This window comes from Dietzia sp. WMMA184, from assembly GCF_002441635.1.
Taxonomy (GTDB): Bacteria; Actinomycetota; Actinomycetes; order Mycobacteriales; family Mycobacteriaceae; genus Dietzia; species Dietzia kunjamensis.
Genome location: NZ_NXEI01000001.1, coordinates 2,238,925 through 2,296,595 on the forward strand (window position 1 = coordinate 2,238,925; position 57,671 = coordinate 2,296,595).

A 57,671-nucleotide genomic window follows, 5' to 3' on the forward strand; every position below is an offset into this window, starting at 1 on the left:
TCCTGGTACATCGGGCTCTTCCAGCTGCCGTTCCTGCCGGAGCGACTGCTCACCTCGGCCGGTCCGCTGCCCGAGAAGGCCCTGGCCGGGATGGGTATGACGCCCGAGATGATCGAGCGCTACCGGCGTGAGATGGTCGCCGCCGGCGCGATCCCCGGGGGACTCGGCTGGTACCGGGCCCTGCCCTTCGCCTCACCGTCCCGCTCGACCGCGCCGGTCCGTGTGCCCACCACGTTCGTGTGGAGTGACCGCGACCCGGCCCTGGGCCGCGGGGGCGCCGAGCGGACCCGCCACCACGTGGACGCCGACTACCGGTTCGTCGAGATGAGCGGGGTCAGTCACTGGATCCCCGACGAGCGGCCGGCAGAGCTGGCCGATGCAATCGTGGCCCGCGCCCGGTCGACCGCGGACGGCTCGGGTCCCGGGGCCTGAACTCCACCGCACCGGGTGCGCGCGGCCCGGTGCGGTGTCAGGCTGGGCCGATGTTCTTCATCTTCGGCTTCACGAACTCGTCCCGGAACCTCGGGCTGGCCCGGGCCACGTGCCCGAACTGCGGCAACGTCGCCGCACAGCGGGTCGACCGTCGCAAGCGGGCGTTCTCTCTGTTCTTCGTCCCCATCATCCCGCTGGGGTCGTCGTACACGGCCACGTGCACGGCGTGCGGCATCACCACCAAGATCGACCGGTCGCGGGCCGACGGGATCCTGTCCGGCGCGTACTGATCCGGCCGCTCAGCTCTCGAGCGCTGGCACCGCTGGGGCCGTGGCCCTGTCCTCCCACGGAGGCGGGATCGTGGCGGCGACCGACGCGGCCAGGAGGGTCGCGCCGCAGCCGAACATCAGACCGACCCGGAATCCGGCCTCGGTGGGGACGAACAGCCCCTCGAAGTCCATGGACATCTGGGTGAGCAGCACGCCGAGCACCGCGGCAGAGGTCGTGGTGCCGATGGAGCGCATGAGTGTGTTGACGCTGTTGGCCGAGCCCATCTCGGAGGTGGGCACCGAGGCCATGATCAGCGCGGGCATCGCACCGTAGGCCAGCCCCACACCGCCGCTCACCACGATGCCGACGGTCATCACACCCCAGGTCGATCCCATGAGGAACAACCCGGATGCATAGCCGACCGCGACCACCAGCGCTCCCAGGATGAGCGTGGTCTTGGGACCGCGGGTGCCGATGAGGCGCCCGCTGAGTGGGGAGACCGCCATCATCGCCAGCCCGCCGGGCGCACTCCACAACCCCATGGCCACCATCGACTGCCCCAACCCGTGTCCGGTCTCGACCGGGAGCTGAAGAATCTGGGGCATGATCAGCAGCTGCGCATAGAGGCCCATGCCGATGGTCACCGAGGCGATGTTGGTCATCAGGACGGGGCGACGGGCGGCAACCCGCAGGTCCACGATCGGTGACGGGTGCCGGGGGACCCACAGCGCCCATCCGGGCAGCGACACCGCGGTGAGGGCCAGCAAGCCGAGGGTCAACGGGGAGCCCCAGCACCAGTCGGCGCCCTTGGACACCGCGAGCAGCAGCGAGATGAGAGCGATCGCGAGCCCCACCGCGCCGACGACGTCGAGCGTGCCGTCCGGTTTGGCGGCCGGCAGCGTCCGGAGACGCACCGTCATCATCACGATGATCGCCACGCCCAGGGCCCCGGACCCCCAGAACATCCACTGCCACGAACCGTATTGCGCCAGGGCGGCCGCCGCCGGGAGCCCGAGCGCCCCTCCCACTCCGAGCGAGGAGCTCATCAGACTGATCGCCGGTGCGAGTCGACGCGCCGGGAGGATCTCGCGCATCGTGGCGATGCCGATCGGGATCACACCGATTCCCACGCCCTGCAGGGCGCGCCCGATGAGCATCGGCCACAGCGAGGTGGCCAGTGCGCACAGCACCGAGCCGACGACCATGACCGCCGTGCAACCGATGAGCACGTACTTCTTCGGATAGAGGTCTCCCAGTCGTCCCATGAGCGGACCGGCCACCGCTCCGGCGAGCAGCGTGATGGTGACGACCCAGGAGGCGTTGACCGCGGAGGTGTTGAGAATCGCCGGCAGCATGCCCAGCAGCGGGATGACCAGCGTCTGGCTGAGGGACATGACGACGCCGCCGAAGGCGAGGACCGCGATGAGGCCGTTCTCGTCCGACCGGACGGTGTCGGCGCCCCCACCGCGCGTTCGTGCCATCATCCCGTGTCCTTCCGACCGAGGCTCACGTCCGGAGCCTCTCGTCGGACATTACAGACAGGTGTCGAACGGGTTCTCGTTCCGGGCACGACCACGTCGTTCGACATGACGGTCCGTGACGGCGGAATCCTCGCTCACTATTGTCTACCGCTGTCCGCGGTGCGACGATGAGCGGGTGGACACCACCGGCTCGACCCGGCGGATCACCCGCCGGCCCACCGTCGCCGTGGGGGCGTTCCTCGCCGCCACGGCCGTCGCACTGACCGCCGCCGTCACGGCCCCGGCCACCGCGAACGCCCAGGACTCCTCCGAGGCCATCCCGCTCCTGTTCCCTGCTCCTGACCGCATGATCGCCGTGGGCGGCTCACCCTCCGGGTTGTGCGCAGGCGCGATCTCCACCACGCTCGACGGCGACGGGTACCCGGACACGGCATCCGTCTCCTGGGCCTTCGCCGTCGTCGGGGTGGGCCCGTGCACCCTCACGGCCACCCTCTCGTGGCGCAACCTCGACACCGGCGCCACCGGGGAGAAGGTCGCGCAGGTCCCGTTCCCGCGGATCTCGACGGGCATCCCCGATCCGATCTCCCACCCCTACGAGGCGCAGATCTCCACCGGCCCGGGCCGGGTCGAATACCGACTCACCACCACCGGCGGGGCCGTCGCCGGGTCGATCGTCGTGGAGACGATCGCCTACGACAGCTGACGACGCCGCGGGCGCGCAGCACACGGACCGGGCGGGCGTTCCGGGCCGAGCATTTTGTTGGTTGCCAAACCGGTTCCAGTAGGGGACGTGAGCATCCCAGGATGTGCTCTCACCAGGAGCGCCGATAAGTATCGTTATGTAAAGTGAACGATGCCGAGTTGTAGATTGTGCGAACTCGGCCCCTCCCCGAACTGCCCCTCGCCCGTAGTGCCCGACAGGCCGCGTGACCTGCGCGTGAACAGGTGCCGGGCCAGCGCTTCCGCCCTTGTTGGACCGTGACCGCCAGCCGATGGCTGGATGGTGGTGGCGCTGCTACCTGCGGCCTCTTGTCGCGATTCGCATTTCATGCGACACTTTCGCACAACACGCGAGCCATTTTTGGGCGGTGCGAGATGTCGCAGCAGGATCTTCCTCCAGGGTCGGCGCGGTTGCAGCTGGCCGACGGTATCGCTGTTCTACGTCCGGAAGCCTCGGTGTTCGAGGCGATGGTCACCGGCTGGTCTCACCAGCAGCTGGCACCGAACCTCTCTGCCGGCACGATCTCGGCGCAGGTAGCAACGATCCGGCGGTTCCAGGGCTTCTGTGAGGTCGAGGGACCGTGGGCCTGGACGCCCGCGATGGCCGATGACTGGATCACCGAACTGCGCGGGATCCAGAGCCTGTCAAGATAATTGTGTGAGTTTTGGTTAGTGATGTCTGTCACATGTGGGGGTCGAAGCGTTCCGGGTAGGCCAGTGCGAGTTCGGCCAGTGCGGCTCGCCAACCATGGATGGTGGCGCCTTCGACGAGTCTGGGGATCGATTTCCGGGGGCCTGCGTGGCCGTCTGCTCGGCGTTGAGCGTCCTTGGCGCGTTCTCGGTCTCGTCGGTCCTCGATGTTGCGTATGGCTAGCCATAGCAGCTTGATCGCGGCGGCATCGCTGGGGAAGTGCCCGCGGTTCTTGGTGATCTTGCGCAGCTGGTAGTTCAGCGACTCGATCGAGTTCGTGGTGTAGATCAGCTTGCGTGTGGCTGGGCCGAAGGCCAGGAACGGGATGAACCGCTCCCAGGCGGCCTCCCACGACCTGACGGCGGTGGGGTACTTGGCGCCCAGCGGCGATTCGGCGAAGGCCTCCAGTGCGGCTCTGGCGGCCTCGGCGTTGGCGGCGGTGTAGATCGGCTTGAGTGCCTTGGCCACGTTCTTGCGGTCGCTGTAGGACACGAACCGCATCGAGGCCCGGATCAGGTGCACCACGCAGGTCTGCACCTCGGCGAAAGGCCAGGTCGCGGCAATCGCCTCGGACAGTCCGGTCAGCCCGTCGCAGGCCACGATCAGGACGTCTTTGACGCCGCGATTGGCCAGTTCGGCGCACACGCTGGCCCAGAACGCCGCGCCTTCCTTGGCCTGCACCCAGATGCCGAGCACGTGCTTGACGCCCTCAAGATCGACCCCGACCGCGATGTGGGCAGCGCGGGTCTTCACGTGGGCTCCATCGCGGATCTTGATGTGGATCGCGTCCAGGAACACCACCGGGTAGAACGCCTCCAACGGGCGGTGCTGCCAGGCGGCGACTTCGTCCAGGACCGCGTCGGTGACGTTGGCGATGGACTCGTGCGACAGCTCCACCCCCAGGGTCCGCGCGAGGTGGTGCTCGATCTCCCGGACGGTCATCCCGCCGGCGTACAGCGAGATGATCTGGTCCTCCAGCCCGCCGAGCCGGCGGGCGCCCTTCGGGACGAGCTGGGAGGCGAACGAGCCCTGCCGATCGCGGGGCTGATCCAGCTCCACCGGGCCGACCTCGGTGGCCACGGTCTTGCGCGAAGTGCCGTTGCGGTGGTTTCCGTCCCCGCCACGGGCGTGGGCATCGCGGCCCAGATGCTCGGTCAGCTCGGCGCCCATGCCCCGCTCAAGGACGGCCTTGAGCATCTCGTTCAAAAAGCCGTCCTTGCCAGTCAACTCCAACCCTCGCGAACGGGTCTCGGCGAGTACGTGATCAATCAGCGCATCCGAGAACACCTCCCGGCGAAGCCCAGCAGCATCTGATACATCCGTAGCGTCGTGGTCGTCAACAGCCATAGCGTTCATGATTCCTCCTCCGGATCAACTCACACAGACCATCTGACACGCCCCCACCGCAGCCCGCACCGTCGACGCCATGCTCGACATCCACGATGACACCGACACCGGGGGCTGGGCCGAGGAGTCTCAGCAACAGCTCCACGAGCTGACCCGCACCACCGACCATGGCCTTCCGGCCGTCATCGAACCTGTCGGCGTCGCCGCGACCGTCGACGGGCCGATCGCAGAAGTCACCACCCTGTCCGACCTCCGTCTCCAGCGCACCCCCGAGGTCTTCCTCGACGAGGACGATCTCGACGCCCGCTTCACCCAAAACGCCTGGGACCTGCTGACCATCGCGCAGCACCACATCGCTCGACACCTAATGGCCTGGAACGGGGTCGACACCGTGCAGAGCATCCTCGATGGCCTGCACCAGGCTCGCGCCGAACGCGACGCCGCCTTCCCTAGCGCCGCCTAACCCAAACCAGATGTCCCTGCCGGGACACAACCCCCGGCAGGGACATCTGCACGCCTGCTAGCTTCACCGCTATGCGTATCGGCTACGAGCGGATCTACCCCTCCGACCCCGACTACGCGGAGCAACACAACGCCCTGGCCGACTCCGGCTGCATGACTATCTACACCGACGACATGCGCCAGACCGGAGCCGCACAACCCCAACTCGCCGCAGCACTCGAACACCTACGCCCCGGCGACACCCTCACCGTCACCAGCCTCGCCCGCCTCGCCCACAACGGCACCAGCCTCGTCACACACATCTCCCAAATCGAAGACCTCGGCGCCCACCTGCACATCCTGGACAACGAACTCGACACCCACGACGACCCCGATCGCATCTTCTTCCGCACCATCACCGCCGTCCACGACGTCAACGCCACCGGCCGCTCCCAACGCATCCGCCGCAGCATCAACACCGCCAAGAAACACGGAAAACGACCAGGGCGACCCACAATCAAGACCGATGCCCTCGTCGAAACCATCAAACTGCTGGTCCACGACCTCGACGAACACGGCAACCGACGGCACACCATCGCCGACATCGCCCGCCAAACCGGAGTGAGCCGCGCCAGCATCTACCGCTACCTCAAACTCTTCAACATCGAGCCCTAGCCAACTTCGCAGCGTGCTCACCGTCGACAACAGCTTGGAACACGCGGCGCTCTAGCAGGAGGGCGACTATTGCTCGCCGGCCGTCGCCGGCTTCGCTGCTACCCACGCGGGCCGGACGATTCAGTTCGATGGCCATATCGCAGCGATGAACACCCACGGGAGCTACGACACCCGGTACGACATACTCCTCGGCGCCAGGGACTTCAACGAGTCGGACGGCCGGGGCCCAGCATTTCAGTACCGCGACGTCGCACCCGTTTCCGACCTGAACCTGACCGGGCCGGGCATTCCCGATGCGACCGGCGCCACCGATAGGTTCCGGTTCACCGCGGTGAACGACCACTACGAAGAGAACAGCTGCCTGTTTCTGCTCGACCCGGTCTCCACTGAGACTCGGTAGGACTGTCCGACTACGCCGAAGAAGGCACCACACTAAACGCCCGGGATGGTGGCGGTAAATGCCCCTACGCCACCTACCGCGACGCCCGGGGCTGAGGTGGTTTAGTAGTGCCCCATAGAGTGGTGTAACTCGGTGGCCGAGATCGTCTGCGATTCCGTGTTGTGTACGGATGTAGAGCGGCCACCGTGTGATCCTTCGAGTCAACCTTCTACCGAATCCTCGAACGGAGTCATCACGATGACCGCACCCCATATTGTCGACCCTGCAGGCCTGCTTAGCCAAGCCCTGACCGACGCGTCACCGGATCTGATGCGCGAGCTGCTGCAGACCATGATCAACGCCCTGCTGTCCGCGGACGCCGACGCCGTGTGCGGCGCCGAGTGGAACGCCCGCTCGTCAGAGCGCACCAACTACCGCAACGGTTATCGCCACCGGCCCCTGGATACCCGGGTCGGCACCGTCGACGTCGCCATCCCCAAGCTCCGCTCGGGCTCCTACTTTCCCGAGTGGCTGCTCGAGCGTCGCAAGCGGGCCGAATCCGCGCTGATCACCGTCGTGGCGGACTGCTACCTGGCCGGGGTCTCCACCCGCCGGATGGACAAGCTGGTCAAAACTCTCGGCATCGACTCGCTGTCCAAGTCCCAGGTCTCCCGCATGGCCGAAGACCTCGATGAGCAGGTCGCGGCGTTCCGGCACCGGCGCCTGGACGAGGCCGGACCGTTCACGTTCGTCACCGCCGATGCGCTGACGATCAAGGTCCGGGAGAACAAGCAGGTCGTCAAAGCCTCGGTGCTGCTGGCCACCGGGGTCAACGGTGACGGCCACCGCGAGGTCCTGGGCATGCAAGTCGCCACCAGCGAGACGAAGGCCTCGTGGAACACCTTCTTCGCCGACCTGGTGGCCCGTGGCCTGGGCGGAGTCCGGCTGGTGACCTCCGATGCCCACGCCGGGCTGATCGAGGCGATCGCGGCGAACCTGCCCGGGGCCGCCTGGCAGCGCTGTCGCACCCACTACGCCGCAAACCTCATGGCCGCGTGCCCCAAGTCGATGTGGCCGGCCGTGAAGGCGATGCTGCATAGCGTCTACGACCAGCCCACCGCCGAGGCTGTCAATGCCCAGTTCGACCGGCTCTTGGACTACACCGAAGGCAGACTGCCCGAGGTTGCTGACCACCTCGGCGATGCCCGCGAGGACCTGCTGGCGTTTATCGCGTTCCCCGACGATGTGTGGCGGCAGATCTGGTCCAACAACCCCACCGAGCGGCTCAACCGGGAGATCCGACGCCGCACCGACGTGGTCGGGATCTTCCCGAACCGGGATGCCATCGTTCGCCTCATCGGCGCCGTCCTGGCCGAGCAGACCGACGAATGGGCCGAAGGCCGCCGCTACCTCGGTCTCGAAGTCCTCAGCCGCTGCCGACTCACCCTGACCACCGACCCCGCCACCAGCTCGCCGACGGAGGTGAGCACCGATGACCTGATGCAACTACCCGCCTGACCACCCACGAAGGATCACCATTCAGTTACACCACTTCCAGGGGCTTGACCAGGTGGTTTTCTCCAAAGCTCGATCAGCAGTCAACGGACTATCTGAAATGTTGCGGACCGCTTACCCGACGAACCCGCCGTTAGCGTCAGCGCTCTGACAGCCGTCTGCGAGCGCCCGCACACCAGCTTCAAACTCGTTGAACTGGAGCTTTTTCGGACCTCCCTGCAGTCCTTGGGGCTTGATGCCCAGGTCGCGAGCCGTGACCGCGACGGGCGCGTAGGGCATGAACCTGGGCAGAGCGTGGTTGACCCAGGGCCATTGCCGGCCAGCATCTTCGCCTAGATGGTCGGACACCAGATCTGGGTCGTCCTGCGCGCTTTCGGTGACTTCCACAACGGCCACGCATCCATGGTCCTTCTTGGAGTAGAGAAGGACCAGGTCGCCGGGTGCGCACGATGGTCTTTTGCCGGAGGAGAACCATCCACCAGAGATCCAGTCATCCGGGTCCGGAGTGTTGTTGAGCGTCTTGATCCACAGCCCGACGTCGTCTTGGCGGGCCTCCTTGAGCAGTTGCTTCACGACAGCGCTCAGGTCAGTGAGGGGGCGGGGTGCCGGCGGGCCGGGGCGCGGGTCAGGCGGCAATGCGGCCGCCTTACGCTCGAGATGGTCGATGTCAGCCTGCCCGACCTCGAAGCCCTCGTCCCACCACTGATCCAGGATGCTCTGCACCCGGGGCACTTCAGGCCGGGGAACGGTCACCGACAACTCCAAGTTGGAAGGCTTGGCGGAGCCCAGGCCGGCGCCGGTGAGGTTGGCCGACCCGATCATGGCGAACGAGGTACCCACCACGTAGGCCTTGGCGTGGAGCTGGGGGCAATCCTGGATCATCACACCCACTTCCAGCAGCCTGGTCAAGCCCGTGATGGACAGGTAGTTGTTGGCCGCGGCTCGAGGATCGAGGCAGGTGAGCAGGTACCACTCGTGCCTCGAGCGTTCGGCGAGGTCGGCCAGGCGCAGCGCTACCGGCTCGGACAGGTAGGGACTGGCCAATGTGACCTGCCCACTGTCGGAGTCCAAGGCCTCGAACAGTTCGAGTTCGGCGTGGTCAACGATCACGGTGGTCTCCTGGAGCTCGCCAAGCCGGTCGCGGGGTTCGGTGCTTCGTATAGACGTCGGGTCCACGTTGTAGATCCGGCCGTCCTCACCGAGCAGCACGCAGGTCCTGTCGTCCGACTCCCAGGCCGGGTCGACACCGTGGTCCGGTGGTCCCGCGTACCGTCCGATGACCAGTCGCCCGTTTTGCCGCAGCCGTGGGTGCTCGAGTTCGGGACGCATGACGGTGCCTGCAATCCGTGCCCGGACCAGCATGTCGCCGGTCGGGGCCGGCACCCGCGGGTAGTAGGAGTCGTCCTCGGTCCAATACAGTTCGCAATCACCGCACCGGAACTCGTGCGTCACGCCGAAAATTGCGCAGCCGGCCAGCTCGTATCCCGGCGGAGGGGGACCGGGTGGAAGCCCCCACAGCACCCGTATCGTGTGCTCGGCAGAGCAGGAGGGACACGGTGGCCGGCCTTCTCCCAGCAAGTCGGCTAGCAGCGGTTCAATAGGGATGTGGAGACGGTCGTGGCAGTCCCGGCACACTGCGATTTGAGTGAACACGTCGTCAGGGTGATCGATGACATGCCACTCCAGATCCAGCTCCTCGCGCTCGCACACCGGGCAGCCGTAGGCCGAGTATGCGCCGGAGTCCCAGGGCACCTGGGCGCACTGATCACCGCTCAGCTCCCGCCACGGCGTCGGGGCTTTCGCCTCGTTCAGTACCGCTGCCCGAACCTTGTCCGCCAGGTCGGGATCTATCGTGCCCGGCAAAGACGGGAACGCACACCCCAGCCGACGCTCCACCGCAGCAACCGAGACACCGTCCGGGTAGAACCAGACGCTCTCGAAATCGAGCCCGTCCGGACTGTGCGGCCCGTCAATGATGAGGTCCCATTCGACGATGGCCGGCCTCGGCGATCCGGTGACGTGGAAGACCTCATCCCCGGGGGCACACCCCTGGGGAAGAACCCAGTCGACATCATCCAGGTCCACCGTGTCGTCGCCGGTAAAAAACGCCACCGCCTTGGAAGCCGGCGTGATCACTGAGACGTGCAGCTGGCTACGGGCAGTCGTGGCATGGGCCATGCCTGCCGATGGTAAACGTCTCAGCGACTCGCGTGTCGGTCTCTGAGTCAGCTTCCGAGATCACGGCACCCTGTTGACCTGCGGACTTAACTGAAGGCAACAATTATCGGCGCATCGCAGGTCAGGTCGAGTTACTGCATGTGCACGCAGCATTCGTGTGCGGGGAGATGCGTTACTTGCGCAGAATGCGCGCTGCCTGGCGGAACGCTCGGGCTCGTTCGTCATTGCGCTCCTGGCGTTGCTGTTCGCTGCGCGCCCCGAACAACCCGCCGGGCCCTGGGCTGTACGTTTCGATGCGTGTGATTCCGCGGGCTCGGAGCTCAGGATGGGTGCGCCGAGCCCTTATGTGGACCTGCATCGGTGCGCCTTTTCCGAGCTCGATCACGACTTTCAGGTGAGGCATGTGTGCCATCAGCTCGCCCAAGATGTCCGCTCCTAGGTGCACCTGGTCCTGGGTCAGGTCGGCTCGACCGTTGCCCAGTGACCAGGGGTAGGCATTCCACGGCAAGTAATCGGCGTAGGCGATACCGCTCGACTTGAGTTGTCCGGCGACGAAACGCGCAGCCTCATCGTCATTTTCTACAGACAGCATTTTGGTGCCTCCGGCACCGGTGACGTTGTCGGGAGGCGACGACAGTAGCCCCAACACGCGGGCATTGAGGCCACCGTGAATCGGCGCGATGTAGGGGACCACGCCGTGCGAAAGGTGGCGGCGGTTGAGGCCATCAATGAACACGTTGACGTCTTCGGTGGGACCATCGAACCGCTCTGCCCATTGGCGATCACGGTACGAAGGGGCGGACAAGCTCGGCACACGGTCCTCCTCGCGCAGGGCGCGGACGGCACGGTCTGGGTTGCTGCGGAGGCCCCAGAGTAGTGCCCCGGAGCTAGTTAATGTTGAAGTCGATGATCGAGTTTGAGTGTGGTCCCATCTTGCGGCGAGCGACAGTCGCGCGCTGATCCACGGTCTTACGAAAACGGCGTGGTGATGGAACAGCGCTACGGAGAGAAGATGGCACGCCGTCAAACGGCGCGACCTAATCCAACATTATCGGCGCAGGCCTGAAGGGTCTGGCTATGCGCTGGCGAGTCGCTGGGCGGCCCATCATTTGAGGGCGACGTGGTTTTCTGCTGCCCCCTCACGAGCCGGTGATGTACTTCTGCTGAGGCGCGCAGCGGGAGTCGATGGCAGGCAGCAGCGGCGCCATCGGTTTGGCGTTGGAGCCGGCGCGGGGTCGGCGCAGCACCGTCGGGCAGTCCACATCGCCGGTGACGACGACGTACACGCGGCCCCAGCCTTCGTCGGAAGGCTCGGTCGGGTACTGGTTGATCCTCTTGTCTGGCTGGCAGTTTCGCTCTTAATTTCGGGTGGGAAGCGGGCATTGGGCTCTTCCGCCGGGATGTGGGGCAGCTCCTCGAGATTGGTGGCGGTCGAGATGGCGGCCATGGCGCCTCCAGATGTCGGGGTGGGGAGTGCGTGGCCTCTCAACTCTCGGGTCGCCTGCGCAGGCTGCAGCAGTGCCCGGTGGGCGGACGGGGATGGGTCCGTGGTGCCCGCCCCGAGATTTCGGATAGATGAGGCTTGCGCAATATAGAACATCTATGTACCTTTAGGCCTATTAGATTATCTATGTGACGGATACGAAAGGTATCGAAATGTCTGAGCAGAACACCGCCGAACTGGCCACCACTGGAGGCGAGACGATCTTCGTCTTCATCTCCGCCGACAATGGCGGCACACGCATCGAGAATGGCGAGTCCGAAATTGATGTCATCCGCGGCACCTGGGTGTGTGCACCAGAGCGCGCCAAGCGGGTGGACCACCTGGTCGCCGTCGGCGCCGATGGTCTGGTCACGCACGCGATGCGCGCATCCGTCGGCAACATCGAGCAAGTGAAACTCGCGAAGAAGACCGTCAGCCGCGTGCTGTTCGACGTCGAGGACGCCCCAGAGATGAAATTCCTGGTCGGCCATCCATCGCCGGTCCCTCAGGTCCGAAACCCGGTCGCCTACGAGAGCACTGATTGGGTCCTGCACGGCGACGCCACCCTCGAGGACACCGACGACGCGACCCGAGCCGTCGTGCGGGGCTACGTCCTCGACGTCGACGAGAATGGCGACGCCTACGTCACCGCACCCGAAGGCGGCAGCGTCACCGTCCTGTGCCGGTAACCCGCGCCCCCGGGTCGCTTTGACCCATCAGCCCGGCACTATCGGCGTGCACTGCTACAACAAAGGCATCTACGTGGCGAGCGGGGGCCTGTCCCGACTCGCGTTAGTCAGTTCGGCTGACAGGTGAGGGCTTCCGCTGACGCGACCCTGACTCCGAGCACCACATTGCGGTTAGGAACGCTCGATGAACGTGTCGCCATTACGTCCTAGTCAGGACCACACAGAGCGCACGCCCCAGTACCACCGCATGCAGGACAGTTCGGATCGGCGCTCGAGCGGCCTTCCTCCCGGTCCCACCGCTCCAGGTCGCTATCCCAAACGCTGTATCCGTCGGGATTATGATCGTGGCCGATCATGCAGCGACAGGGTTCGTCCCACCGTGACCCTGGACCGTTTTCCTTCCGAAGTACATAGTGACTAGGCCCTGTCGGCATCGTCGTCCCCCTCCATGCGTGCTGATGGTTTGTCATTGGGGAGATCTGCCAGCCCTTCAGGGGCAGGCTCCTTCAAAGCAGAGGGTTCGTTCGAGTCGTCGTCTTCTGTTTCGTTGGCGCCATCCCTCGCTACGAGCCGAAGGTCTTTCTCGGCCAACTGGGCTTTATGTTGCACTTCTCGACGATGATCCGCCGCCTGCTTGACCCGGCTCACGCCTGTTGTGGCACACGCTCCGATCGCGGCACCGACAACAAGCGTGATACCGACCAACTTTGGGGCTGCCTCAGCTACGGCGCCGCGCTTGATCTGCTCGATCATGGCATCGACGCCACCAGCACTCTTAGCCAGCTCGATGATCTCTTGATATCTGCCCAGGTTTCCCACAAAGGAAGGATAGGGCCAGACGAGACCAATCTGTTGGACGCTTGAGGCCAGGCAACGGAACGCAAGGGGTGCTATCGCCATCCCCGGCCTCGACTGGCACTCCTGACGGAACGCGACTTATCGGCACTTTGGACCCGGTGGCGGCTAGCTACAAGGAGCGCGGAGACGAGACCGGCCAGGGGCTCACGCCTGGCGTCGGTTGCCTCAGCCAGTCGCTCCGATCACCTGCGGACGGTCAAATAAGAGGGTGGCATCCCCGTTGGCCCCAGTTGAGCTGCCCGAAGTCGGTCGGGACGAGTCGCTTTCCGGTGAAGTTGGCGTTAAGTTCGGGATCAAGGACGCCGTCGAATTCCCAAACGACTTGGCTCTTACCGTCCGCCGGGGCGAGGGCAGCCCAGCTATGGGCCCGATACACCGCACGTACGACGTCATGAGCCACGACGAAGATCGGCAAGTCAGGGGTGGACCGTAGATCAGCCCTAACTGACCAGGCGCGGCGGGCCGCATCGTAGATCTTATCCGGGTCTTCGGTGGCGCCAGCGGCGTTGACCTTGAGGATGAGACTGGGCCGCGGCAACTCCGGAGCTGGCTCAGCGCCAAGACGACGGGCGATCTCCTCGGCCCGGGTGTCATCGATAGCGAACCGGTAGTGGCCACTGACGATGTTCGTCAGTTCGCCGTGGTCAGATTCAACCGCGCCGATGCGAAAACCAGAGATTAGCGCCTGTTCAACGGCGAAGGCTTCCTCGGGGCTGTCGCACACGCGGATGATGTGATGTTCCACCCCAAGGCCCGCAGCGGCGATCTGCCGAATCCGGCCGTCTTTCGCGGTACGCACCGCACGGTTATCGCCATGCTCGCTGTCGACGAGCAGCTCGTGACCCTCGCCTGAGGGAGGCGCGTCACCGAGCGCAGCCCAGACGTGGTGATACACGCGGTCGCCGGTGCCCTTGCCGATATAGAAAGCGCTGTTGTCGCGGGGATCGATGAGCATGTACACGTACTGCTTGAGGGCAGCGCGTACATCTGCGGTGAAAGGCGCAGGCAGAGCAGGGCGCTCAGGAGTGCGGAGAACGTCCACGAGGGTTTGCCCGCCAGCACACTCGGCGATCTGTGGGCGGTCAAGCCCCTGGAAGTGGTGTAACTGAATGGTGATCCTTCGTGGGTGGTCAGGCGGGTAGTTGCATCAGGTCATCGGTGCTCACCTCCGTCGGCGAGCTGGTGGCGGGGTCGGTGGTCAGGGTGAGTCGGCAGCGGCTGAGGACTTCGAGACCGAGGTAGCGGCGGCCTTCGGCCCATTCGTCGGTCTGCTCGGCCAGGACGGCGCCGATGAGGCGAACGATGGCATCCCGGTTCGGGAAGATCCCGACCACGTCGGTGCGGCGTCGGATCTCCCGGTTGAGCCGCTCGGTGGGGTTGTTGGACCAGATCTGCCGCCACACATCGTCGGGGAACGCGATAAACGCCAGCAGGTCCTCGCGGGCATCGCCGAGGTGGTCAGCAACCTCGGGCAGTCTGCCTTCGGTGTAGTCCAAGAGCCGGTCGAACTGGGCATTGACAGCCTCGGCGGTGGGCTGGTCGTAGACGCTATGCAGCATCGCCTTCACGGCCGGCCACATCGACTTGGGGCACGCGGCCATGAGGTTTGCGGCGTAGTGGGTGCGACAGCGCTGCCAGGCGGCCCCGGGCAGGTTCGCCGCGATCGCCTCGATCAGCCCGGCGTGGGCATCGGAGGTCACCAGCCGGACTCCGCCCAGGCCACGGGCCACCAGGTCGGCGAAGAAGGTGTTCCACGAGGCCTTCGTCTCGCTGGTGGCGACTTGCATGCCCAGGACCTCGCGGTGGCCGTCACCGTTGACCCCGGTGGCCAGCAGCACCGAGGCTTTGACGACCTGCTTGTTCTCCCGGACCTTGATCGTCAGCGCATCGGCGGTGACGAACGTGAACGGTCCGGCCTCGTCCAGGCGCCGGTGCCGGAACGCCGCGACCTGCTCATCGAGGTCTTCGGCCATGCGGGAGACCTGGGACTTGGACAGCGAGTCGATGCCGAGAGTTTTGACCAGCTTGTCCATCCGGCGGGTGGAGACCCCGGCCAGGTAGCAGTCCGCCACGACGGTGATCAGCGCGGATTCGGCCCGCTTGCGACGCTCGAGCAGCCACTCGGGAAAGTAGGAGCCCGAGCGGAGCTTGGGGATGGCGACGTCGACGGTGCCGACCCGGGTATCCAGGGGCCGGTGGCGATAACCGTTGCGGTAGTTGGTGCGCTCTGACGAGCGGGCGTTCCACTCGGCGCCGCACACGGCGTCGGCGTCCGCGGACAGCAGGGCGTTGATCATGGTCTGCAGCAGCTCGCGCATCAGATCCGGTGACGCGTCGGTCAGGGCTTGGCTAAGCAGGCCTGCAGGGTCGACAATATGGGGTGCGGTCATCGTGATGACTCCGTTCGAGGATTCGGTAGAAGGTTGACTCGAAGGATCACACGGTGGCCGCTCTACATCCGTACACAACACGGAATCGCAGACGATCTCGGCCACCGAGTTACACCACTCTATGGGGCACTACTCCGGCGAAATCCAGAACCTCGCCCACGGTGTTGATCAAGGTGTACAGGTGCTGCGGAACGAACGGAATTGCCGGCGCGTCACAGGAGGCCACCACGGCGTCGCCGAGGATCTGAAAACGTACGAATGTCGCCTGATCGTTGAGGGACTCGACGACAGGTTGAGCCGCAGCTGGATTGGTCATCCCGGTCACCACAAACGACACCATCGAGAGGACTCCCTCAGGACGAGGGGTCACCACCATTCCCGAGCTACCGACTTGGATGCGAAAACCGCCCTCCGCGTCCGGATCGATAGAGAATCCGTAGCTCATAGCCAGAGCGTGGGCCACGGCCGACGCTAGATCATCTGGATCACTTGGACGGTACGCGGCGTAAGGATCGAAGTCCTCGGGATCTAAACTTGTCATCACTTTCTACACACTACGGTCTGCATACGACATCGTTGTTCCGATCGCATGGCAAGCGCGCAATCGTCGCGACCCGAGTATCTCTCGCTGGACACACAGAACGAGCCTTCAGCGCCGTCTGGTCTCACTCCGTTGACCAGCAACCTTGATGGAATGCAACAAATCGGCACTTAGTCTGATCCCCCGATGTCCAGCGCGATGCGGTCTACTGTCAGCGGGACCCTTGCGTCAGTGCGGAGTCGGTTGATCCTCTTCGACTTTTCCTCGGGGTTATCGGCAGGGATTTCCGGCTTGTACTGTGAGTGTCGACAACCGCTTTATATGTGACGGTCCAAAATGTTAGCGCTTACGGAATTGTGATTTTTCTTCCAGTACCGTGGTCGCGCCTCTGACATGGGTCAGTCGTGCCGCTAGCGTTCGGCGCGCCAACTCTTCCGGTAGCGCGGCCGAGAACTTCAGCCCGCGTAGCGCTGTCTTGTCGACTGTTGGCATTGGTCTCTCGTCGCTGCTCCGGAGTTCGGACAACCTTTCCTTGATGTCTGACACCGTGAGGTCGCTGTGCAGTCTTAGCGACTCTGCTCCAATCTTCTGCCTGGGCGCGACTAGCTCCGAGCCCCAGGCGGCGAGGGTCCGATTAGTTTTCGCTCCGGCCCATGTCCACCATCGCCAGTCGTCTCGGTCGTCGCGCCGGATTACTAGCGCCCCTGTGGTGACGTGGTCGGCTCGTTGTAGTCGCAGATCCTCAAGTGCGTCCGTGGCTCGGCGGGTCAGCCTCACCCCGTTGGGCTCCGCCCCTAGCAGGACGTCACGTGTTCCCCGCGAGATTTCGAAGGAGGCCCCATCTGGGATTGACATCCATTTCGCGCGGCCCTGGATCGTGGTTGCCTCGGTAAAGACGTGTCGTCGTTTCCAGTCGATGTGGGTTACTTTCCACGATCGGCCACCCAGAAGCAGTACCCGTGGCCCCTCGACCTCGTCGGTGAGGACTGCGGGTTCGACTGACCCGATCTCGTTCCTGCCCGAGAATACTGTGAACTCGGGGGCTGCCGTGAATACGGCCAACAGGTCCATGAAGTGTCTGCGGCCGAAGTGTCTCTCGGCCTCCGCCCCGATGAACGCGCTGCCGCCGTCCTGCTCCAGGAATTGCTCGCTGAGCAGATGCGCCATGATTTCCGGCGCGGTCTCATCGAACAGTGGCAACGCCCCCCACTGCTTCTGCCATCCGGCCAGCGGCACGCGTCGGGTTTGCAGGGCGGCCGCCAGGATCTGCTGGGCGGCGATATGCCGCGGTTCGGGGGTCGCGATCACCGGTTCGACCCATCCGCGCGACCAGCACTGCAGCATCCCTAGTGTGGCTTGAAACGCCTCGTCCGTGAGGCACAGAAATAGGCAGTTCCGGGTGGTTCCGGGGCGCCTGCCGGTCCGGCCGAGCCGCTGCAGGAACGACGAGACGGTGCGGGGCGCGTTGATCTGGATGACCCGGTCCAGATCGCCCACATCAATGCCGAGCTCCAGGGTGGAGGTCGCGACGATGACGCAGTCGCGCGCTTCCGCGAAAGCCTCCTCGGACTCCCTGCGCTCCGCAGCAGACAACGAGGAGTGCGAGACGTAGGTGGTGATGCCGCGCTGGCGCAGCGCGGTGCCGAGTTCCTCTGCGAGACGGCGGGAGTCGACAAAGACGAGCCGCTTCTCCCCTGCATGCAGGGCCGCGATGATTGTCGCGGCATTCTCCGCACTGCCGACATAGTCGACGGTAATTTCGGGGACCACGGTGCCCACAGCCGCGGGGGCGATCACCTGCCCTGGTCGCACCGCGCCGCCCTGCAGCCAGCCGAGAAGCTGGTCGGGATTGCCGACAGTGGCGGACATGCCAATGCGCTGCAGTTTGCGGCCCAACAATGCTTCAACTCGCGCGAGCACCGCGAGGAGGTGCCAGCCGCGGTCATCGCCGGCGAAGGCGTGCACCTCGTCCACCACCACAGCCTGCAGCCCACTGAATAGTTGCTCCGCGTCCACGCTCTCGGAGACCAGCATCGCCTCCAGCGATTCCGGCGTGGTCAAAAGGATGTCCGGCTGGTCCCGCTTGATCCGGCCACGTGCCGACGGGCCGACGTCGCCGTGCCAGGTGGCGGCGCGCCTACCGATCCAGTCCGCATAATCCGCGAGGCGCGGCTGCAGGTTGTTCAGCAGTGCCTTGAGCGGGCACAGATACAGCACCGAGATCCCGCTCCACCGCTCGCCAGACATGCGGGTCAGAAGCGGAAACATCGCGGCCTCGGTCTTACCGCCGGCAGTGGGCGCGAGCAGAATCGCGTCGGAGCCCGAGAGGATGGGCCCCACGGAATCGTCCTGCAGCGGCCGCAGTCCCGGCCAGCCGAGCGTGTTCACCACATGGTGCTGAAGCACCGGATCCAACAGCTCGAAGCCCTGCGCGGTCACAGCACCACGTCATCAGCAGTCACTGCAGCGCGCTCGGTGTCGGTGAGCTCCTTCAGATCCACCGTGAGCGCGTAGTGCTCCCGGGGATCGAAGTCCTCGAACTGGTCGACGCGGTCAAGCACATCCAGCACGAGCTTCTTCAGGAACAGGCGCGGCGAGATGCCGACCTGCCCGCCGAGCTTGCCCGCGACGGCGGTGGCGAGGTCGCGCAGATACGCGTCGTCAACAACGGAGCGCACGCGAGCGGGATCCGCGGCACCATCCGCGTAAAGGTCGCGGACGCGGATGCCCACCTCCACCAGTCGGTCCAAGTCGAAGCCGACCAGCCGGATCTGCGGCGCACGCGGGTTGTCAAAGCGCGCGTCGGTGGTGAAATCGGTGTGCAGACGCTGGGCCAGCGGCGGCAGCGACTGGATACCCATACGCCCGTCGAAGAACGCGGGAGTTCCCGTGATCAGCAGGTATAGCCCCGGGTACCTGCCGGAGTCGAGCTCGTCGATCCACTGGCGCAGCGCGTTGAGCGCCTTTGCCCGACTATCGGAGCGCATCCGCTGCAGGGTCTCGACCTCGTCGATCACCAGCAGCAGGCCGGGATGCCGCGCGCCCTTGAGCACCGCGAGCAGCCCTTGCAAAAAACCCATCGCCAGGAAATGGTCGACGTCCTGGCGTACTCCAGCGGCGCGCTTGGCGGCCGCGCCCACATGTGGCTGCCCGCCGAGCCAGGCCACCAGCGCGTCGGCGGTGGCGGCGTCGTCGCGTTCGAGCGCGGCACGGTAGGCGCGCAGCACCATCGGGTAGACGGGCGTTGCGGTGGCGACCGACGCTAGCCGCTGCTCCAGCAGCGCCTGCACCTGCTCCTCGCTGGCATCCTCTACTCCGGCGGCGGCAGCGGCGTCGTCCTCGACTCCGAACAGCCACGCGTCCAACACGTTCCGGAACGCGGAGGGGGGAAATGCGGAGGTCCGCAGGGACTCGGTGGTGCGCCGGTAGACGGTCTCGAGCTTGTGCAGCGGCGTTTCGAGCTCGCTGATCTGCACCTCGGCGACAGCCATGCCGTGGCGCATCGCCCGCTGCTGGATCCAGCGGGCAATGAAGGTCTTGCCGGCCCCGTACTCGCCGCGCACGGCCTTGAACACGGATCCGCCGGCGGCCACCGCCGTCAAGTCCTCGTCCACAGTGTCCGCGAACTTGTCGATGCCCACCGCGAGCACGTCGAGGTTCCCGGCGGGGACGGTGCCCTGGCGCAGCGCCTGCAGGATCTCCCGGCGCCGCACCGGCGAGAGCGCGCTCACGGCCGCACCCCGAACTGCTCGAACATTAACGCCGTCTCCAACTCCACCTCGGAGTCGCCTGCGCTGAGCACCACCACACCGTCCGTGTTGAACACCTGGGCGAGCACAGCGATTGCTGGGCCTGCGCGCCGCGCCTTGACGCCGAGGATCTCCGCCACCCGGACGAGCGGTAGCCGGCCATTGCCGGCGATCAACTCCTGCACGAGATTCTTGACCGTCGCGCGGCCGAAGTTGCGGCCGTATTCCTTGTGCTGGTGTGTGAACAGGCCGCTGTCCAGAAGCTCGTCGACACGGTCCCGTCCTCCGTCCGCAATGACAGGAACTGCGCTCTCCGCGGCCGGTAGGCCCACATCGAATAGCCCCTCGGCCTGCGCCGCCTGCTTGGCGGGAGCCTTGGGACGCGGCTTCGCTGGCTGCGGAGCCGGCGCTGGCGCGGGTACAGCCTCGATGGGAGCGGGCGCCCACCAGGCTGGCTGGCGGGCTGGCGACGCCGCGAGCCCGAGGTGCGCCGGGATGGCGCCGTTGACCAGGATGGAGATCGGGATCGTGGCCTCGGCGAGCGCGGCTCCGCCGTGGTAGCCGGCCTTGAGTCCCGTGTACCGAACCTGCTCGTCCACCGCCAGCACCGCGCGGTTACCCTCGGTGAGTACACGGGGGCCCTCGACCAGCACCTCGTCGGCGGGTAGTGCCGCTGGGTCCACGCCGGCGGCGAGCCGGTAGCGCGCCGAGACCTGCTCTCCGCGTTGGACGCTGGGCTGCTCGCGTCGCTCGACCACATGCCCGTGGTCGCTGACGAGCACCACGGTGCGCCCGACCGCCGCGGCGGCGGTGAGCAGCGCGTCAAGATGCTTGAAGCTGCTGGTCCCCCAGCTAGCGCCGAGTGGGTCCGACCGATCCAGCGCGTCGTCGATGTCGTTGAGCACGCAGGCGACCACCGGGCGTCCCTTCGTGTCCTCCACGGCGGCGCGCACCGCGTCGGCGAGCGCATGGCCACGGGCGACCGCGTCCATCGCAGCTTTGTGGAACAGCGCGGGATCGGACGAGCCGAGCCCGTGATTCTGCAGCCAGGTCGAGAATTCTCGCCGTTCGCGGTCCTGCTTGCCCGCCGCCGGCGCGCCGGTGAACAGCGAGCATCTGGAGAACTCGGTAACGGTCGGCAAGATCGCCAGCGCCGCGCCCAGTTGCTGGTCGTCGGCGAATCGGCATTCCTGCCACTGGGGCCGGTTCTTGCGGAGCGCGTCGGCGACCACCCCATTCGCGGCCGCCGCGCTCATCCCGTCGGCGACGATCAACAGCACCGGCGATGCCGCCGGCTCACTGGCCGCCACGTCGCTCGCGCCTTGCCGTGCGACGGTCAGCGGCTTGACGACCCGGTCGAGGATGTCCTCGATATAGAGCGGCGCGTCGGCGCCGCTGCTGCGGTAGGTCCCCGCACTGGCGAGCAAGCGTGCGAACTCGCGGTCGTCGGAGGCTCGGTGCTCGCGCACGAGGGCGGTGATCCGGTGCGCCGCCGCGGCGAGCTGGGCGGAATCTGCGCCGATGAAGGCGTCGTTGACCGCGCCGTCGACCCAGGACAACTCTGCGCGGTAGTGCCCCAGCCATGCGGCCAGGCTGTTCGGGGGCTGAGTGCTGCGGCGCAGCCAGCGCAGGAGCCGCAAGGCTGCCGCGCCGACGCGCACGTCGCGGGGCGCGTCCGGAGTGTCCGTCCTGGCAGCGCGGTGCGCGGTGACATCGGCCCATGTGTTCTCCGCTGCGGTGAGGTCCGCCGAATCGATGGCCGCGGTGAGCGCGGTCGCGTACCGCGCAATGCGGGGAGCCAGCGCGGAGGGCAGCACATCGGATCGGGAGACAAGGGGCTGGGCCTGGAGCCGGCGAACCAGCTCCTCGGCGCGGCGCAGGACCCCGGCGGGCACATCGGTCCCCGCTACCGCGAGGGCCGCGGTGTTGCCCCAGGCGGTCAGCTGCTGCTCGGTGAGCCGTTGGCCACCGAACTCACTCTCCATCCGGGTCCGCACTTGGATGACGACCTCGCGGTCCACGACGAACGAGTCTGCCTGCCCGGTGTTGTCGCCGACGAGGGCCGCGACCAGGCCGAGCGGCACCAGCTCCGCTGGCCCGCTGCCGCGCCAGACGATGGTGAAGGCGGGTCCGAGCGCCCCGAGCCGTCCCGAGATCCACTGGTAGAACTGGTCAAGCAACGCGGGGTCGGCGTACTGCCGCCACGCCTCGAAGCGGGCGGTCTTGTCCTCGTCCATCGACCACAGCGCCACATGATGCGGGGTGTAGTCGGCCGGTCGCAGGCCGAAGCGGACATCCGCGAGGTTCGCGAACAGATGGTCGTTGGTGAGCACGCCCCCGGGCGCGGGAAGCGCGTGGCCGTCGAGCTCGCGTAGCGCGGCGCGCGCGGCGTCGTTGCTCAGATCCAGTAAGCGGAACTCCTGCCGGGACGCCCCGAACAGCTCGCGTAGCGGGGGCCACGGATCCAGGTTAAGCAGGCGGCCTCGAACGAGGTGCTCGAGGATGCCCGCGGGCAGCTCGGCGGGTTCCCTATCGGTGAGCACGACCAGCCAATCCACCTGCGCGCGTTCGGTGATCGCGTCGCGGACCGCTAGCACGCTCGGCGCGACGCGCACCCGCACGGACTGCCCGTCGATGGTCACCTGGTCCTGACCACGCCACTGTGGCACCGCCGCCAACGCGATCACTCCGCCGCGGCGCCCATGCTCGCGCAGCGTGCGAATCAACGTGCGCACCCCCGCCAGATCTGCCTCCGGCAGGCCGACAACAGAGGTCATCGCGCATCCTTGGTGATGGTCACGGTGTAGGTTGAGTTGGGTTCTTCGGCGAGCAGTTGTCGCAGCCGCGTTTCGATCGCGGAGAAGTCGCCGGGGCCCCGCACCGTCATGGTGGCCCCGGGCGGGGGCGTGATCGGCGGGACCGGCTCAGGCCGCGGGGGCACCGGCGGGTCTGGCACTACCGGGGGTGTGGGCGGCGGTGCGACGATCCCGTCCTCGAGCCACTTGTCCCGAGCCTCGTTCGCCGTCCGCAGCGCCTGGGCGAGGGGCAGTGCCAGCTCGTGCGATTTCAGCGCCTGCACGACGCTGGACACGATCAGCTCGGCCCGCCGCCCACGGTCACCGCCGGCGGCCGCCGCGGTGCGCAGCACGTCGAGCTTGTCGAGCGAGAACCCGCCAAGCGCGGCCGCGACAGAGCCCGCGGTTGCCAGCGACTTGCCTGCCTCGATCGGTGTCCCGCCCAGGTCCGCTGCGGCGATACGGGTGACCACCGCGACGTTGTCGAGGTGGTCAAGCTTGCTGTCGAACAGCTCATCCGTCGCCTTGGCCGCGGCGAGACGATCACCCAAGTCGATACCGAGAGCGGCATAGGCGCTCGTCAACGCGCCAGTGAGCTGTTGGCGCTCCACACGGTGCTCGCGGGCATACTCGCGCACCTGTTTGGCGAACGCGGACAAGTTGTTCGCAGTGAGGAACTCGTTGACGTTGCGCCCGGTCAGCGCCTTCCACCGACTGCACGCGTCGGACCATTCCTGGCGATCGGGCAACGGCTCGAGCCGCAGCGCCAGGCCCCGTCGGTAGTCCCCGATCATCGGCTCGACCGTGAGCGCGCTGCTATGCAGATACCAGGAGCGCTTGTCCTGCGCCGCCCAGGCGCCGACGACCAGGTCCACCATCTCGTCGGTGAGCCCGCGCTTGGGACCGCTCGCGGCGATCGCCGTGCGCAGCGACTCCACCTCGACATCGCCAGACTCGGCGACGCCCATTCGGGAGAACTCCTGCGTGATCCGCCCGCGCCAGGTCCCGAAGTGCTCGGGCCCGAACAGCAGGTGCGTCTCGTTGACCTTCCCCAGCCCGAGCGGCTCGACGACGCGACGCGCCACGTCCCGCTCCGCACGCTCGAGCGGAATGCGCCCGTCCACATGGGACTGCGCCTCACGCAGCCGCCGGAGCACGGTGTTGAGCTCGGAACGGGAGATGAGCTTGTCCGCGGGGGAGAAGTCCGGGTGGTCCGGATACAGCGCGTCGAAGGCTGAGGTGATCAGCCGGTCCACGGCCTGCCCGAGGGTGTTGCCGATGGGCGGCTGCGAGGACAGACCCGCATGCAGCGAGCGCAGCGGCGGTTGCCCGTCACTGAAGGCTCCGCCCCGCGCAACGCCATAGGCCACCTGGATCGCAGTCCCCAGCTGTCCACGGACCTGCACTTGCTGCTGCTGCAGGATCGAGCGGGCCGCGGCGCGGTCGGCCTCGGACAGCTCGTTGGAATACGATGCCCAGCGGTCCCCAGCCAGGACGTGATCGAGGATCACCAGGCGCCCGAGCTGGCGGGTGACCTGGTCGGTGAAAAAGGCGGGCACCCAGGCGATGGTGAACCTGTCTTGCCCGGTCCGCAGTAGTTGGTCGATGCGGTCGTGGTCCTCGGCGGTGGTGTGCCCAGGATCGTCGAACGGCAGGTCCACCACCAGCCGCAGCGCGCCGGGCTGCATCGGCCGGAACGCCTCATCCGGCAGGTGGCTGTGGTCGCGCACATTGCCAAAGACCACCTCGACGTGGCGTGCGGTGCCGCGCCAGGTAATGGTGCGCAGCCGTGCGCCGTCGGCGGTGGCCTCCACACCGGCCACACCGAAGTGCTCGGCCAGCAGGTCCCGCATCAGCCTGCGCCGACGCCCGTCGGTGTCCTCACCCTGCGCGCGGCTAACGATGCGCTCGTAGTCCACCGATTCCAAGGTGACCGAGATGATCGGGTTCGCGTCCGCGGTCACGGTCAGCTCGGGAATCTCCGCCGCCCACTGCTTAACCTTGTTGGTGATCTGCCCCGCCTGATCGCCCGGGATCAAGCTGATGACGCTGCCATGGTTGAGCGAGGCCAAACGCGATGCGTCGATCTGCTTGAGCGCCGGCACGTCCGGTGCGACGGCGGACATCAGCAGGGTCTTCGCAATCCGGAGATCGGCGCGCAGACCCATCGGCGCGTCCTCGTCGGCGGTGCTCTCCGCCACTCCTGCGGACCGGAACAGCAGCGGCCGCAGCTTCTCGCGCCACAGGGTGCGCGCGGTCTTGAACGTTTGCACCGCCGCGGGGTTCATGGGTGTCGCGTCGCCCTCGTCGATGACGAAGCGGAACGCGTCCCCCACCGGGATCACATTCTCGATCGTCAGACGGTCGGCCTCCGCCTCGAGGATCTGTTGCATCACCTTCAGCGCGGTACGCTCGCGCTGCATCTGCCCCGAGAGCGCCCGCAGCGTGGCGATCAGCGCCGGGGAGAACGGGTACGTGAGCTTGAACGCCTCCGCGTCCGCGCCGCGGTGCGCGTCGTCGGTATTCACTCCGTCCAGGAGCACATCCCACACCTTCGGGTTGCGGTCCAACCTCGCGAAGGCTTCCGCCAGCGCGGCGGCCGCGTCTGCGTCGCGGGGCTGCAGGAGCCGCTTGTGCGCAATGTAGGGCAAGTTCCCATCGCCGAGCCGGATATTGCTCAGCCGGCCGGATTGGTGCGCGAAGGCCTGCTGCAGCGCCTGGATGATCGCGCCCGAGTCTGCCCCGGCCGCCACCGTCTTGCTCAGCCCGTACTGGCTGGCGATAAACGAGACGATCGGCACGGCGAGGCGCCCACGGCTGGTCTCAACCAGCTTGGTGATCTTCTGCACCTCGCTGTTGAAACGCTCCCGCTCGCTAATCAGGAATGTCAACCACAACACCAGCTCGTCGAGCATGAGCACCACGACGTCGTAGCCCAGCGACTTGGCGTGATCGGCGATCACGGCCAGCCCGTCCTCAAGAGGCAGCCAGTCGGTGTTACGGGAGTAGCTGGTGAAATAGGTGGCGATCAACGCCTGCTGTAGCTTGCTCCGCTCCTCCGCGGACGCCGACGGATCGGCCGCCGCCGCGTAGGTGTCGGGATTCCACCGGGCGACCGCATTGCCGAGCTTGGTCCAATCGACGGTGGTCCCAGCCTGCTGTCCCGTCCCTCCGTTGAGCGCGGCGAAGAACGCCTCATCGCCCACCTCACGGCGGCGATTGTCCGCATCGCCAAACAGCCCGCCCGCCGAGTGCAGTACCGGCGGCAACACCTCGGGATGCATGGCGGCGATCTGACGCAGGTACTGATCGAACAGCGAGGCCTCGACGCTGTCACCGTCGAGGAAGTGGAAGGCCAGGCGCAGGATCTTCTTATCTGCGAGCTCGGGGTGCTTCGTAACGACGGGCTGCAGCGCGGGCACCGACAGCGCCTTGGGCTCGTGCCCCAGGACCGCGTGCAGGACCGCCATGAAGTGCGACTTACCGGAGCCAAACGAGCCCTCCAGGTAGGAGGCCTTGTTCTCGCCGGTGCGCACCGCCTCCCCGACGACGGCCATCGCACTGTCAAACGCCTCGGCCAGCGCGGGCGTGACGACGTAGGAATCGATGGTGGCGTCGAGGCGGTCTTTCGCGACGGAGTCCGAGAGGCGCAGCACATAGTCGTTGGTGCCGTGCGATTCGACGATGGTGAAGGTCTCGCGCAAGGTGCGCGCGGGAGTGCCGGAGTTGCCGGGAAACATCAGCTCGACGCCTTTCGGGTTGACGATTTACGGCCACGGGTCAATGGTTCGGGCCGCCACGTGTGCAGATCAGCGATCGGCACCCCCACCGCAGCGGACTTCTCGTTCAGCTGCGCCGACAGGTACTCCGCGAGATCCACACTCAGGTTCGGGTCCACCCCGGAATGCCATTGCCGCACCCACGGCAACACCTCCGCCATCCCCGCCACCACCGGCACTAGGGCGTCGAGATCCATGCCCTCGGACTCGCGGGCCGCGTAGATCGTCGCTAGGGCTAAGCCTTGCTGCGCGTGATCCCACCCCGCCCACCCCAACAGCAGGGTCGGGTCCGTCGCCCGGCCCGCGTCCGGGTAGGAGATGAACCGTTCCTTCGGGACATCCAACTTCCCGCGATGGGACCAGTAGGAGGTCTTCACAAAATCGGCGGTCGTGTACTTCGGCGGCACCGGAATCTGGGATGCGTCGATGGCACCGGCGTCCTCCTGCCGCTGCAACTCCCACACCCGCTCCCACTCCGCCCGCTTACGCAAACCGGAAGGCTTGTATCGCAACGCGGCCAGGTACGGCACACCCTGATCAGCCAGCAGCTTGACCAGGGTCGCTGTGACCGGGGCATCGCGCCGTCCTGCCCACAGGTCCAGTGCTTCGAGGAACTCGGAGTTTTTCTCCATGATCCCGGCGAGCTCGCCGACCGAGCGCGGCTGCGGAGTGCCCTGCTGCGTGAACCACAAAGCGGGGTCTTCCAGCTTGTCGAGCAGCCAATCCCGCAGAGCGTCCTGCAACCGCACATCCCAGGACTCCCCAGCCCACCGACGCTTGTACTCAGGACGCTCAAGGAGCCGGATGAACGGATTCGCCGCGATCACCGCCAACCTGCGCGCCACCAGGTCCCGGTACTCGGCAGGCCATGCGGCGGGGACCTCTGTGATCGGGATGGAGCCGTGCCGGGTGAACCAGGTGCTCTCCGACTCCCCAGCCTGGATCTGGCGGGCCAGGACGATCTCGAACGCCCGCTCACCCAATGCGACCCCCGGGGCCACGCCAACGGGCAGGGTCAGGTCCTCGTCGAGGAGCCCATAGTGGCGGTAGACCTGCCAGTCCAACTCCTCCTGCTCCGCAACCATCAACCCCCGCACCCACGCCCATTCCGCACGGGCGGTGTCGATCACCGACTGGGCCGCACCGCCTGCGGCGATCGCAGCGGCAGGCTCGCACGCCGCGAGCTCTTGAGCCAAGGCGTCGAGGTGGCGGGAACGGTCAAGAGCGTCATCCTTCGGTAGCGGGAATTCCTGAAGGGTGGTGCCGGTGAATTCGTAGCGGTCCGACCATTGTTCTGCGCTGACTCTCGCTCCGCCCTTGCCCACTGGGTCGCCGCCCTTGGGATAGCTGTTTTGTTTGAGCCAGAAGCAGGCCGTCGACGAGTTCAACACCCCCAACAACCGCAGATGATCATCCTCGCTCGCCCCCACCGGCAACTTAATCACCGGCGCAGACTGCTTGAAAACCTTCCCTCCCCGGTCCAACACAAAATGGTTGTGCGTCGCCACAAACGCAAACGTGATCGATAGAGGGGTTGTGAGCTTGTTTACCGTCAGTCGTCCGTACTCGGTCCAGCGAAGTCCGGATGCCACCTTCGTTTGGTTGCCGAACATCTTGCTGTTCGAGATGCTCGTCTTGTACGGCCAGAAGAACCGGAATAGTTTCGGCACCTCCTCCGCATCCACCGGTTCGAAGTCGTCCGTGTAGGGAAACACAGCAAGCGCATCGAGGTCCGCAGTCCAGTCACGGAGCTGATCTCCTAGAACCATGGGCCGAACATGCGCGAGCGCGAGCCTGGCCGGTGTTCGCAAGTCGAGCAGGTAGACGCTGTCTTCAAGCGTGAAGCTGGTTATGCCGATCGAATCGGAGTGCTCTGAGAGCGGCGAATCCGTAGCCAGGTCGATGGCACTGGCTAGCTCTACCGCTCCGCCGCCAGAGAGGCTCCAGGGGTGCTTGCGCAGGTTCTCCCGGGGCAGGTCGGTCACGGAGATCCACTGGTCCTCGTAGCCAGGTTCATCAACGTGCGCCTCGATTGACGACCACACCTTGCCCTTGGCCGGGTCTGCTGGTGCGCCTGGCTCTCCCTGGATACCCAGCACCGCGCGCACCGTCTCCTGCGTCTTGGCGTGGTTGCGGCCGACGATGATTACTGTCGGGGTGCCATGCCCGGGGATATATGCCCCGGAGGTGTCTGCCACCAACCGCAGATCCAACCTGCCTAGGTACTCCTCGATCAGTGGCACTCCGAACTCGCGTTTCATGAACGAATTCGAGGTGATCTGCCCGACCCATCCCGCCCGCTCGCCAGTCTTGGCGAGGGTGAAGAACTTCTCCATGAACGGCACCGTGAGGGCGTACTTACCCTTGCAGTAGTGGTAGATCTCGCGATACCGAGTGTTGAGGGCCTTGTCCTTGACCGTGATGTACGGCGGGTTACCGACCACCGCGTCGTACTGGCCCGGTGCCAGGACATTGCGCAGCTGTCGGGAGTCCTCGGTGCTGTAGGTGAACCCCGCCGCCACCGCGTCCTTGTCGAAGGACACATCCCCATAATCGAATGCGGTCGCGCCGCCTTGCTCGACGCCGTGGAGCAGCGAGTCCCCGTTCACCAGGTTCAGCGTGAACCGAGGCGCGTCCACCAGGGTGCTCTCCCCGCACTCACGTAGCGCGGCAACAATCAGCCGGAATTTCGCGATCGCCACCGCGAACGGGTTCAGGTCCACCCCATGAATCGAGGACAGCGCCTGATCCACGCGCGCGCGGGGCTCCATCGCGGGGGCGTGCTGGTGCCAGCGGGCTGCGAGCCGGTCGAACGCGCCGAGCAGGAAGTGCCCGGACCCGCAAGTCGGGTCGATCACCTTGAAACCCTCCAGCGGCCGATCCTTCAGCGCAGGTTCGAGGGTGCGGTCGAGGATGAACTCCTCCACGAAATCCGGGGTCTGCAGCAGCGCGTACTTCTTTTGCGCGAAGATCGAAAGGTCCTGGTACAGATCGCCCAGAAAGCGGGTCGTCAGCTCCGGGTTCGTGAAGGTCCATTCCAGCGCGCCCGCGTCGTCGGTTCGCCGCCAAAACTCCAGCAGCGCCGCCACCGCGTCCGAGGACGGCTCGATGATGTGCAGCGCGGCATGCTCGTCCACCAGCGACACCGTCGCCGGGTTCGCGCGCAATGCGGCGAAGGACTGCTCGAGCCACTCACGGTAGGAGTAACTGGGGTTGGCTCGATAGAACGCGTTCTCCGCGTCGATCGCCCGGCCCCGCAGCAGCGGGTCGGGGTGGGTAATCCACACACTGTCACTTCCGAGTAGAAGGTTATCCTCGCAGAACCGGACGAACACCGACGTCAGCAGCCAGCCCACCGCTGCCTGGGTGAGCTGGTCCTCGGACCAGTCGGTCCAGGAGGTCGCAGTGCGCTCCTGAGCGACAGCCTCAGCATGAGTGGCGCGCCAACTCGCTAGAACTACCGAGTCGGCGTCGCGGCGGGCACGCATGTCCTCGACCAGCGCCGTCACCTGGGGGACGAGCGCGGTGTTGAGTGCGCCTCCGTTGATCGTGGCCAACGCCATCAGACAGACTCCTTGGTTTTTGGCTTGGCCGATTGCCCCATCGCTAGCAAGGCGTCGACCTCAATCTTGTCCAGTTGTACGAATTGTTCGGGACTGTTGATTGGCAGCCGTGAATCGTCCACCCTCGGGCCGGACAGGCCGCCGGACTCCGCGCGCTGGGGCACCAGCGCCCATACGGCGTGGGCCGGCGGCTTCGTCAAATCCGTCCAGGCTCCCAGCACGTGGAGCTGCCCATAGGCGGCCAGGGTGGATAGATCGCTCAGTACCACCGGTCCGCCCGCCGCGGAGACGGCGTCCGTCACCGTCGACACCGCCTGGGTAACAAAGGACTTGAGGTTCTCGCGATCCCCCGCCGCGCCGGCATCCGCTGCCAAGATCTGATCCCACGGGATGCCCGCGCCCGCCGCGCGCTCGCGCAGCTCGCCCAGCAGCAGCTCCGTCACATCGATGTGTGTCGCGCCGAAACGCTCGACCAGCGCCGCCGCCACCTCGTCGGACCTGCCCAGCGGCACGCCCAGCGCCCGGAACGTTCGGTCGCGGACGCTGTCGGCGAGGATCTGCTCGGCGTCCGAGACCCCCGCGACCCGCGGCCCTGACGGAGCATGCACGCTGTGCCGCGTCGGGATATACGACGCGGAGTCAGGGGTGCCGGGGAACTGGTAGCGGCTGGCATCCTCGCTCCAGCGGATGTCGGGTTGGATCGACTCGACAAGTGTGTCGAGGTCCGGCCTGCGTGGGAGCTTCTTCGTCAGTGCCGGGAACCTTGCCGCCAGTCGCGATTCCAACTCCGTCCGGCTGAACGAGTCAGTGTCCGCCATTCCCCGCAGCAGGATCCGCAGCGCGTCCTCGATGGTCAGGTCGCGGCGATACAGCTCATCGCGCGCCGACAGCGCCACCTCGGTGGAGGCGCTCGCCGCGATCCGCAACAGCACATGCCCCGGGATCTCGACGTCGGCGGGCGCGACTCCCAGTACGGTCGCGGCCGTCTCGCGCAGCGGAGATTCAACCGCCGCGGGTGCCACCAGCATCGCGCCCTGCGCGCGGGCGTCATCTGCCAGCCTTTCGGCTTGGTCCGCCAAGGCCGCCGGCAACTTACGGGAAACCTGCGGCGTGGAGATCATCGCGACCCTGCCCGAACCGTGCCTGCGGACTATCTGCAGTTCTGCCGATACCCCACCAGTGGCCGCAGCCGAGGCCAGCAGGAGCCGCACGACGCCCAACGCCGCTCGGTGCGGGTTCACCACACCGTCCGCAGCGAGCACCCCAGCGAGCTCTCGTGCGAGCTGGTCCGGGGTGGACGCCCCGCCTGAGGATTCGATCAGGGCGAGCCCGCGGGCATAAAGGTCGCGGACCGACGCAGCGAGCCGCGCGTTCTTGGCCCACAACGCCGAGAACTCCCCGAAGATCTGAGCGATGCGCCCCGGCGTGACCTCGGCAGCCTCAGCTAGGCGTTGGTAGACCACGAACGGGTCCTCGGGGCTCTGCGGGTGCGTGCCGAGCACCATCTCGACGACCTGGCGGCGCACTACGCTCGGCTTGCCGCCGGCCGCCCGCGCGAACTCCGAGGCCAAAACCGACAGGGAGCCGTAGGGCTCAGTCTCGTCGAATACCGCAACGACAGGCTGCTGAACCGGCGGCTTTGTCTGCTCATCCCCGCCAGCGGGTGCGGCCTTGAACGCCGCCGCCCAAGCCTGGCGCATTGCGGTCGCCGTGTCGAAGCGGTCCTTTACATTGCGGGCCAGCGCCGAGCGGAAGAACTCCGCTAGCGACTCGGAACGGGTGCGCGCGAGGCCCGCGGCGGTGAAGTCCTCCACCGCGATGCTCACATCGTCGGCGAGCACGCCGGGATTGCTCACGCCGTCGCCGTAGCTGGGCGTGGTAGCCGTGGCCATCTCGAACAGCACCACGCCGGCCGAATAGCGTTCCGCTGAGGAGTCGTAGGTCCGGCGCAGTCCGGTGCCGAGGAACGGATCGCGGTATGGCGGGGTGCCGGCGTCGACCTGCTCCACTGGCGCCCGCGAGAGCGAGAAGTCGAAGAGCGCGAGCCGCGTCCTCCCCCTCGACTTGCCCTGGGGCCGCATCAGCCCCAGGTTCGACGGCTTGATGTCGCGGTGGGTGATGCCTGCCTCGTCGAGAGCGACCACCGCGTCGAGCAGCTCCATCCCCCACGTGCGCAGCTGCGACTCGGCGAGCGGGGTGTGGCGCACCACGTCGGCGAGGGTCTGCTCGCCGCAGTTGGTCAACAGCAGGGCCGAGCGGCCCGCGGCCAGCTCCAGCGGGCCCTCAATCAACTGGACTACTCCCGGCACCGGCTTGGAGAGCCGGGCTAGCTCCTCAAGGACTTTCGCCTCCTCCCGCAGTCGGGGGGTGGCGCTCTCGTCGAGGCCGATCTTGAGCACGCTGAGCCGGTCGTCGTGATCCTGGTCGCTGACCAGCACCCCGCGGGCCGTGGAGCCGGTGCCCAAGATCTTCTCCACCTGGAAGCGTCCGCTCAGCAGCGCTCCGGGAGCAGGGTTGAGCGGGTCTGCCTCGGCGACCTCGGCGGAGCCGCGCCGCTCATGCTCGTATTGGGCCAGCGCGTTCGCGAACTCGCTGACGCCGAACTCGTTCTTGCCGGCCTTGTCCGTCTTGAGCCTCTTGGACACCGACGGGCTGGTCGACTGCAGGACGAGCTGGCGCAACGTCTCGTCGACGAACCTGCCGCCGGAGGCGGCGAGGTCGAGGCCCTGGTCCTGGCGCAGCCGCTCCAGCAGCCCGGCGCGATCGCGGGCCGGCGGCTGCCCGGAGGTGAAGAGGAAGTACGCGAGCGCGCCGAGTGAGAACAGGTCCAGGGCCAGCCGGTCCGCGTCGGGCGCCCAGCGGTCCTCCGGCGCCAGGTAGACCTGATCGGCCGAGGTGCCGGGCGTGGCCATCGCGGTGCCCAGCATCGTCGTCGACTCGGTGCCCCCGGTGTGCACGCGGCCCGCCCAGGACCAGTCCGCGAGCTGCACGCGCACCGCGCCCTCGGCCAGCGCGTCGGCGTTGATCAGCACTGCGCTCGGCTCCAGGCCGCGGTGCGCCACGTGGTTGCGGTGCGCGTACGCCAGCGCGTCGGCGACCTGGCGCAGGATCGCCACCTGCTGCTCCGCGGACAGTGCCTGCGTGGCCACCAGCAAGTCCAGGGACACGTAGCCGGGGGTCTCCGGGTAGATCAAGACCGTGTTGCCGTCGTCGTCCTGCACCAGGTCCCGGGGTGCAACTATGTACTCGTGGCGCAGCGAGCTGAGCAGGGTGTACTCGCGGGCCATGCGGCGATGCGCGGCGGATTTGGCGTGTGCCGGTGTGCCGGGTCGCAGCGAAACGATCCGGGCGCGGCCGTGCTCGTCGGTGCCGCGGTGGGTGGCCGCGCGCTCCTGCCAGTCCTCCCCCGTCGCCAGCGCCTCGCCGGCGATGATCCACGATCCCGCCTCGCGTTCGGCGCGGCGGGTGATGCCGAGGTTTTTCAGTGCCAGCGCGATGATGACGCTGATGTCCTCGTCAACGATGCGCCCGTTCGTCGGTGCCTCGAGTAATCGGTCGGAGATGCCGGGTAGGCCTGTCTTCTGTTCCTCGCCGTCGATGCCGAACAGGCTTGATTTCGCAAGGTCGGGGAGGTCGGTGGCGAACGGCGAGCCATGCAGGAACACGGACTCCTGAACGAACGGCAGTGCGCGGCGCACCTTCTCCGGGTCCAGACCCGCGCCAAGCGCGACCTTGCGCGCCTCCTCCTGGATCCTGGTGGCCAGGCGCTGAGCCTTGCGGCGAGTCAGGAGCAGCGGGGACCGTTGCGTCTGGGTCCTGCCGCCCATAGTCGTACGCACCCAGCTAGTCTCGGTGCCCTGCAGCACCCCGGTGTACGCCTTGAGCTCCACCAGGTGCAAACGCCGGCGGCCCAGGACCAGCGCGTCGACCTCATGCCACTGGCCGTGGTTGTCCATGAACTCGAAGTTGGTCCAGGCCCGATAGGGCGAGGCAACGGGCAGAAGTTGACGAATCAGCTCCAGTCCAGCTGTTTCGTGTGAAAATGACGACTTGGAGACTTCTACCCAGCGTTCATTGCGATCAGCCACACAGAGCCCCCGTTCCACGGATTTTAGCGCGGCCGAGCACCCATCACCGCGCATTGTTAACGGTATCAATCAACACTGCTCGGAAAGCAGATAGAGGTATAGCCGTTGGCGGTATTGCACCCATTGCCCCGATGGGGCAAGCCCGTGCGGGAAAGCCGCTCTAGCAAGATTCCAAATGTATCCGACGGTCTGGCGTCGTGCTTACGACACAAGTCTATCTGGATCCCTGATGGTTACTGACACGAGATCTAAACGGTTGCAGGTCTCGACATGAGGTGACCGAGGAAAACCCGTGTTGACCACCGAAGGTTGGCGAGGCGATTACCTGTTGCAGTGTCCGTATATTCGCGAGCGAGCAGAGGGTGAACGAAGCGCTTGGACGTTGGCGGGACACTGTCGCTGCGGACTTAGCCGGGCGACCACAACCACGAAGACTTAGCACGCGATTCAGCGGATTCTCAGCAGTACCAACTTCTGTCGCCGAAACTGCCTGAAAATCCCAACTTCCCAACATATATCTCCCCAGTCTCAACTTTCGCCTTGCGCGGCAGCTACAGCCCCCGCGCCATGTCCACGAAACGCGAGTAATGGAGCTGATGCGCCACCGTGATCGTGGACGTGGGACCACCGCGGTGCTTGCCCAGGATCAGGTCCGCCTCGCCGGCCCGAGGGTCGTCGCGCTCGGAGGCGTCCGGGCGGTGCAGCAGCATGACGATGTCGGCGTCCTGCTCCAGTGAGCCGGACTCACGCAGGTCGGACACCTGGGGCCGCTTGTCGGTTCGCTGCTCGGGGCCACGGTTCAGCTGGGAGATCGCGATCAATGGGACGTCGATCTCCTTGGCCAACAGCTTGAGCTGACGAGAGAACTCGGAGACCTCCTGCTGACGGGACTCCACCTTCTTGCCCGACGACATCAGCTGCAGGTAGTCCACCACGATCAGCCGCAGGTCGTGCTTCTGCTTGAGCCGGCGGGCCTTGGCGCGGATCTCCATCATCGTCATGTTGGGCGAGTCATCGATGAACAGCGGCGCCTCGGAGATCTCCCCCATGCGCCGCGCCATCCGGGTCCAGTCCTCATCGCTCATCTTGCCCGACTTCATATCGGACAACTTCACGCGCGCCTCCGCGCTCATGAGGCGCATGACGATCTCCGTACGGCTCATCTCCAGCGAGAACACCACCGAGGAGAGCCCGTGCTTGATGGAGCAGGACCGCATGATGTCCAGGCCGATGGTCGAGTTGTGCGTGGGGATCGCGGTGGGCCCGGCCAGATACAGGTGATTGGCGGCGGCGACCTCGATGCACCTGACCGGGACGCTCTCCGCACTGCGCACGTCGGTGATGAGCCGGGCCGCCCGGCCGGAGCCGGGATTCTCGGGGACGACGATGCCGAAGTCGCAGACCAGCATGAGGGTGTCGAGTGACTTGGTGGTGACGACCTGCTCGGTGCCGCCCATTTCGATACGCCACTCGTGCTCGGCGTCGGCGACCAGCTCGGTGCCGTCGTTGAACCGCACTGTGAAGCACGGGCGGTCCTGCCACACCTCGGTCACGGCGACGACCTCGGTGGGCTGCCCGTCGGCATCCAGCACCCGGTCCCCCACGGCGACCTCGCCCATGGTGGTCTGCCCGTCGGGCGTGGGCAGGACGGTGTCGAGGGCCAGCGCCTTACCCACGCCGGGGCGGGCGGCGATGATGATCATCTGGCCACCGTGCAGACCGTTGGTCACGGCGTCCAGGTCGGCGAATCCGGTGGGCACACCCTGGGCGAGCCCACCAGCGGTGTGGATCGCGTCGATCTCGTCCATCGTGGGCTGCAGCAGCTCCTCGATGATCACGAAGTCCTCGGTGGTGCGTCGCTCGGTGACCTCGAAGATCTCCGCCTGGGCGCGGTCCACCACTTCGGCGACGTCCGCGCCCTCGGACCCCGAGTAGCCGAACTGCACGATCCGGGTGCCGGCGTCGACCAGGCGGCGCAGCACCGCCTTCTCCGCGACGATCTGCGCGTAGTACCCGGCGTTGGCCGCGGTGGGGACGGTGGAGATGAGCGTGTGCAGGTACGGGGCACCGCCGGCACGGCGGAGGTCGCCCCGGCGGTCGAGCTCGGCGGCCACGGTGACGGCGTCGGCCGGCTCACCGCGTGCGTACAGGTCGAGGATGACGTCGTAGATCGCCTGGTGCGCGGGCTTGTAGAAGTCGCCCGGCTGGATCTCCTCCACCACGTCCGCGATGGCGTCCTTGCTCAACAGCATCCCGCCGAGCACGGACTGCTCGGCGGTGAGATCCTGCGGCGGGGTGCGGCCGAACTCCCCGCCGCCACCCTCATCCGGCGGAGGCGGCATCTCGCCGGGACCGCTGAATCCCCCCTGCGCCATGACCGCTCCTCTCCGCTGTAGAACTCGTACCGCCACCGACCCCGATCAGGCACCGACCCGAACGGGCACCGACCCTGAACAGGCGCCGAGCGACCCCTCCACTGTAGGTCACCGGACCGACACGCCCGGCGTCCCGCCCACCCGGTTATCCACAGGTTTGTCCACATTTGCGAGAGAGCACCTGTGGACAACTGTGAATGGATGTGGGTTACGCAGGGCCGATGGGCGTATCACTGTGGACAACCGGTGGAAACCGCTGGCCACTTTTAGCAAAACCGCAGTTCACCATCATCGTCGCAGGTCGCGGCGCCGGTGGAGAACGGCGCTTACCACGTCACAAACAGGGACACAATGGATAACGAAAGATGAACGGCACTGATCCGAGAACCGTCCGGACCCTAGGCATTACAACTAGTTATCCACAGGCCGTCCACAAAAGCGAGGGCCCCGACCGTCACTGTGACGATCGGGGCCCTTCGCGGTGAATCAGGCGGGGACGACCTCGACCGCGACGCGCGCGGTGGTGTCGTGACCCAGGTCGACGACGACGCTGTGGGCGCCGGTCGACTTGATGTGCTCCTTGGGCATCTCGACGGCACGCTTGTCGAGAGTCGGTCCGCCCGCGGCCTTGATGGCAGAGGCGACATCGCCCGCGGTGACCGAGCCGAACAGCTTGCCGGTGTCCGAGGTCTTGACCGCGACCTTGACGTCGGCCAGCGACTCGAGCTTCTGCTTGAGCTCGTTGGCGTGGTCCGAGTCGCGCACCTCACGAGCCTCCTGGGCCCGCTTGATGGAGTCGACCTGGCGCTCGGCGCCACGGGTGGCCACGATGGCCAGCCCGCGCGGGAGCAGGAAGTTACGACCGTATCCGCCCTTGACCTCGACGATGTCGCCCGGCGCACCGAGCTTGTCGACGTCGGCGGTGAGGATCAGCTTCATGATCCGTCTACCTTTCTTTCCTCCGACGGACCCGACCTGGGCCGGGATGTCGCGAGGTCATGTCTCATGCTTATGGGGTGGGACGCGGGTGGCGCCCCGGGGAATTCGACGCGCTCTAGAACGGGGGCTCGTCGTCCATACCACCGAAGCCACCGGAACCGCCGGCCTGCGGGGCGCTGCCCCACGGGTCGTCGTTCTGCTGACCACGGCCCTGGCCGCCGCCGTAACCGCCCTGCGGCTGACCGCCACCCTGGAAGCCGCCGCCCTGCTGGCCGCCACCCTGGAAACCGCCGCCCTGCTGGCCGCCGCCCCCGCCGCCTTCACGGTTGGTGCGGGTCACCTTGGCGGTGGCGTACTTGAGCGACGGGCCGACCTCGTCGACCTCCACCTCGTAGACGGTGCGCTTCTCGCCCTCACGGGTTTCATACGACCGCTGGCGCAGCCGACCGTTGACGATGACGCGCATGCCCTTCTGGAGCGACTCGGCGACGTTTTCCGCCGCCTGCCGCCAGACGTTGCAGGTGAGGAACAGGCCTTCGCCGTCCTCCCACTGGTTGGTCTGCGAATTGAAGCGACGTGGCGTGGAGGCGATCCGGAAGTTCGCCACCGCGGCACCCGACGGCGTGAACCGCAGCTCGGGGTCCGCGACGATGTTCCCGACCACTGTGATAGGGGTGTCGCCCTGTGCCATGCGCTTGTCCTCCGTGTTGAAGCCGGCGTATTACAGCCTGAGGTGGATGGTGATCGAAGGCCGACCGACCGCGCCCAGATTACCGGTGCGGTCGGACACTCCGGGTCACTTGTCGGCGCGGAGCACCTTGGTGCGGAGAACGTTCTCGTTCAGACCGAGCTGACGATCCAGCTCCTTGACCGCGTCCGGCTCGGACTTGATCTGCGCGACGGCGTAGATGCCCTCGGTCTGCTTGTTGATCTCGTAGGCGAAGCGGCGCTTCCCCCAGACATCGACCTTGTCGACCGATCCGCCCTCTTGCCGGATCACGTTGAGGAACGTGTCCAGCGACGGCGCCACGGTGCGCTCGTCGAGACTCGGATCGAGGATGACCATCACTTCGTATTGACGCATGGGACCTCATCACCTCCTGTGGACTACAGATTCGGCCACGGTGTCTCCGTGGCAGGAGGGTCGTTGCGTCAGCAACCGCTCAAGGCTACCCCGGTGACCTCGGCAGACGAAATCACCGTCGGCGGCGGCAGCACCGTCGCACGGGCGCGCCACCCCCTCACAGGTCGTCGAGTCTGACGTAGCCGTCCTCCACCGCCCGCAGCAGCAACCGGACCTTGGTCCGCGCGGGCCGGCCGACGGCGTCGTACTTGGAGCGCACCCGCTGGATGTACGTGCTGACGGTGGAGTCGGCGAGGAACAGCCGCTCGGTGACCTCGCGCTTGCTGTCCGAGGCGAGCCAGGCGATGAGGACCTCGACCTCCCGGTCACTGAGGTCCGGACGGGCCGCGGCGGGGCGGAAAGGAATCGTGGCGGTCATGGCGCCCTCTCGTTCGATGAGTTCAGACTCATTCTGGCGACGGCCGGTCACGGCGTGAACTTCCCCCGAATTGTCAGTACAAGTCCGTACGGATGCGTCCTACGATCGTATGAAATCCCAGCACATGACCTCCGAATCCCTTCCGTACGCCGGTCGCCCGGCCGTACGATGTTGACCGTGCACACCCCCCGCGAGCCCGTCGAGGGCGCAGTTGGACGATCAGCTCCTTCTCAGATTCAGACTCGGGAGGAGCTCGGAACCGCGCTCACCGCTCTCCGGGTGACGGCCGGTCTCTCGGTCCGCGACGTCGTGCGGCTGGTCCCCTCCCTGACCCTCGGGACCGCCTCCGGCTGGTTCTCGGGCCAGCACGTGCCGACCCGCGCGAGCGAGGCGACGCTCGTGGAGCTGCTCCGCCTGCTCGGGGTCGGCGGGGACGCGGGCTCGGATACGGACCCGGCCGGCACGGGCCCTGTCGGCACGAGCCCTGCCGGCACGGACCCCGCCCGCGCAGACTCCGCCACCGCGGCCACCATCGACGAGTGGCGGGCGGCCGTCGAGCGGGTCCGGATGCGTCCGGGGCCCCGACGCACCACCCGCCGCACGCAGAACAGCGCCCGCCCCGGGGAGGCCGGATCGTCGACGGACCCCGCTGCCCCGACCGCGACCGACCCGACCGACGCCCGACCGACGCCCCGCTCGGCCGTGCCCCAGCCCGATGACACCGGCAGCCCGTATGTCGGCCTGCGCTCGTACCTCAGTGACGACGCCGCCCTCTTTCACGGTCGCGGGGCCGAGATCGACCAGGTCCTGGCCCGCGTGACCGCCTCACGGACGCGGCCGCTCGTCGTGGTGGGCGCCTCCGGGTCGGGCAAGTCGTCACTGCTCGCGGCCGGACTCGCCCCGCGGTGGGTCGCCGAGGGCTCGACCGTGGCGATCGTGCGCCCGGCCGGGATCACCGGCGAACTCGCGAGCGCCACCGGCCACCTCGTCGTCGACCAACTCGAGGAGCTCTGGGCGGACGAGGTGAGCCCCGCGCGCCGCGCGGAGGTGCTCGACGCGCTGGCCACCCGCGCCGCCGGGGGCCGGCCGACGATCCTCGCCCTGCGCGCGGACTTCTTCCAGCCCGCCCTCGCCGAGCCCGTCCTGCGCGACGCCCTCGACGACCCGGTGGTGATCGGCCCGCCCAGCCGCGAGCAGCTCGCCGAGATCATCGTCGAACCCGCACGCTCCCTCGGCTACACGGTCGAGCCCTCGCTGGTGAACCTGCTGCTCGACGCGGTCGCCCCCGCCGACGGCGGCGCCGACGAGCGCTCCCTCCTGCCGCTGCTGTCCCATGTGCTGCTGGTGTGCTGGGAGCGCAGTCGCCGCCGTCGCATCACCGTGGACGACTACTACTCCTCCGGCGGGGTGGAGGGCGCCGTCCGCGCGTCGGCGGAAGCCGTCTACCAGGAACTGGATCCGGCGGGCCGGGCCGCGTGCAGGACCCTGTTCCTCCGGCTGGTCGACGTCCGTTCGGCCCGTCCCGTCCGCCGCCACGCCCCGCTCGCCGAGCTGTCCGAGGACCTCCTCGTCGTCGCCACCCCCTTCGCCCACGCGGGCCTGCTCACCGTCGACGGCGAGGCGGTGACCCCCACCCACGAGGTCCTCTTCTCCTCGTGGCCGCGCCTGGTCGACTGGATCGACGCGGACCGGGAGGGCCTGCGCACCCTCGCGCGCGTGCGCTCCGCCGCCGCCGACTGGGAGGGGTCGGGGCGCGACGAGTCCGCGTTGCCCCCCGCGTCGGCGACCGCGGACTACCTGAGGTGGAGGGACGACGACGACGGCCCCAGCGCCCACCTGGCGGAATCGGAGCGGCAGTTCCTCGCCGCCGCCGAATCCCATCACCGATCCGTCGCCCGGAGGGACCGCAGGCGCATCCGTACACTGACCGTGCTGGCCGCGTCGTTGGCGGTGGTGACCGTCCTGGCCCTGGTCGCGAGCGGTGTCGCACTCCGCGCCGGCGCGGACGCCCGCCACACCCGCGACGTGGCCCTATCCCGCTCCGGCTCGGTCTCCTCCACCACCGCCTTCTCCCGCGACCCCGGCCTGGGCCGCGCGTTGGCCCTGGCCGCCTACCGGATCCACCCCACCACCGAGGCGCGCTCGGCGCTGCTCAACACCAGCCGCGCCGACGTGCCACTGCGGTTCGAGGCCGCCCCCGGCAGTGGACGGGTCATCGCGCTGCCGGACGACGGCGGTGTCGCCGCCGTCAGCTCGGACGGCGTCCTGCGCATCTTCCGCGCGGGCGACCCCGCCGCGGTCGCGACCCTCGCCCTGGGCGCCGGGGAGCGCCACGAGCTGTACGCCGCCGCCCTGTCGCCGGGCGGCTCGGTCCTCGGGGTCGCCGGACAGGGCGCGGTGCACCTGGTCGACCTGCGCGATCCCACGGAGCCCACGATCCTGGCCGCCCTCGAGGAGGGTGCCGGGCCGTTCCACTCCGTCGCCTTCTCCCCCGACGGCACCACCCTCGCGGCCGGCACCGGTGACGGCCGTGTCCTGCGGTGGCCGCTGGGTATGCGCGGCGGGGCGCTGGCCGTCACCGACCAGCGGGCGCGGGTCGCCGTCCCCGAACCCGGGGCCGAGGTCGCCAAGCCCGTCGAGGCACTGGAATGGCTGCCCGACTCGCAGACCCTGCTGGCGGCCAACCGCACCGCGGGCGTCAAGACGCTGCTCGACGCCGACGCGTCCGGCCGGGGTCGCCGCGGGCCGGACCTCGACACCGGGCCGGTCGCGATCCCGCTCGCCCTCGCGGTGAGCCCCGACGGGACCCGGATCGCGGCCGGGACCACCGACCGGTCGGTGCAGCGCTGGCAGCTGGACGGCGCCGGTGGTGCTGACGGTGCCGCGGCCCTCGTGGGTGCCCGCCCGCTGTCCGAACTGACCGGGTGGAACGCCTACGTCCACGACGTCACCTACGACGACCGGGGGCGGCTCGCCGCCGCCGGGTCGGACGAGCGGGTCCGCGTCTACGACCCCGTCGGGCGGATGCTCGCCGAATTGCCGGCCTCGCAGGTCGCGACCGGGGTCCGCTTCACCGACTCCGACCACCTCGTGACGTATTCGGTCGACGGCCTGGTCCGGCTCTGGCCGCTGGGGCGCCTAGGGGCGGCCTCGGAGTCCAACTCGATCTTCCAGACCGCGTCCTCGGCGGATCGGACCACCGGGGTCCTCGGCGTCACCGCCGCGGAACTGCACCACACCGTCGTCGACACCACCGGCCCGGTCCCGCGCGAGACCGGCCGGGTCATCCCCGACCCCGGGACCCGGTTCTCCGGCTCCGTGGCCGTGTCCCCCGACGGCCGCGTCGTCTACGCCGGGCTCGCCGACGGGGGCCTGCAGGTGTTCACCGCGCCGTTCGGGCCCGCCACCCGATCGGTGGCGGCCCTACCCGTGACCTCCGGCGTGGTGGTGGCCAGCCCGCTCAGCCCCGACGGGCGGACCCTCGCCGTGTGTAGCGACACCAGCCCCGACCTGGGACTGGTCGACGTCACCGATCCCGCCGAGCCCACGCTCCGGGTCACGGTGCCGCTGCCCGACCCGTGCGTCGTCGCCGAGTTCTCGGCCGACTCCGGGCAACTCGTCGTGCCCACCCTCGGGCCCGAGACGGTCGTCCTCGACACCACCGACCCCGACCGGCCGACCGTCGCCCACCGGCTCACCACCGGGATCGGCGCCTCGCCGTCGGCCGGGTACGCGCACGGCTCGCCACTGCTGGCCACCTCCGGCGGGGACAAGACGATCCGACTGTGGGACATGGCCGACGCGACCGCGCCCCGCGAACTGTCCTCGTTCACCGCGCCGCCCGGGGAGATCTACTGGACCGCCTTCTCCGCGGACGACGACCTGGTCATGCTCACCTCGAGCACCGGCCAGGTCACCGTGGTGGACGTGTCCGACCCTGCCGGGCCGCAACCGTGGGCGGTTCTGGGATCGACCACCGATCCCCTGCTCTACCAGGGCCGCAGCGCCTCGCCCACGGGCGGCCTGCTCGCGGTGGGCGTCGAGGGCGCCATGTGGATGTGGCAGCTCGACCCGGACCGGGTGGTGAGCGAGGCCTGCGCCGGTGGCGTGCAGCTCACCGCCGAGGAGTGGGATCGGCACTTCCCGGACACCGAGCCGTTCGACCTGTGCGCGTGAGTGCCGGTCGCACTGCGGGAATGCCGGGCCGCTGGCCGGGGGCGGGGGCGGTGCGGGGGCGGTCAGCCGTGTTGGAGGCCGATGGTCAGCGCCTGCGTGACCGGGATGACGGTGAGGAACAGGAACGCCGCCACCGTCCAGCCGATCCACACGGGTTGGCGCCACCCGGCCCGGTAGCCGCCGGCAGCGGTGACCATGCAGATGAAGCCGATCAGGATGCCGACGAACATCCAGATCATGGAGTTGGTGCTCATGGGGCGGCGTCCTCTTTCCGGGGGGCGTCGACGGAGTCGCGCCTCGCGGGCGGGGCGACGACGAGGGGTTCGTCCGGGTCGGCGAGCACCCCGGCCAGCGGGTCCGGGCCCTCGGGTGTGCCCTGGTGCGTCACGCGGACGCGATCCAGGTGGGGGCGGTAGATCTCGAGGATGACCACCGCGCAGATCGCCACGACCAGCAGGTCGCGGACCAGGACGAGTGGGTGGAACACGTCCGCGCCGATCCCCTTGTTGTCCGCGCCGTGGAAGTACGACATGTGCGCCACCCAGAGCAGGGCGTCGAACGCCATCCACGGCAGCAGGAGCCGCACGCGGGGCACGGCAAGCACCGCGAGGGGCACCAGCCAGAGCGAGTACTGCGGACTCCACACCTTGTTCGTGAGCAGGAAGAAGGCCACGATGAGGAACGCCAGCTGCGCGACCCGGGGGGTGACGGGCGCAGTGAGTCCGATGACGAGCACCGCGATGCAGCCGAGCGCGAACAACCCCAACGACACCAGGTTGAGGGTCGCGGGGGCCTCCCCCGCCGCGCGGGCCGCGTCGAAGCCCTGCCACCCGGTGAGGGTCTGGATGACCGCGTAGATGCTCTCGGGGTTGGCGGGCCTGTCCGAATTGAGACGGTAGAACTCCCGCCAGCCCTGCGGGAACGGGATCATGATGGGCAGGTTCACGGCCAGCCAGGCCACCACCGCCGCCGCGGCCGCCTTACCCAACTCGGCGAAGCGCCGGCGGCGCAGGGCCACCACCAGCAGGGCGCCGAACAGGAACAGCGGGTACAGCTTCGCCGCCACGCCCAGGCCCAGCACGACCCCGGCCCAGACCGGGCGCGAACGGGCCCACAGCAGCAGCGCGACGGAGGCGAACGCGATCGCCATCAGGTCGTAGTTGGTGAAGGCCTGGAAGATGATGAGCGGACTGGCCGCCATGAGCAGTGTGTCCCAGGGCCTGCGCCCCGCGGACTGGTAGGTGGCCCACACGGCGATCATCCACGCCAGCGCGAGCAGGACGCTGCCCAGGACGAAGTACTTGGCCACCTCGACGAGCCCGCCGGGGAAGACCGCGTGCCAGGCCTGGGCCGCCTGGGCCGTGACGTACTGGAACATCCCGGACAACACCGGGTACTCCATGTAGCGGACCTCGCCGTTGTCGGCGATCCACATGTACTTGTACGGGAAGGCGCCGGTGTTCAACCCCTCGGCCGAGTACAGCGGCAGCGGGTCCGCGTAACACGCCTTGTAGTACTGGCGGCCGTCCCAGTTGAGGCCCGGCTGCGAACCGTCGGTGGGATGGGTGGTCTCCAGGCAGGCGGCCTTGGAGAAGAACCCGAACGCCAGGAGGATCACGGCGAACAGCATGATCACGCGCAGCGGGGTCCAGAACCGTTGACGGCCGACCGCCGCGTGGCGACCGACCGGCCCGCCCCACGCCGCGACGGCCTCCGCGCCGACCCCGTCACCGGGGCGGGCCCGCTCGTGCGGCTCCAGGGTGCGGAGGTCGTCGTCGAGCGGCAGCGGGGAGATACGGCCGTTGCTCTGCACGATCACACCCTAGCGGCGGGGGCGGGGCCCGGTCGCCCGGGATCAGGCCCCGTCGTCCCCGCCGCCGCCTGCGCCACCTGTGCCTCCGTCTCCGCCGGCGCCGCCACCGGCATCGCCACCACCGCCGCCGGGGACCGGGGCGGGCTCGGGCGCGGGCGCCGGGGCGGGTGCGGGTGCGGGTGCCGGCGCACCGGCGCCCGGGATGACGATCTCCGGCAGTCCGGGGACCTGCAGCGTGAGCGGGCCGGGAGCCTGCGGCGCCGGCGCGGGCTGGACCGGGGCCGGGGCCTGACTGGTCTGGGGGACGTAGTCATCGGTGCCGGCACCGGTACCGGTCCCGCCCGTGGTGCCCGAACCGCTCCCGTAGGACTGCCCCTGGGACGCGCCGGCCTGGCCGCCGATGTACCCGGGCTCGGGGAAGCTCTCCCATTCCGTGCCGGACAGGGCGCCGTCCATCGTGGACTTCCAGATGTCGGCGGGCAGCGACGCGCCGTACATGGTGCCGCCCCAGGCGTTGAGCAGCGGCTGGTTGTCGTCGGTCCCCACCCAGACGGCCGTCGCGATCGACGGGGTGTAGCCGACGAACCAGGCGTCCTTGTTGTACCCGGTCTCGCCGAGCTGGGTGGTGCCCGATTTCGAGGCCGAGGGCCGCCCGCCGGCCAGCGAGTGACCGTTCGAATAGGCGGCGATGGGCTGCATCGCGGAGGTGAGGTTGTTGGCGACGTCGGGGTCGACCACCTCCTCACCCTCGATCGAGGAGTTGTCCAGCAGCACCTCGCCGTCGGCGGTCTCGACCCGCTCGATGAAGTGGGTCGGCCGGTGGACGCCCTCTGCGGCGAAGGTCGCCAGGCCGGTCGCCATGTCCCGCACGCGGATCGGGTACTGGCCCAGGATGAGGCCGTCGTAGGGATCCTCGCCCTGCTCGCTCAGCGTCTCCCACGGCAGGCCCGGGATCTGCTTGGGGATGCCGGTGCGGTGGGCCATGTCGCGGACGTCGTTGGCCCCGTTGTCCAGCATGCGCTGGAGCCGGATGAACGAGGTGTTGAGCGACAGCAGCAACGCCTGGGAGATGGAGCACGAGCCACACGACCGGCCGTCGACGTTGGTGACCGTGACGTTGCCGGTGGTCACCGGCGCGGACGAGATCTGGGTCCCCAGGCCGATGCCCTGGTCGAGAGCGGCGGCGACGCCGAAGATCTTGAACGTCGAACCGGTCTGCAGGGGGGCGTTGGCGTAGTCCCAGCCCTCGGCCTCCTCGCCGCCGTAGTACCCGATCACGCCGCCCGTCTTGGGATTGATCGAGACGATGGCGGTCCGGTTCTCCGGCCTCTCGCCCTGCATGTTCGACCGGGCGGCGTCGACGACCGCCGACTGGGTCTGGGGGTCGATCGTCGTGGTGATCTTCAGCCCCCGCGTGTTGAGCATCTGCTCGTCGATCCCGGCGGCCGCGAGCTCGCCCAGCACCTGACGGCGGATGGGTCCGTTGCTCGGGTCGCCGACGTTCTGCTCGATCGCCTGCGGGTCCTCGACGACCTGCGGGAACGCGGCGTTGCCGCGCTGCTGGGCGTCGATCGCGCCCATCTCCCGCATCCCGTCCATGACGTAGTTCCAGCGGCCCTCCGCCGCGGCCCGGTTGTTGAGCGGGTCGAGCGCGGACGGCGACTGGATGACGCCGGCGAGCAGCGCGCCCTCCTCGATCGTGAGCGCCTCGACCGGCTTGTTGAAGTAGGCGGTGGACGCGGCGGCGATGCCGTAGGCGCCGCGGCCGAAGTAGATGGTGTTGAGGTAGGCCTCGAGGATCTGGTCCTTGGACCACTCGTTCGTCATCTTGGCCGCGATGACGATCTCCTTGGCCTTGCGTTGGTACGTGGGGGCGTCACCGACCATCGTGTTCTTGACGTACTGCTGGGTGATGGTCGAGCCACCGCCCGCACCGGCCTCGCCGGTGATCTGCCCGATCACCGCGCGACCGATGCCGGTGGGGTCGTACCCCTCGTTGGTGTAGAAACTGCGGTCCTCGGCGGCGATCACCGCGTTGCGCACGTGGACGGGGATCGCGTCGAGCTCGATGAGCGTGCGGTTGCCCTCCGGGGGCACGATCCGGCCGATCATCGTGGTGCCGTCACTGGAGTAGATCTCGGAGATCTGTTCGGTGCGGACGCTGCCGGGGCTGGGGATCTCGGTGCGGTTGTACATCACCCCCGCGATGGCCAGGGGGATCACGAGGACGACGACGGCGAGGAGGATCACCGTCGTCCAGATCGGATGGCGACGGGCCCAGCCGCGCCGGTCCGAGCTGGTGCTCCGGCCCTCGTCGGCGGACCGGTTCGTCCTGCCATTCTGCGACATGTTCTACCCTCCTGCGAGCCGACCCGTCTGGCCCGGGAGTCCCCCGGTTGCGGTGCTCTGGCGACCATTGTGTACGAAATCGCGACCGATTCTGTACTCCGGAACCCGCGTCGGGCACTCCGGGCGGGCGTCAGCTGTGTCGGCGGAGCTCTCGCGCCGCTCGTCGCACGCGCTTTCCGGCACCCGGGGTGAGCCCCACCTCGTAGGAGAGGATGAGGTGGTTCCAGGAGCAGCTGCGGCACACCTCCACCACGTGGACGGTGAACCCGTCGTGGGTCAACGCGAGGTGGTCTATCTCGTCCTGACCGCGGGCCGACCCGGACGCCGGCCCCAGGTCGTCACCGAACACCCAGGAGACCTCCGTGAGGTTCTCCTTGCGGCACACCGGGCAGACCGTCTCCGTCTCCACGCCGTGGAAACCGGCGGCCCGCAGGAGGTAGACGTCCGCGTCGCACACCTCGCGCAGCGAGAGCGCGCCCTCGCGCAGGCCCCCCAGGACACCGCGGCGGCGCAGGGCGAAGTCCACCACCCGTCGACGCTGGAGCGCCGCACGGCCGGTGGGGTCCTCGGGCCCCGGCGCGGGGCCGGGTCGCGGGGAGCGGGAGTCGGCCTGGTCCACGTCCTCCAGCCTACGGCCCCCGCCGCGGGCCCGAGCCCGAGCGAGCCGCAGAGCGCGCCGACACGTCGGGCCGATGCCACCGCTCGGTATATCGGCTCGATACATCAGCAGGTGTACAGTGTGAATCCGTCGCATGACGCACGGCGCGCGACGCGCACAGGCACGATTCGCGGGAAGGGGGAGGTGGAGTGCTCGAACTGGCAATCCTGGGTCTGCTCGACGAGCGGCCGATGCACGGCTACGAGCTGCGCAAGCGACTCTCCGAGATGCTCGGGACGGTCCGGACCGTGTCCTTCGGCTCCCTCTACCCCACTCTGCGCCGCCTCCAGCAGCAGGGCGACATCGTCGAGGACTCCTCGGCCGCCACCGCCACCAGGCCGCCCGCCACCACGCGGCGCGGGCGCAAGACCTACCGCATCACCACCCGCGGCAAGGGGACGTTGGCGGCCCTGCTCGACGAGCCGGTGACGGCGTCGTTCGCCGACGACGGTTTCGGCGTCCACCTCGCGTTCTTCGACCGCACTCCCGGGCCCGCCCGGGTGCGCCTTCTCGAGGGCCGGCGTCGGGTGCTGGAGGAGCGTCGCGAGAGCCAACGCGACGCCGCCACCCGCGCCGGACCCACCGAACTGCGCTACGCCCGGCAACTCACGTTGCTCGGGCTGGAGACCAGCGAGCGCGAGCTGCGCTGGATCAATGAACTCATCCGGACAGAGAACCCATCACAAGGAGATCCCCAATGACCGACAAGAAGGTGCGCGTCGCGATCGTCGGCGTCGGCAACTGCGCGTCCTCGCTCGTGCAGGGCGTCGAGTTCTACGCCGGCGCCGCGATCGACCAGACCGTCCCCGGACTCATGCACGTCAAGTTCGGCGACTACCACGTGGGCGACGTCGAGTTCGTCGCCGCGTTCGACGTGGACGGCAAGAAGGTCGGCATGGACCTCGCCGAGGCGATCAACGCCTCCGAGAACAACACCCTGAAGCTCTGCGACGTGCCGCCGACCGGCGTCACCGTGCAGCGCGGACCCACCCTCGACGGCCTGGGCAAGTACTACCGCGAGACCATCGAGGAGTCCGCCGCCGAGCCCGTCGACGTGGTGCAGGCCCTGCGTGACGCCGAGGTCGACGTCCTGGTCAGCTACCTGCCCGTCGGTTCGGAAGAGGCCGACAAGTTCTACGCGCAGTGCTGCATCGACGCGGGCGTCGCGTTCGTCAACGCCCTGCCCGTGTTCATCGCCTCCGACCCGGAGTGGGCCGAGAAGTTCCGCAGCGCCGGCGTCCCGATCGTCGGCGACGACATCAAGAGCCAGGTCGGTGCCACCATCACCCACCGCGTCATGGCCAAGCTCTTCGAGGACCGCGGCGTCGCGCTGGACCGCACGTACCAGCTCAACGTCGGCGGCAACATGGACTTCAAGAACATGCTCGAGCGTGACCGCCTGGAGTCCAAGAAGGTCTCCAAGACCCAGGCCGTGACCTCCAACCTGGAGGGGTCGCTCAAGGACAAGATCCACGACCGCAACGTCCACATCGGCCCCTCCGACTACGTGGAGTGGCTCGACGACCGCAAGTGGGCGTACGTTCGTCTCGAGGGACGCGCGTTCGGTGACGCCCCGATCAACCTCGAGTACAAGCTCGAGGTGTGGGACTCCCCCAACTCGGCGGGCATCATCATCGACGCCGTCCGCGCGGCCAAGATCGCCAAGGACCGCGGCATCGGGGGACCGATCCTGCCCGCCTCGGCGTACCTGATGAAGTCGCCGCCGGAGCAGATGGCGGACGACAAGGCCCGCGCCGAGCTCGAGGCCTTCATCATCGGGGCCTGACCAGCGCAGCAGAAGGATCGTATGAACACAGCGACGAACCACCCGCACACCACCCCGGGGCGTCGTCGCGTCCCGGCCGTCATCGCACTCGCGATGGCGGCCGGTGTCGCACTCTCGGCCTGTTCCGCCGACACCGCGGACGACTCCGCCACCTCGCCGACGACGCGGCCCGACACCTCGTCGTCGTCGTCATCCTCGACTCCCGCCCCCATCACCACGGCTCCCGACACCGCGCAGCCCGTCTCCGTGCCCCCCGCGCCGGCACCGCCGGTCTCCCCCGCCCCCGCGTCCCGACTGCCCGCCAACGTCGTCGGCACCGGTGGGCCCTGCCAGATGCTCGGCGAGGTCGCCCAGGCCGAGGACGGTTCCGCCCTGTTCTGCACCGAGGACCCCGGGGGCGCCGGCCCCCTGTGGCTGCCGCAGGGCGGCACGGGTGGGACCGGCGGGGCCGCGGTCGCGGACGCCACCGGACAGGCGCGACCCGGCGGACCGTGCGCCCAGGAGGGCCTCGCGGTCACCTCCGCCGACGGCGACGTGCTCACCTGCCGTCTCACCGGCGGCGGCGACGTCCCCGGCGGCCTCTACTGGCAGTAGGCCCCCCGGTGCGCCGGCCGGGCCCGATGGGACCGCATCCGGTTGCAGGTGGGGCGCTTCGCCGATTGACTGGACAACATCTGTCCCGAAGATCAACCGGAGGCCCCGATGACCCAGACCCGGTTCACCCATATCGAGGTCGACGACGGTGTCTACGCGCCCCAGGACGACTCCTGGCTCATCTGTGAGGCGCTCGACCAGTGCGATCTGGTCGCCGGGCGGCGGGTCCTCGACATCTGTACAGGCAGCGGCATCCTCGCCATCGAGACCGCGCTCAAGGGCGCACGGGAAGTACTCGCCTACGACATCTCCCCCGCCGCCGTCGCGTGCGCGTCCCGCAACGCCGACCGGGCCGGAGTGCAGGTGGACGTCCGGCTCGGCACCCTCGACGACGCCCGCCGGGCCGGCCCCTACGACGTGGTGGTCTCCAACCCACCGTACGTCCCGTCCGACGCCCCGCTCGAGGGCACCGGACCCAACCGGGCGTGGGACGCCGGCGCCAACGGCCGCGTGGTGCTGGACCAGCTGTGCGACCTCGCCCCGGACCTGGTCTCGCCCGGCGGGAGCATGATGATCGTGCACTCGGAGTTCTCGGACCCCCCGCAGACCATCCGCAAGCTCGAGCAGTCGGGGTTCACCGCGCGGACCGTCGCCACCCGCGTCGTGGACTTCGGTCCCGTCATGACCTCGTACGCCGAGCGACTCGAGGCCGCCGGCCTGCTCGAGCCCGGTCGCCGCGAGGAGGAGCTGGTGGTGATCCGCGTTGACCGCGTCTGACGCCCGGCGGGTGCGGATCGTGCCCGGGGGACCGATGCTCATCGAGGGCCCGGTCGACATGACGACGCCCGACGGCGAGCGCGTGTGCTCGGACCGCTTCATGGTGGCCGTGTGCACGTGTCGGCGTAGCAAGACCTACCCGTTGTGCGACACGAGCCACCGCCGCAAGGTCCGGCCGACCGACCCGGCCCGCGACGACGACTGAGCGCTGTCCCGGGGCGGCGGCGGACCCCTTCCCGCGAATCCGCTACCCGGAATCGGGATCTGCTACCCCGATGCGCATAGCGGATCCCGATTCGGAGTAGCGGATCTTCCCGGGGCGGTGGGACGGGCGGTGGGGCGGGCGGTGGGACGGGCGGCTCGCCGGGAGAGTGGCCGGGAGAGTGTCAGGACAGGAGCGAGGACTCGCCGCGCTTCCACGCGGCGAGCATTTTCTCCGCGGCCAGGTCGTCGAGATAGTCCAGCGCGCGCATACCGAACACCACGTCGGCGGCCAGTTCCGGCTCGCGGCGCACCAGATCGCCCACGACGTCGTGGCGCATGACCTGCTCGTGGACCGCGTCGGCCTCGACGTGCTCGGCGTAGAAGTGGACGCACTCCTCGGGAGCGCCCAGCCGACGCAGTCCGGCCACCAGTCGGGCCGATCCCGGCGACGAGGTGATCTCGATCGCCGCGAAGTGGCCGATCGCCGCGCCCCGCAGTGACCGGTGCAGGCCGAACATCGACATGAGGTTGACCGTTGACAACGTCTCGGCCGAGACCCGGTCGAGGTAACCCAGGTAGGTCGGGTCCAGCTCGGCGGCGCTCATGAGGTCGGCCCACAACTGCTGGTGCACGCGCTCACCCCGCCCGCCGCCGAACTCGTCGAACTCCACCGCGACGAACGAGGCCTTGGCCTGACCCTGCAGACGCGGGATCGCGAACGCGTGCGGGTCACCTTCCTTGAGGTGGTATAGCGAGCGGTGGGCGAAGTACTCGCGGATTTGATCCCACGTGCCCTCGTCCTTGAAGTACCACGACGGGCCGGTGCCGGAAGTGGCCTCGACCGACATCGCGTCCATCTCGGCCACCGGGTCGTCGCCCGGCTCGACCGCGCCACGCAGGTGCTCGAGGAACACCCGCTCGAGGTCCCGACGCATCCGCAGGATCTCCGGGTCCCACTCGAGTTCGGCATCGACGCCATCAAAGCCCCGGTAGTGCAGCTCGTACAACGTGTAGAGCGTCAGCTGCAGGTCGCGGCCCAATGGCTCGACCTCGGCCGGGACCGCCGGAAGCCCGTCCGTGCGCCCGGTCGACAGGGCGTCGATCGCCGCATCCGACAGCGGCCCGCACGCGTGGGGCAGCGGAGGCGCGGTCGACGTGGCGTCGTTCACCGGGGCGAGGTCGGCGGGTGCGGCGGTCATGCCCCTTGTCTACCCTCTCGACCGGTCATCCTCCACCTGCCGGGAGGACCCGGAGTCGCCGTCTGCGATGACGCCCCCGCGGTGCGAGGCCCTGTCGTCGTCGACCTCTCCGCTACTGTCATCGCCGGCGGCCGTGTCGACGCCGGGGTGGTCGCTGCGGCTCTGCTCGCCGCGGCCGCGGGCGTCGTCGTTGTCGTTGTCGTCGTGCTCGCGCTCGATCCGCTGCTGTTCCTGCTGCTCGTCGGGGTCGCCCTCCCCGCTCTGATAGCTGTCGAACATCTTGCGGCGCTCGTGCCACCGCAGGCTGTAGGTGGACTCGCGCACCACGTTCTCGTCGTCGAAGTTCGATCCCAGGGCGCCGGCGAAGGCGCCCAGGCAGCTGGACAACCACGCCAGGTGGACGTAGTCGAGCAGGACCGTGGGGCGACCGAGCTGCGTCCCCAGGTAGTCAGCGTCCATCACTGTGAGCGCCAGGACGAACATCGCCGCCAGGAGGGCGACGAACATGATGCCCACGCCGACCCCCACGGTCAGCACCGTGGCCGCGTTGTCCATTCGGCGGTTGCCCGGGGTGAACTCGTCGTCCCGCCGGGTCCAGAGCCCGTTGCGCAGGATGAGCCACGCGACCAGCGTGAGAACCCCCATCACGCTGATGAGCAGCAATCTGAGCGCGTGCAGCTCCACCGACAGCGCGGCGATGCTGCCGTAGAAGATGCCGAAGGCGCCCGTGCCCGCGCCGGCGGCCACGACGCCGGACAGGGCCGTTACCATCCGGGCGGGCCGGTTGTTGTGCACCATGCCAGCGAGCAGGCGGACCTTGTTGACGAGCCCACGCCGGTGCGCCGGGGGCAGGTCGTCGGTGCCGGGCACACCCATTCCGTCGCGGTGGGTCCCCGAACGCACCAGCCGGAGCGCCAGCTCGCGGACCTTCGACCGCACGCGGAACACACCCAGCACCGGCACGCACACCAGGGCGGCCGCGGTCGAGCGGCTGACGTCGTACAACACCGGCACACCGTCGGGGTGGGTCGCCAGGTCCGTCAGATAGATCACGAAGTCCCACCCGTGCTGCTGCAGCAAGCGGGGGGCGTGATCGGTGAGCCGGATCTCTCCCTCCGGCCCCAGCGGGAGGGTCTCCTGGTCGACCTCCACCCGCCAGCGTCCACCCAGTTCGCGCGTCAGGTCGTCGGCGAGGTCGTCCGCGATCGCCACCGCGACCCGGCGGGGCACTCCGGGGTCGGCCATGAGCCCGACGGTCGCGAACGCTCCGGAATCGGCCTGAGTCTGCTCGTCCATGCCACCATGATGCGCGTCGGCGGCGTTCCGGGGAAGGGTCGGTCACCGCCCGCCCGCGACCGGGCGGGTCCGACGGTGATTCGGTTGCGGGGCCCGGGGGGCTCGCGTTATATGAGGCCCGTACGCAAGTACGGGAGGTGGCATGTCGGAGACGGAGAACCAGCAGTCCGGGCCGGATCGGCCCCCGGGGTCCGGGCCCGAGCTGGCGAGGTACGGTTCGCCGCTCAACTGGCCAGTCTTGCGCCAGCTGGCCGGGTCCGACCTGCTCGGCCGCGGCAGTGCCACCCGTTCGCGCCGCTCGCTGGAGATCACCCCTCGGACGAAGACGGCCGACAAGGTGGTCAAGAGCGTCTGCCCGTTCTGCGCGGTCGGGTGCGGCCAAGACGTCTACGTCTCCGACGGCGAGGTCGTCCAGATCGAGGGGGATGACGACAGCCCCATCTCGCGCGGTCGCCTGTGCCCCAAGGGATCCGCGAGCAAGCAACTCGTGACCAACCCCGGGCGCATCACCACGGTCCTCCACCGCAAGCCGTACGCCACAGAGTGGGAGGAACTGGACCTCGAGACGGCGATGGACATGGTCGCCGAGCGCGTCCTGGCCTCACGGGAAGAGTTCTGGGAGGACACGGACTCGAACGGTGACACCGTCCGGCGCACCCGGGGTCTCGCGAGCCTGGGCGGGGCGACGCTGGACAACGAGGAAAACTACCTCATGAAGAAGCTCTACACGGCGCTCGGTGCCATCGAGGTGGAGAACCAGGCGCGCATTTGACACTCCTCCACCGTTCCCGGTCTGGGAACCTCATTCGGGCGTGGTGGTGCCACGAACTACCAGCAGGACCTCGCGAACGCCGACTGCATCGTCATCCAGGGTTCCAACATGGCCGAGGCGCACCCGGTGGGGTTCCAGTGGGTCATGGAGGCCAAGCGCCGTGGCGCCACGATCATCCACGTCGACCCCCGGTTCACGCGCACCAGTGCGCTCGCTGACCAGCACGTGCCCATCCGTGCGGGGTCGGATATCGCGTTCCTCGGCGGGCTGATCAACCACGTCCTCACCAACGACGCCTGGTTCTCGGAGTACGTGCTGGCCTACACCAACGCGTCGACGATCATCGGCGAGGACTTCGAGGACACCGAGGACCTCGCGGGCCTGTTCTCCGGCTTCGACGCCGATGACCGGACCTACGACCTGGAGTCCTGGCAGTACGCGGGTGCCCAGAACGACATGCCCGACGAGGGCCGCGACGACGACGATGCCGAGGACGAGGCCTCCGAGACCCCCGGCGCCGCCGGCGCCCGCGCGTCGGACACGACCGAGGATCCCCTGCGCGACGAGACCCTGCAGCACCCGCACTGCGTCTTCCAGATCCTCAAACGGCACTTCAGCCGCTACACGCCGGAGATGGTCGAGCGGACCTGCGGCGTCGCCGCCGAGGACTTCCTCCGTGTCGCCCGTGCGCTGACCGAGAACTCGGGACGGGAACGCACCACCGCGTTCTGTTACGCCGTCGGCTGGACCCAGCACACCGTGGGAGTGCAGTACATTCGCACGGCCGCGATCCTCCAGTTGCTGCTCGGCAACATCGGCCGCCCCGGTGGCGGCATCATGGCGCTGCGCGGCCACGCCAGCATCCAGGGCTCCACCGACATCCCGACGCTGTACGACCTCATGCCCGGGTACCTACCCACGCCGAACGCCGGCGAGCAGCCGGACCTGGACAGCTACATCGGCACCGACGACGTGGCGCAAGGTTTCTGGGGGCACATGCGCTCGTACACCGTCAGCCTGCTCAAGGCCTGGTGGGGCGACGCGGCCACCGCGGACAACGACTTCGCCTACGACTACCTGCCCAAGCTCACGGGCAAGCACGACTCGACCGTCACGGTGCAGCGGCAGATCAACGAAGGCGGCGGCGGGTACTTCCTCGTCGGCGAGAACCCCGCCGTGGGCACCGCCAACGGGCGGATGCAGCGCGCCGGGCTGGCCAACCTCGACTGGCTGGTCGTCCGCGACCTCGTGATGATCGAGAGCGCCGACTTCTGGCGCAGGGGCCCGGAGATCGAGACCGGCGAGATGCGCCCGGAGGACATCGGCACCGAGGTCTTCTTCTTCCCGGCCGCCAACCACGTGGAGAAGAAGGGCACGTTCACCAACACCCAACGGTTGCTGCAGTGGCGCCACCAGGCCGTCGAGCCGCCGGGGGACGCGCGCAGCGAATTGTGGTTCTACTACCACCTCGGGCGTCGCCTGCGGGAGAAGCTTGCCGACTCCACCGACCCCCGAGACCGGCCGCTGCTGGACCTGACCTGGGATTACCCGATGGAGCCGGGCTCGGACGACGAACCCGACGCCGAGGCCGTGCTGGCCGAGATCAACGGCCGCGGTGCGGACGGCGAGCCCCTGTCGACGTTCACCCAGCTCAAGCCGGACGGTTCGACCTCGTGCGGGTGTTGGATCTACTGCGGTGTCTACGCCGACGGCGTCAACCAGGCCGCGCGACGCAAATCCCGCCACGAGCAGGGCCCGGTGGCCCCGGAGTGGGGCTGGGCGTGGCCGGCGAACCGTCGCATCCTCTACAACCGTGCCTCCGCCGACCCCGAGGGCCGGCCGTGGAGCGAGCGCAAGGCGCTGATCCACTGGGACCCGGATGCGAACGACGGCGCCGGCCGGTGGGTGGGTGACGACGTGCCCGACTTCGAGGCCGACAAGTCTCCCGACTACACCCCACCCGCGGGGGCGGTGGGCCCGGAGGCGATCGGTGGCGCGCAGCCGTTCATCATGCAGGACGACGGCGTGGGCTGGCTCTACGCTCCCCGTGGGCTCGCCGACGGTCCGCTGCCCGCGCACTACGAGCCGCCGGAGTCGCCAGTGGCCAACCCGATCTATCCGGGCAGGGACGCCAACCCCGCCCGGTCGATCCGGCCGGGTCGGTACAACGAGACGCAGCCGGGGCACGGGGATCCGGGGACGGACGTGTTCCCGTTCGTCTTCACCACCTACCGACTGACCGAGCACCACACGGCGGGGGCCATGAGCCGGACGCTGCCGTACCTGTCCGAGCTGCAGCCGGAGTTCTTCTGTGAGATCTCCCCGGAGCTCGCGCGTGAGCGGGGCCTGGTCAACGGCGGGTGGGCCACGATCGTGACCGCCCGTTCCGCGATCGAGGCCCGCGTGCTGGTGACCCGTCGGATGACGCCGCTGCAGATCGACGGTCGGACACTTCACCAGATCGGGCTGCCCTACCACTGGGGTGGCAACGGCGTGAGCATCGGCGACCCGGCCAACGACCTGTTGCCGCAGCAACTCGACCCCAACGTGTCCATCCCCGCGACCAAGGCGACGAGCTGTGACATCGTCGCGGGAAGACGCCCGCGTGGCCCCGCGCTGCTCGAGTTCGTCGAGGGGTACCGTCGCCGCGCCGGCGCGCCCACCGAACCGGGAACGGAGAGCTAAAGCCATGTCCGCCTTTCTGTCCGACCTCGGACGGTCCTTCTTCGGGGACATCGACCCGGCCGGGGACAACGGCTACTCGGATCCGCCGCCGCGCAAGGGCTTCTTCACCGACACCAGCGTGTGTATCGGCTGCAAGGCCTGCGAGGTGGCGTGCAAGGAGTGGAACCTCATCCCCGAGGACGGCATCGAGCTGTCCGGGATGAGTTACGACAACACCCGGGCGCTGGGGGCGTCCACGTGGCGGCACGTCGCCTTTATCGAGCAGGAGGTGCCCGCGCGGGTGGCGGGCGCGTCCGTCGCGTCGGCGCCGAGTGCGCCCGTCGACCTGGGTATGCCGGCGCCGACCCTGCCCGGTGACTCCCCCGACGCCGGGCAGTCCACCGACTTCCGGTGGCTCATGGAGTCGGACGTGTGCAAGCACTGCACGCACGCCGCCTGCGTGGACGTCTGCCCGACGGGGGCGCTCATGCACACCGAGTTCG

42 protein-coding genes and 1 pseudogene (2 of these 43 only partly in view) are annotated in these 57,671 nt (G+C 68.1%); 17 read left to right on the forward strand and 26 right to left on the reverse strand.

Features of this window, described 5'->3' with window-relative positions:
- Both CK206_RS10265 and CK206_RS10270 read left to right on the forward strand, forming a co-directional pair.
- Positions 1-432, forward strand: partial view of an alpha/beta fold hydrolase gene (locus CK206_RS10265; RefSeq protein WP_007626536.1) — the final stretch only. The gene continues 456 nt to the left of window position 1, outside the view; 432 of the gene's 888 nt are visible here — the last part of the coding sequence; its start codon lies off the left edge, out of view; it ends in the stop codon at positions 430-432.
- 50 nt (positions 433-482) lie between these two features.
- Positions 483-722: a zinc-ribbon domain-containing protein gene (locus tag CK206_RS10270; protein ID WP_063973118.1), complete on the forward strand. Its 240-nt coding sequence runs from the start codon at positions 483-485 to the stop codon at positions 720-722.
- A gap of 9 nt (positions 723-731) precedes the next feature.
- Here CK206_RS10270 and CK206_RS10275 read toward each other — a convergent pair whose 3' ends face one another.
- Complete coding sequence (locus CK206_RS10275) at positions 732-2,186, reverse strand: MFS transporter (RefSeq protein ID WP_096906328.1); 1,455 nt, start codon at positions 2,184-2,186, stop codon at positions 732-734.
- 172 nt (positions 2,187-2,358) lie between these two features.
- On the opposite strand from CK206_RS10275, the gene CK206_RS10280 reads away from it, so the two are divergent.
- Entirely contained in the window at positions 2,359-2,886 is a 528-nt protein-coding gene (locus tag CK206_RS10280) for a hypothetical protein (protein WP_096906329.1), read from the forward strand.
- A 275-nt stretch (positions 2,887-3,161) separates the two neighbouring features.
- On the forward strand, positions 3,162-3,557 hold the full coding sequence (locus tag CK206_RS19575; RefSeq protein WP_143337722.1) for a hypothetical protein: 396 nt from the start codon (positions 3,162-3,164) through the stop codon (positions 3,555-3,557).
- Between the two features lie 28 nt (positions 3,558-3,585).
- On the opposite strand, the gene CK206_RS10290 is transcribed toward CK206_RS19575, so the two are convergent.
- The gene (locus CK206_RS10290; protein ID WP_069388925.1) at positions 3,586-4,941 is read right to left on the reverse strand and encodes an IS256 family transposase; all 1,356 of its coding nucleotides are present in this window, start codon (positions 4,939-4,941) and stop codon (positions 3,586-3,588) included.
- Positions 4,942-5,020: 79 nt separating this feature from the next.
- Between CK206_RS10290 and CK206_RS10295 the strand changes: the two genes are divergently transcribed.
- The 4 genes and pseudogenes from CK206_RS10295 (at position 5,021) to CK206_RS10310 (ending at position 7,954) form a co-directional block, all read left to right on the forward strand.
- Complete coding sequence (locus CK206_RS10295; RefSeq protein ID WP_096906331.1) at positions 5,021-5,404, forward strand: hypothetical protein; 384 nt, start codon at positions 5,021-5,023, stop codon at positions 5,402-5,404.
- 71 nt (positions 5,405-5,475) lie between these two features.
- A complete protein-coding gene (locus tag CK206_RS10300; protein WP_096906332.1) occupies positions 5,476-6,057 on the forward strand; it encodes a recombinase family protein in 582 nt (193 codons plus the stop codon).
- A gap of 76 nt (positions 6,058-6,133) precedes the next feature.
- Positions 6,134-6,457: pseudogene (locus tag CK206_RS10305) on the forward strand (DUF4839 domain-containing protein); the annotation flags it as partial.
- A 237-nt stretch (positions 6,458-6,694) separates the two neighbouring features.
- Positions 6,695-7,954, forward strand: coding sequence for an IS256 family transposase (locus CK206_RS10310; protein WP_096905832.1), 1,260 nt, complete (start codon positions 6,695-6,697; stop codon positions 7,952-7,954).
- A gap of 111 nt (positions 7,955-8,065) precedes the next feature.
- Here CK206_RS10310 and CK206_RS10315 read toward each other — a convergent pair whose 3' ends face one another.
- The 3 genes from CK206_RS10315 to CK206_RS19870 all read right to left on the reverse strand — a co-directional run bounded on the left by CK206_RS10315 (position 8,066) and on the right by CK206_RS19870 (position 11,415).
- A complete protein-coding gene (locus CK206_RS10315; protein WP_096906334.1) occupies positions 8,066-10,129 on the reverse strand; it encodes a phospholipase D family protein in 2,064 nt (687 codons plus the stop codon).
- A gap of 172 nt (positions 10,130-10,301) precedes the next feature.
- Positions 10,302-10,943 (reverse strand): hypothetical protein, encoded by a 642-nt coding sequence (locus CK206_RS10320; protein ID WP_096906335.1) that lies wholly within the window; start codon positions 10,941-10,943, stop codon positions 10,302-10,304.
- 325 nt (positions 10,944-11,268) lie between these two features.
- Positions 11,269-11,415, reverse strand: a complete 147-nt coding sequence (locus tag CK206_RS19870) for a hypothetical protein (RefSeq protein ID WP_159981121.1) — start codon at positions 11,413-11,415, stop codon at positions 11,269-11,271.
- Between the two features lie 370 nt (positions 11,416-11,785).
- Between CK206_RS19870 and CK206_RS10325 the strand changes: the two genes are divergently transcribed.
- Positions 11,786-12,301: a hypothetical protein gene (locus tag CK206_RS10325; RefSeq protein ID WP_096906336.1), complete on the forward strand. Its 516-nt coding sequence runs from the start codon at positions 11,786-11,788 to the stop codon at positions 12,299-12,301.
- A 417-nt stretch (positions 12,302-12,718) separates the two neighbouring features.
- Here CK206_RS10325 and CK206_RS19580 read toward each other — a convergent pair whose 3' ends face one another.
- The 15 genes from CK206_RS19580 to CK206_RS10400 all read right to left on the reverse strand — a co-directional run bounded on the left by CK206_RS19580 (position 12,719) and on the right by CK206_RS10400 (position 38,880).
- Positions 12,719-13,120, reverse strand: a complete 402-nt coding sequence (locus tag CK206_RS19580) for a hypothetical protein (RefSeq protein ID WP_143337723.1) — start codon at positions 13,118-13,120, stop codon at positions 12,719-12,721.
- A 235-nt stretch (positions 13,121-13,355) separates the two neighbouring features.
- Entirely contained in the window at positions 13,356-14,114 is a 759-nt protein-coding gene (locus CK206_RS10335; protein ID WP_143337724.1) for a GIY-YIG nuclease family protein, read from the reverse strand.
- A gap of 175 nt (positions 14,115-14,289) precedes the next feature.
- Positions 14,290-15,549 (reverse strand): IS256 family transposase, encoded by a 1,260-nt coding sequence (locus CK206_RS10340; RefSeq protein WP_096905832.1) that lies wholly within the window; start codon positions 15,547-15,549, stop codon positions 14,290-14,292.
- Between the two features lie 109 nt (positions 15,550-15,658).
- Positions 15,659-16,090 (reverse strand): hypothetical protein, encoded by a 432-nt coding sequence (locus CK206_RS10345; protein WP_371607086.1) that lies wholly within the window; start codon positions 16,088-16,090, stop codon positions 15,659-15,661.
- Between the two features lie 339 nt (positions 16,091-16,429).
- Positions 16,430-18,529 carry a DEAD/DEAH box helicase gene (locus tag CK206_RS10350; protein WP_096906340.1) on the reverse strand — a complete coding sequence of 700 codons (2,100 nt, stop codon included), beginning with the start codon at positions 18,527-18,529 and terminating at the stop codon, positions 16,430-16,432.
- A complete protein-coding gene (gene brxD / locus CK206_RS10355; protein ID WP_096906341.1) occupies positions 18,526-19,821 on the reverse strand; it encodes a BREX system ATP-binding protein BrxD in 1,296 nt (431 codons plus the stop codon). Before brxD ends, CK206_RS10350 begins: the two co-directional genes overlap by 4 nt.
- Positions 19,818-22,616: a BREX-2 system phosphatase PglZ gene (gene pglZ, locus CK206_RS10360; protein ID WP_096906342.1), complete on the reverse strand. Its 2,799-nt coding sequence runs from the start codon at positions 22,614-22,616 to the stop codon at positions 19,818-19,820. Before pglZ ends, brxD begins: the two co-directional genes overlap by 4 nt.
- Entirely contained in the window at positions 22,613-26,374 is a 3,762-nt protein-coding gene (locus CK206_RS10365; RefSeq protein WP_096906343.1) for a DUF6079 family protein, read from the reverse strand. The genes pglZ and CK206_RS10365 overlap by 4 nt, the downstream gene beginning before the upstream one ends.
- Complete coding sequence (pglX, locus tag CK206_RS10370) at positions 26,374-29,976, reverse strand: BREX-2 system adenine-specific DNA-methyltransferase PglX (protein ID WP_096906344.1); 3,603 nt, start codon at positions 29,974-29,976, stop codon at positions 26,374-26,376. The genes CK206_RS10365 and pglX overlap by 1 nt, the downstream gene beginning before the upstream one ends.
- Positions 29,976-34,064, reverse strand: a complete 4,089-nt coding sequence (locus tag CK206_RS10375) for a protein kinase (RefSeq protein WP_096906345.1) — start codon at positions 34,062-34,064, stop codon at positions 29,976-29,978. Before CK206_RS10375 ends, pglX begins: the two co-directional genes overlap by 1 nt.
- Positions 34,065-34,615: 551 nt before the next feature.
- On the reverse strand, positions 34,616-36,439 hold the full coding sequence (dnaB, locus tag CK206_RS10380; protein WP_067720007.1) for a replicative DNA helicase: 1,824 nt from the start codon (positions 36,437-36,439) through the stop codon (positions 34,616-34,618).
- A gap of 486 nt (positions 36,440-36,925) precedes the next feature.
- Positions 36,926-37,378 carry a 50S ribosomal protein L9 gene (gene rplI / locus CK206_RS10385; protein ID WP_067720010.1) on the reverse strand — a complete coding sequence of 151 codons (453 nt, stop codon included), beginning with the start codon at positions 37,376-37,378 and terminating at the stop codon, positions 36,926-36,928.
- A gap of 115 nt (positions 37,379-37,493) precedes the next feature.
- Positions 37,494-38,069 (reverse strand): single-stranded DNA-binding protein, encoded by a 576-nt coding sequence (locus tag CK206_RS10390; RefSeq protein ID WP_067720013.1) that lies wholly within the window; start codon positions 38,067-38,069, stop codon positions 37,494-37,496.
- 105 nt (positions 38,070-38,174) lie between these two features.
- Entirely contained in the window at positions 38,175-38,462 is a 288-nt protein-coding gene (rpsF, locus tag CK206_RS10395) for a 30S ribosomal protein S6 (RefSeq protein WP_067720016.1), read from the reverse strand.
- Positions 38,463-38,619: 157 nt separating this feature from the next.
- Positions 38,620-38,880, reverse strand: a complete 261-nt coding sequence (locus CK206_RS10400; RefSeq protein ID WP_067720216.1) for a LuxR C-terminal-related transcriptional regulator — start codon at positions 38,878-38,880, stop codon at positions 38,620-38,622.
- A 279-nt stretch (positions 38,881-39,159) separates the two neighbouring features.
- Between CK206_RS10400 and CK206_RS10405 the strand changes: the two genes are divergently transcribed.
- Positions 39,160-43,056 carry an AAA family ATPase gene (locus CK206_RS10405; protein ID WP_096906346.1) on the forward strand — a complete coding sequence of 1,299 codons (3,897 nt, stop codon included), beginning with the start codon at positions 39,160-39,162 and terminating at the stop codon, positions 43,054-43,056.
- 62 nt (positions 43,057-43,118) lie between these two features.
- Here CK206_RS10405 and CK206_RS10410 read toward each other — a convergent pair whose 3' ends face one another.
- The 4 genes from CK206_RS10410 to CK206_RS10425 form a co-directional block, all read right to left on the reverse strand.
- A complete protein-coding gene (locus tag CK206_RS10410; RefSeq protein WP_096906347.1) occupies positions 43,119-43,310 on the reverse strand; it encodes a hypothetical protein in 192 nt (63 codons plus the stop codon).
- Positions 43,307-44,875, reverse strand: coding sequence for a glycosyltransferase 87 family protein (locus tag CK206_RS10415; protein WP_096906348.1), 1,569 nt, complete (start codon positions 44,873-44,875; stop codon positions 43,307-43,309). The genes CK206_RS10410 and CK206_RS10415 overlap by 4 nt, the downstream gene beginning before the upstream one ends.
- 36 nt (positions 44,876-44,911) lie before the next feature.
- Positions 44,912-47,218, reverse strand: coding sequence for a transglycosylase domain-containing protein (locus CK206_RS10420; RefSeq protein WP_096906349.1), 2,307 nt, complete (start codon positions 47,216-47,218; stop codon positions 44,912-44,914).
- A 130-nt stretch (positions 47,219-47,348) separates the two neighbouring features.
- Complete coding sequence (locus CK206_RS10425; RefSeq protein ID WP_227022312.1) at positions 47,349-47,837, reverse strand: DUF5318 family protein; 489 nt, start codon at positions 47,835-47,837, stop codon at positions 47,349-47,351.
- A 188-nt stretch (positions 47,838-48,025) separates the two neighbouring features.
- On the opposite strand from CK206_RS10425, the gene CK206_RS10430 reads away from it, so the two are divergent.
- The 5 genes from CK206_RS10430 to CK206_RS10450 all read left to right on the forward strand — a co-directional run bounded on the left by CK206_RS10430 (position 48,026) and on the right by CK206_RS10450 (position 51,238).
- Positions 48,026-48,577, forward strand: coding sequence for a PadR family transcriptional regulator (locus tag CK206_RS10430; RefSeq protein WP_096906350.1), 552 nt, complete (start codon positions 48,026-48,028; stop codon positions 48,575-48,577).
- Positions 48,574-49,662 (forward strand): inositol-3-phosphate synthase, encoded by a 1,089-nt coding sequence (locus CK206_RS10435; protein WP_096906351.1) that lies wholly within the window; start codon positions 48,574-48,576, stop codon positions 49,660-49,662. The genes CK206_RS10430 and CK206_RS10435 overlap by 4 nt, the downstream gene beginning before the upstream one ends.
- A 21-nt stretch (positions 49,663-49,683) precedes the next feature.
- Positions 49,684-50,256: a hypothetical protein gene (locus CK206_RS10440; protein WP_096906352.1), complete on the forward strand. Its 573-nt coding sequence runs from the start codon at positions 49,684-49,686 to the stop codon at positions 50,254-50,256.
- Positions 50,257-50,364: 108 nt separating this feature from the next.
- Entirely contained in the window at positions 50,365-51,033 is a 669-nt protein-coding gene (locus tag CK206_RS10445) for a HemK2/MTQ2 family protein methyltransferase (RefSeq protein WP_096906353.1), read from the forward strand.
- Positions 51,034-51,067: 34 nt separating this feature from the next.
- Positions 51,068-51,238 carry a CDGSH iron-sulfur domain-containing protein gene (locus CK206_RS10450; RefSeq protein ID WP_096907399.1) on the forward strand — a complete coding sequence of 57 codons (171 nt, stop codon included), beginning with the start codon at positions 51,068-51,070 and terminating at the stop codon, positions 51,236-51,238.
- Between the two features lie 181 nt (positions 51,239-51,419).
- Here CK206_RS10450 and CK206_RS10455 read toward each other — a convergent pair whose 3' ends face one another.
- Positions 51,420-52,436: an iron-containing redox enzyme family protein gene (locus CK206_RS10455; RefSeq protein WP_096906354.1), complete on the reverse strand. Its 1,017-nt coding sequence runs from the start codon at positions 52,434-52,436 to the stop codon at positions 51,420-51,422.
- 9 nt (positions 52,437-52,445) lie between these two features.
- On the reverse strand, positions 52,446-53,732 hold the full coding sequence (locus tag CK206_RS10460; protein ID WP_096906355.1) for a hypothetical protein: 1,287 nt from the start codon (positions 53,730-53,732) through the stop codon (positions 52,446-52,448).
- A gap of 142 nt (positions 53,733-53,874) precedes the next feature.
- On the opposite strand from CK206_RS10460, the gene fdh reads away from it, so the two are divergent.
- Positions 53,875-57,189, forward strand: coding sequence for a formate dehydrogenase (fdh, locus tag CK206_RS10470; protein WP_371606855.1), 3,315 nt, complete (start codon positions 53,875-53,877; stop codon positions 57,187-57,189).
- A gap of 4 nt (positions 57,190-57,193) precedes the next feature.
- Positions 57,194-57,671 carry the 5' end (the start) of a 4Fe-4S dicluster domain-containing protein gene (locus CK206_RS10475; RefSeq protein ID WP_096906357.1) on the forward strand. It continues 488 nt past the right edge of the window, so 478 of the gene's 966 nt are visible here — the first part of the coding sequence; it begins with the start codon at positions 57,194-57,196; its stop codon lies off the right edge, out of view.

Coding starts and splice junctions, on each gene's coding strand:
- CK206_RS10345 (WP_371607086.1), bottom strand. CDS start 16,090: ATGACAAGTTTAGATCCCGAGGACTTCGATCCTTACGCCGCGTACCGT.
- CK206_RS10435 (WP_096906351.1), top strand. CDS start 48,574: ATGACCGACAAGAAGGTGCGCGTCGCGATCGTCGGCGTCGGCAACTGC.
- CK206_RS10335 (WP_143337724.1), bottom strand. CDS start 14,114: ATGCTCATCGATCCCCGCGACAACAGCGCTTTCTATATCGGCAAGGGC.
- CK206_RS10440 (WP_096906352.1), top strand. CDS start 49,684: ATGAACACAGCGACGAACCACCCGCACACCACCCCGGGGCGTCGTCGC.
- CK206_RS10310 (WP_096905832.1), top strand. CDS start 6,695: ATGACCGCACCCCATATTGTCGACCCTGCAGGCCTGCTTAGCCAAGCC.
- CK206_RS10325 (WP_096906336.1), top strand. CDS start 11,786: ATGTCTGAGCAGAACACCGCCGAACTGGCCACCACTGGAGGCGAGACG.
- CK206_RS10340 (WP_096905832.1), bottom strand. CDS start 15,549: ATGACCGCACCCCATATTGTCGACCCTGCAGGCCTGCTTAGCCAAGCC.
- CK206_RS10390 (WP_067720013.1), bottom strand. CDS start 38,069: ATGGCACAGGGCGACACCCCTATCACAGTGGTCGGGAACATCGTCGCG.
- dnaB (WP_067720007.1), bottom strand. CDS start 36,439: ATGGCGCAGGGGGGATTCAGCGGTCCCGGCGAGATGCCGCCTCCGCCG.
- CK206_RS10420 (WP_096906349.1), bottom strand. CDS start 47,218: ATGTCGCAGAATGGCAGGACGAACCGGTCCGCCGACGAGGGCCGGAGC.
- CK206_RS10455 (WP_096906354.1), bottom strand. CDS start 52,436: ATGACCGCCGCACCCGCCGACCTCGCCCCGGTGAACGACGCCACGTCG.
- CK206_RS10270 (WP_063973118.1), top strand. CDS start 483: ATGTTCTTCATCTTCGGCTTCACGAACTCGTCCCGGAACCTCGGGCTG.
- CK206_RS10295 (WP_096906331.1), top strand. CDS start 5,021: ATGCTCGACATCCACGATGACACCGACACCGGGGGCTGGGCCGAGGAG.
- CK206_RS10275 (WP_096906328.1), bottom strand. CDS start 2,186: ATGATGGCACGAACGCGCGGTGGGGGCGCCGACACCGTCCGGTCGGAC.
- CK206_RS10290 (WP_069388925.1), bottom strand. CDS start 4,941: ATGGCTGTTGACGACCACGACGCTACGGATGTATCAGATGCTGCTGGG.
- rpsF (WP_067720016.1), bottom strand. CDS start 38,462: ATGCGTCAATACGAAGTGATGGTCATCCTCGATCCGAGTCTCGACGAG.
- CK206_RS10460 (WP_096906355.1), bottom strand. CDS start 53,732: ATGGACGAGCAGACTCAGGCCGATTCCGGAGCGTTCGCGACCGTCGGG.
- CK206_RS10300 (WP_096906332.1), top strand. CDS start 5,476: ATGCGTATCGGCTACGAGCGGATCTACCCCTCCGACCCCGACTACGCG.
- pglZ (WP_096906342.1), bottom strand. CDS start 22,616: ATGACCTCTGTTGTCGGCCTGCCGGAGGCAGATCTGGCGGGGGTGCGC.
- pglX (WP_096906344.1), bottom strand. CDS start 29,976: ATGGCGTTGGCCACGATCAACGGAGGCGCACTCAACACCGCGCTCGTC.
- CK206_RS10400 (WP_067720216.1), bottom strand. CDS start 38,880: ATGACCGCCACGATTCCTTTCCGCCCCGCCGCGGCCCGTCCGGACCTC.
- CK206_RS10315 (WP_096906334.1), bottom strand. CDS start 10,129: ATGGCCCATGCCACGACTGCCCGTAGCCAGCTGCACGTCTCAGTGATC.
- CK206_RS10410 (WP_096906347.1), bottom strand. CDS start 43,310: ATGAGCACCAACTCCATGATCTGGATGTTCGTCGGCATCCTGATCGGC.
- CK206_RS10445 (WP_096906353.1), top strand. CDS start 50,365: ATGACCCAGACCCGGTTCACCCATATCGAGGTCGACGACGGTGTCTAC.
- rplI (WP_067720010.1), bottom strand. CDS start 37,378: ATGAAGCTGATCCTCACCGCCGACGTCGACAAGCTCGGTGCGCCGGGC.
- CK206_RS10450 (WP_096907399.1), top strand. CDS start 51,068: ATGCTCATCGAGGGCCCGGTCGACATGACGACGCCCGACGGCGAGCGC.
- CK206_RS10365 (WP_096906343.1), bottom strand. CDS start 26,374: ATGTTTCCCGGCAACTCCGGCACTCCCGCGCGCACCTTGCGCGAGACC.